This is a genomic window from Ruegeria arenilitoris (assembly GCF_013035315.1).
GTDB classification, from domain to species: domain Bacteria; phylum Pseudomonadota; class Alphaproteobacteria; order Rhodobacterales; family Rhodobacteraceae; genus Ruegeria; species Ruegeria arenilitoris_D.
In genome coordinates, this window is sequence record NZ_WQHP01000009.1 from 1 (window position 1) to 57,390 (window position 57,390).

The following is a 57,390-nucleotide window of genomic DNA, read 5'->3' on the forward strand; positions in this document are numbered from 1 at the left end:
GGCGACAGAAACCTAATCTGCACATGCCCTCCAATGGACGCATACCAAGAAGCCGTTGAGTAAACCTCGGTGCAAACATGGCCCCGCCAAGCAATTGGCGGGGTTAACAAACAGCAGCAGGGAGTTCCTTTTCCAGCGCTGAGCAAACCGGAAGTGTTGAATGAAATGAAACACTACGTCGTACAAACTGATCGCTCAGACAAGGCTCAGACCTTTGCCCCGGTGTCCGAGCGTATTCGGCACATTGACGTCATTGTGCATAACGGTGCCGACAAAGCGTCTGCTGAAATCGTCAAAGAATTCTACCGAGCTTTGAACAGCCTGACAGAAAACGACACTTACATCGTTAACGTGCGTGGTCTGGCCGAGGACAAGGTTGGTGGACCGCTTTATTGGGCCGGGCGAACGGCGATCTTCTGGGGTGATCTTGAACATAACTGGGGTCTTGATGGCGAGCAAAAGGTTTGGACTGCGCAGGTTTTGAGCCTGGCGCCCCGAACTCTTTTGGTCGGAAGTGCCGTAATGCTGTTGGCACAACCTGGGCGTTCTGATCGTCGGGTCGCCGCGATACACCCGTGCTTGGTGTCGGCCGCTTCAGAATTGGGAATAGCAAATTGCGGTGCTTCCACACATCTGTGCCCGAAAGGCCGTCTGCATAGTGCGAACTCTCGCATCAGCTCATTAAGGTTGCTGGCTGCACTGGTTGCGTTGGACCACGGTGAGTATCTTGCAGATGAACTGCGCAGATATGTCGGACTGGAAGAGCCGCGGCAAGCGACAGAAAGCCGGGTCGCAAATCGGCTGATCCGCAGGGCCAATGGGGATGAACTGGTCACTCTTACCTTGGCGATCATGTCGGAGAACATCGAAGAACCACTGAGCATCTCTGATCTGTCAGAAAAAGTTGGGACGTCGATCCGACAGCTTCAAAGAAGGTTTCAACTCAGGACAGGTGCCAAGCTTTTGGGGTCGTACAAAGAGCTTCGGTTGGAAAGGGTTCTGAGCCTGCTCAAGCACACAGATATGCCCTTGGTGGAGATTGCCGCTGCAACTGGTTTTTCTTCCCGGCCAGCGATGGCGCGCGCCTTTTTTGATCACTACAGATCCAGACCCGAAGAGAGCAGGAAAAGGCGCTATCTTGGCAGCGCGGCCAACTAGAAAACCGGGCCGCGCTGTTTGTACGCGTTCTAGGTAACGCGCGACCGGCACATTCAGATCAGGTGTTCAAACCGCCGTCGGCGCGCCAATTCGCGAACCCAACTCGGTGTTGTTTCACAAAATGCTTTCAATTTTGGCGAGTGTTGCGGAGTTAACAGCGACACCCTGCACGCGCGCTGCAAGGCGTTTGGCACTTCGCCCGTCGCCCGGCAAATGAGAGCCGTCTTGCGCGCGGATCGCCGCAACCAGGCCGGAAACTCCGGTCTCAAACGCGCCTTGCGCCGTCGCGCCGGGGTCTATCGCGATGAAAAACTGCCCCGTTTTTGGCGGACCTCCTGCCGTACCCGAGAACGGCGAGGCGTTGATGCCCAGGGTGGCCCCAGTCAAAGCAGCGGCCAAAAGCTCGACCATCAAAGCAACGCCAACGCCCTTGTAACCGCCCGAAGGGGCCATCGAGCCCTTCAGTCCGACCTCGGGGTCAGTGGTTGGGTTACCGTCGGCATCCAGTGCCCATCCGACCGGGATTGGTTTGCCTTCGCGCGCGTGTTTCATAACCTCGCTTTTCGCGATTGTACTGGCACTTTGGTCGATCAGCAGCGCAGGCTCACCGTCCGGTCCGGGCGCGGCGACGGAAAACGGATTGGTGCCCACGACAGGTTTGGACCCGCCGGACGGCGCGATTGAGGCGGGCGCGTTGGTGAAACCAAGACCAACCAGCCCGGCCTGCGCCAGCCGATAGGTGTGATACCCTAATACGCCACAGTTATAGCTGTTGTTGATGGCCAGAACCGCCACGCCTTGTTCGCGCGCGGCAGGGATCAGGGCTTCGAACCCCTTGTCTACAGCCGAATGCGCAAAGCCTGTTGCCGCATCGACAGTCACAACACCCGGTTTGGGACGGGTCAGAACGGGCTTGGCCGATCCATCGACCTTGCCGCATTGGACATGCTCACAGTAGATCGGGATGTAGGCCAATCCATGGCTTGCAACCCCATCTGCTTCGGTCGCCGCGGTGGCTATCGCCAACGGTCTGGCATTCTCCTCGGAGGTGCCGGCCGCCACCAATGCGCGGAAGGACAGGTCTTCGATTTCGGCGAGTGTCAGGGTTCGGGTGTCGGTCACGTGCGTTTCTCTTCAGTCATTGTCGGAAAGCCCGGAACCTGCCCCAAGCAGGCGGGATTCCTCGGTTGCAGGGGCGTATGTGCGGTGGGCGAATTGGTTCAGAACCGCCCAGTCATCCGAGTTCGGATGCGCACGGGTTTGCTGTTCGCGGGGCAAGCTCTGTGTGGTCGCTTTCGAGATGGTGACCCCTTGTGCTTTTTCGGGAAAACTGCCGGGCGACGACAGGCGCGTGCCATCTGTCACGGCTTTCATATCGTCGAATTCGATTTGCAGCGCGCATTTCTGAATGCGGGCTGCGTTCGACGCAAAGGGAAGCAGCAGGGCAGGGGCAGCAACCCGCTGCATTTGGATTGAACCAGTGTCCAAAAATTGGGCGGTGTCAGATAGCAACGGGCCCACTGAAAGGGGACAGAGGTCGCCCTCTGCATGCCACAGTTCATCCAGGTCTTGAGGCCGATGCGAGGCAGGATCATTGGCAAATCCAAGTGCCAGAAGCCGCGCCAGCGTCTCTACGCCGTCCAAGCCTTGCGCGCATAACCAACGTGTCGCTTTGCCCGCTTCTTCGGCCTGCCCCCAAGAGTATCCCGCGCCACGTGTGGCGCGTTTGGCGGTGGCCTCGATCTCGTTCAATGACAAATTCATACCGTTGCCTGCGGATAGACCCAAAGATCAGCGTTTTCGCTGGTCAGTTCTTCGGGGTACGGCGCACCGGAATACATGCAGATTCGGACCCAGCGGTCGGAACGTGGATCGAAATGCGTCGCGCCAAAGAACGATAGCTTTGCGCGTAACATGTCGATGGGCAGCACCTTGTCGCTGATCGTGTTGTCACGGATTTCGCCATAAGGCGCGGTTCTGGCCACCTGAGCGCGTCGGATCGTATGACGATGTTCTGGATGGCGCAGTAGGAATTCAGCCACTGTTTTGGTGTCTTCCCAATCACTTAGTGCCGAATAGGCGGCAGCGGCATCGCGCGCAGGGGCCAAGGGTTGTTCATAATCCTCAATGGGTTCCTCGAACCGCTCCCCCATGCGGGGTTCAAGCTTTTCTTCCGATACGTACCAGGCGCGGGCGCAGTTTTCGGGTGCCGCCCAGTCCAGATGGAGCGCCCAGTCGTGTGTATCCCGTATCAACTCGCGTATCTGCTCAATGGGCATTTTCCCATCGATGACAAACGCCTCGGATCGGCTGTCCGCCATGCAACTCGCCAAGCCGTCCACAAGGTCTCCGTAAGGTTCAAGGATCAACGAGGCGAGATATTCCTGACCTTCTTGGGAGAGCGCTGTTTCTGACCAGTTGATCAGCGCGTCCCAAGGGTAAGCCTCGGCCAGTCCGTTTGTCGCCAAGTAGCTGGAAATCGCGCGCAGGTCGGCGTTTAATTCCGCAAGCTTGCTAACCTGTATCGGATGCTCGGATCGCCACCACGAAATAGAAAGTTGGCTGCGCTGAAAAAGCTCTTGGAACTTGTCGATCTCAGCAGGGCTGGCGGTTTCAACGGACCGAACGCGGGCCAGCGCCTCTTCCCGTGCCATCACCCAATTGTTGAACAGAACAGGGTGGTTGACGATGAACGGGGCCATTCCGAGGCCAGTGGAGTTCCCGATCCCCAGCCAGCGCGCGATATCCGGATCCAGCTTGGCGGTGTGATCGCCACCCTTCACGGCGGCCATATGCTGGACAAGGTCCCGAACAAAAGTCCGCGTCAGATAAACGGACAACATCTCGACCTGGAAAGGAGCCTGTGTTTCGCTCCGTCCCGCAACCTTTTCGCGATCCGCGGCCCCGAACTTGCCCGACCCGTAAACGGCCGTCGTGCGCATCAGGTAGCCGACCTGATAGATCTGGTCCAAATCAGGTTGCTGCCCTGCTGCCAACGCGTCCACGACATGTTCCCACAGCCGGACCGAGCGATTGGCGCGCGACAAGGACAGCTCGCTTTCGCTGACGCGGCCAGCCTCTTGCAAGGGTACATTTTGGGACAGTCGCTCTATGTCGGCCTTAGTGGGAACCCCGTCGAACAGTGCAAAAGTCGCATCCCAAGCGTCGGCAATCACACGATCCGAGCGTTTTTCCGGGGGCAGGTCGTGAGCAAATGCCACCAGTGAGTATGCCCTATCCGGCCCCTGCGCCGTGTAGACCGCTGTGCCAACACCCGTGTCATCGATATCAAAAACCGGGCGCGAGAAAGACCAGTTCTCGCGCGCCATGCGGCGGGTCAACTGGCGCATAAAACTCAGCCGACACTGATGAAACGATCCAAGCCGCGACAGCCGCATGACATTTGCGGGGGCCCGCCTTTCGATCCGTGTCTGCGTCTGTGCTTCCATTTGGTTACCCCTGCGCGACAAAATTCTCGGCAAAGAACCTGTACCAGTTCCCACCCATGATCCCGGCGACTTCGTCGTCATTCAGGCCGGTTGCACGCAACCCACTTTCGATATTCCCAAAGTCCCGGTTGTCCCGGAACCATGCTGGCATTGGCGGGAAGCCTGGATTGCTGGCTGACCCCTCGCCATAGTCGATCTGTTTGGTCCAGCGCCCGACACGCATCCATTCGACCACGCTGTCAGGCTGATCCTGACACAAATCCGTGCCGATCCCGAGGTGTTCCGCGCCATACTTCTCGGCCGTCCGTGCGATCATCTCGCAAAAACTGGTCAGCGTGCAGTCCGACTTGTCCTTCAGGTGATGAGGATAGACCGAAAACCCCAACATCCCACCGTTTTCCGTGACCGCCCGGATCACCGCATCACGCTTGTTGCGCAGGGCAGGGGCCCAATCGTGCGGGTTCGCATGCGTGATCGCGATCGGGCGTTCGGACAGTTCAGCCGCTTCGATGGTGGATCGGTCCGCCGAATGGCTCATATCCACCACAAGCCCGACGCGGTTCATTTCTTTGATAACTTGGCGACCCATGCGGGTGATGCCAGTATCTTCGGCCTCATAGCAGCCAGTGGCCAGCAGAGACTGGTTGTTGTAGGTCAGTTGCATGAACCGGGCACCCAGTGTGTGCACGATTTCGACCAGTCCGATGTCGTCTTCTATCGGTGACGGGTTCTGAAACCCAAAGAAAACAGCCGTGCGCCCGGTTTCGCGCGCTTTGTCGATATCGCTGGCCCAGAGACCCTTCATGATCAGGTCCGGGTATTGCTCGAACCACCTGTTCCACCGTTCAAAATTCAGGACAGTTTCACGGAAGTTCTCATGATAGGCGATTGTGACATGGATCGCGTCCACGCCACCCTCACGCAACTGCCGAAAAATCTTTTCAGACCAGTTGGCGTATTGCAGCCCGTCGATCCGCATCACATCGGCTTTCCGGCGCTGATATATGCAGTTTTCACCGTGGTATAGAACTCGGCCGCGGCCTTGCCCTGTTCGCGCGGGCCATACGAGCTGTCGCCGCGCCCACCAAATGGCACATGATAGTCAGTCCCGGCAGTGGGCAGGTTCACGGTCACGACCCCGGTGCGCGCGTTGCGGCGGAAATGCGTGGCGCGGGCCAGACTCTGGGTCACGATGCCGGATGTCAGGCCGAAATTGGTGTCGTTTACGGTGGCGAGCGCCTCATCATAGCTGTCGACTTTGATGACCGAGGTCAGCGGCGCGAACATTTCTTCACGATTGATGCGCATCTGGTTCGTGGTGTTCAGGAACACGCCGGGGCTCATGTAATAGCCGTCATGGGGCATGTCCAAACGCTGTCCGCCACAGGCCAGCTCGGCCCCTTCGGATTTACCCAGATCGACATAAGCCAGGTTTTCCGCAAGTTGCTGCGCGCTGACGACCGGCCCCATCTGGGTGCCCTCTGCCAGCGCGTGGCCCACTTTCATCGCTTGTGCGCCAGCCACCAGTTTTTCAACGAAAGCATCGTGGATGGCGGAATGAACCACCAGCCGCGACGAGGCGGTACATTTTTGACCGGTGCCGCCGAATGCACCACCCAAGGCCAGCGTAACAGCAAGATCAAGGTCGGCGTCATCCATCACGGCCAGCGCGTTTTTCGACCCCATCTCCATCTGCACCTTGGTCAGGTTTTGGATGGCTGCAGTCGCGATGTCCTTGCCAACCGGAACAGAGCCGGTGAACGAGATCGCGTTGACCTTGGGGCTTTCCACCAGCCTTTGCCCGATGGACCGGCCGGATCCCATGACCAGGCTGAAAAGGCCTTTGGGGATATCCTGACGGTTGATGATCTCGGTCAGGGCCAAAGCAGAAGCCGGAGTGATGTTGGCGGGCTTCCAAACCACGGCATTGCCATAGCAAAGCGCCGGAGCGATCTTCCAGGACGCGGTAGCTGTCGGAAAATTCCAGGGGCTGATAACAGCAACGACGCCGACCGCCTCGCGCCGCACATCGATTTCGATGTCGGGGCGCACCGAATCCGCGTTCTCTCCTATCTGGCGCAGGCATTCGGCGGCGTAATAGGTAAAGAACTGCCCGGCGCGATAGACCTCTCCCTTGCCTTCGGCCAGTGGTTTGCCTTCTTCGCGGCTAAGCAGAGTGCCAAGTTCTTCCGCGCGCGCCATCAGCTCGTTACCGATGTTCATCAAGACGGCCTGCTTGCGTTCTAATCCATAGGCCGCCCATTCGACCTGGGCCATGCGGGCCTGATCCAGTGTCGCTTCCAGCTGATCTGCGCTGGCCTGTGCGAAATGACCGATCAGGTCGCTCAGGTCTGACGGGTTTCGGTTTTCGATCTCGCTTTCGCCAGCGATCCATTCGCCAGCGATCAGGTTTAGTTTGGTCACAATAGGCCCCACGACAAAGCTAGTTGCGGGCACAATGGACTCTGACTGCAATATCAGTCAAACTCAAACAAATTAACTCAACTTCAGAAAATCTGAAATATGGCAATCAAGATCGAAATGCTGCGCTGCTTTTGTGCCGTCGCGCAAACCGGCAACCTGTCCGAGGCCGCTGACCGCCTTGGTCGAACGCAATCTGCGGTGTCCATGACCCTGAAACACTTCGAAAGCCATCTGGGCAAAAAGCTGTTCGTCGGAGAGCGAAAGAACCACCTGTCCGCTTTGGGCGAGCAAGTGTTCGAGATGTCCCAACGGCAGGTGCGCCAGTTCGACCAGACCGTGCAATCCATCGAGACAGCGGCCCATTCCGCCAACGGCCTGATCCGCATCGCATCAGTCCCGTCGGTCGCTGCACTGGTGTTCCCGTCAGTTCTTGAGCATATGACCCAGCGATTTCCCGGCCTCAAGGTCGAGTTGCGGGATACAGACACGCAACAGGTTTTGGACGCTCTTGCTGAAGGAAAAGCGGATCTGGGGATCGTGTCCGGGCTGCACCCGATGAAAGGCGTCCAGACGATCCCTTTGTTCGAAGATCAGTTTGGTCTGGTTTGCGCCGCTGATCATCCCCTCATCACAAGGCCCGAGCCGCCGACCATAGATGATGTAATCGCATCTTCTTTCGTTCGAAATTCCTTGTGCGACCTGATCCAAACCCCAAGTTTTGTTCAGGCGATCGAAGATGCGGATGTCACCATTCACAATACGCACTCGCTGATAACGATGGTCCGCACCGGTAAATGGGTAACGATATTGCCACAAACCGTCGCGCGTTTCATCCCGCAGAGCACCGCGTTCCGGGCTTTTTCTGACCTGCCCGACAAGCGGCAGGTCTATCTTTGCGTCAAGGAACGTCCTCGTTTCCAGGACCAGATAGACGAGTGCAGCGCGTTCATTCTGAGCAGAAAGCTGGTCTGAACGCGTAGGATACCCCTTTTTGTAAGGCGGTCGATCTAGGTTTTCGTTCCATGTTATGATGCATATAGCCCCCGTGCCGTTCGCTGGAGGAAGCTTTTGCTCCCACTCGAGATACACTTGCAGCGCTTTTGACCTGCCTTAGCTACCTCTTGTCGATATGCCCTTGTTGATGCACACTTATACCAGAGGAGGGATGTCTGCCTCATTCCGGGCTCTGTTGGCAGACGGACCGGCGCTTTGGGAGGAGTGCGTGATGACATCCAAGACTGCAGGCTCCAAACCACCAGACAATCTGACGCCGCAACGGAACACCATTCCCGAGGTCAACAGGGTTACAGCGGATGACATTACTGCCTCTCTAAAAGAGGGCTTCTCTGACTTTCTGGCCCGCCCCGTCATGAGTGGCTTTTTCGGATTGTTCTATGCGGCTTTTGGCATCCTGTTTGTGTGGGTACTAGTCTGGTTAGGCAAGATTTGGATGATCATCCCGGCGGCAGTTGGCTTTCCACTGGTCGCGCCCTTTGCGGCGGCAGGCCTTTATGAAATGTCACGCAGGTTGCAAAACGGCCAGAGTTTCGGCTGGTCAGACATCCTGGCTGTCATGGCCGATCAGCGAAAGCGTGAGATGGGCTGGATGGCATTCGTCACCCTGTTCATATTTTGGGTGTGGATTTACCAGGTCCGGCTGTGGCTGGCGATCCTGCTACAGGATGCGTCTTTTTCGGATTTCGGCGGTTTCATGCACACGGTGTTCTTTACCCCCAAGGGCTGGACTTTCCTGACAATTGGAACCGGCATCGGCGCGTTCCTGTCGTCGGTTCTGTTTTCGGTAACGGTAATCGCAATGCCTATGCTGCTTGATCGAGAAACAGATTTCGTTTCGGCCATGCTCACATCCATTCGCGTGGTCACCGAAAGCCCGGTTGTCATGCTTCTGTGGGGGGCGATCATTTCGATCACCATGCTGTTGTCGATGGTGCCGGCTTTTCTGGGCCTGATCTTTACGCTGCCAATCCTGGGCCACACCACATGGCACCTTTATCAACGGGCCGTGCCGCCGGTCGAAAGCTAACTGACGCTCAAACGGTGACTCTGTCAGGGTTTGCGTCTTAGGCGCTGATGATTTCGATGGCTGGTACGGGTAAAGGTCCCCGGTTTTCCGTCTCAATCCGGCTGATTTGTCACGAAACTGTAAGGTCGAGCCCTTAGTCCTGTGCTCGGGTCGAAAAAAATCACTCTTTTTCAATCGTTTGATGCGGTCTACGGGAAACCCCCAATTCCTTGGGGCGAAGCGATTCATTAACTTCGAATCATCCAAGGAATTACTGCGGACAATACCACTTTTCCCCGTGAGGGGCTGGCTACTTACCCCCTCGGCCGGCCCCTCAATAACCCCTCAGAAATGATACCGAGCCGACGCTTAGGCCTGTGTTTCCAGCTGATGCACTGCCGTACGCACCAGTGCGGGCAATTCGTGGGTGTCGCTGTAACTGTGGGTATGTGGAATCTCAGCCAACGGCGTTTTCCGGTACCCTTCCGAGAACAGCAGGAACGGTACCTTGGCCTTCTCCGCGGTTTCGGCATCGACTTCGCTGTCGCCCACAAACAGGCGCGGGCCTGCGGAAGATACCGCATCGAAACTGGCAAACAGCAGCTTAGGGTCCGGTTTGCGCACCGTCAGCGTGTCGCCGCCAAACACGGTGTCGAAAAGATGCGCAAGGTCCAGCGCTTCAAGAACGTGGCGGGCGGGGCCTTCGGGCTTGTTTGTGCAGATGCCAAGAACACAGCCCATTTCGCGCAGTTGCGTCAGCGCCTGATGAACGCCAGGGTAGGGAACAGTCTTGTCGCTGGAAGCCGCGTTGTAGTGCGCAAGAGTCAGTTGGGACAGTTCGGCGTGGCGTTCCATTGGCAGGTCACAATGTTCGAGGACGCGCGCAACCAGATTGGGCAAGCCCTTGCCCACGAACTGTTTGATTGTGTCTTGCGACAATGGTGCGGTGTCGACGTCCTGCAGCATCCGGTTGGCCGCTGCGGCGATATCCGGCAGGCTGTCGATCAGCGTGCCGTCCAGATCGAACATGATAGTCGCGGTCATTACAGTCCTCGAAAAATACCCGCGTCAGACCTAACCCGCTTGTTTTCGTTACGCAATCACCTGCGACACTTAGATGTTTCGTATTGGCCTTGACATACCTGACTAAAATAATCAGATTACTGGAAAGACCCCCGCAGCCAACCCAATTAGGGTCAGCCAAACATTTGAAAGCGCGAACGAAACAAGGCCTTTCGCCCGAGAACCCATTGGAGTTGTCCTGATGAATGTGCAGAACCCGAATCCCAGCCAGTCCTACGCGGTGTCCATGCTTCCGGCTCATAAGGCCGAAGATCTGACCAAGGGTGGCAATCTGGCCCATATCGAGTTGGGTGACCAACTGTACACCCTGCGTATCACGCGTGCCGGCAAACTGATCCTGACGAAATGAGCGCCCCTTCCTCGCGCGGCGGGGCTGCGGTTGGGCGTTTGTCCGACCTTAGCCCGATCGAAGCTGGTGCCGTGATGTACCTGCGGCTTTGGAGTGAAAGCCCCAAAGCCCGTGCGGATGCGGCCAGCGATTTCGAGATTGCCCTTGGCCTGGATCAGGGGCGCGCCGCTATGATGACGCTGGACCGCCTCTGCGGGCTGTGCGCCCACCACGGTCGTCGCCCTCTGGTGCGTCATGGGCTGGGCTGTTCCTGCCTCGGAGCGGATGAGAACTGTTTTGCGCAGATGATCGCTGCCGCATCCGAAGGTGCCCGCGAAGACGCGATGATGATGGCGTCACTGATCGTTCGGCCAGATTACGCTCCGGCTCTGGCATCTTTGTCCGAAGAGTTGGGTATGGTGCTGCGCCGCATGACCGCGTCGGTGCCACCGCCGACGACCGGCCACAAGTCCCCCTCTGCCGTGCTGCACTAAACAGCGCGCAGGTACAAAACCCCGGCACCCTCGGGCCGGGGTTTTGTCATTTCAGCAGCACCCGCAGCCCGCGTGGTGATGATCGTGGTCGCAGACCGGGGCAGGTGCGTAATCGCCAACTTCGGACAGCACCGTCCGCAGTGTCGATAGGATCATGTCGATGTCTTCGGCTTCGATTGTCAGGGGTGGTCGGATTTTCAGGATGTTGTCCTTGGGCCCTTCGCTGCCGATCAGAATCCGATGATCGCGCATGCGGTTCTTGACGTATTTGCAGATTTCGGTGCTTTCCGAGTCATCCGGGTTGATCAGTTCGACCCCGACGAAAAGGCCCATACCCCGCACATCGCCGACGCAGGCAAATTCGGAGTCGATCTGGCGTAGCCCATCCATCAGACGTGTGCCCATAACCCGGGCATTGTCCTGCAATCCTTCGTCATCGACGATATCCAGAACTTCCTTCCCGATCCTGCAGGACAGGGTCGAGCCGCCGAAGGTCGAAAAGAATTCGATCCCGTTGTCAAAGCTTTCTGCAATGGCTTTGGTTGTGACCAGAACACCCAGCGGATGGCCGTTTCCGATGGGTTTGCCCATGACAACGATATCCGGCAGCGCGCCTTGGTGTTCAAACCCGAAATAGTATTCACCCAGACGACCAAGGCCGGTCTGTACCTCATCGGCGATGCAGACGCCGCCTGCTGCCCGGATTTTTTCGTAGACTGCGGGCAGGTACCCCTTTGGCGGAATGATCTGACCGCCGACGGATGGGAAGGTCTCGGCTATGAAACCGGCGAGGCCGTGGCCTTTGGCCTGCAACGCTGCAATCGCTGGGTCCACCAGATCTGCGAACTTGTTTGCGCGATCCGCGTCATCGCGCTTGAATGACCCGCGATAGTCGTCGGCGACCTCGACCAGCTCGACCCAATCGGCCTGTCCGATCCCACCCGGTTTGTTGAACTTGTAGGCCGAGATCGCAACAGCTGCGTTGGTATTCCCGTGATAGCCATGGTCCGGCGTCACGATACCCTTGGCCCCTGTATGGGCGCGGGCCAGACGCAAGGCCAATTCATTGGCCTCGGTGCCGGAATTGACGAAGAAACAGACCTCGAACTGATCCGGCAGCTTGGACAGCACTTTGTCGGCAAAGGCCGTCTGCGCCGGGTGCAGATAGCGGGTGTTCGAATTCATGCGCTTGAGCTGGTCCGCTGCAACGGCCTGAATGCGCGGATGCGCATGGCCCACATGTGGAACGTTGTTATATGCGTCCAGATAGGGCCGCCCCCACTCGTCGAACAGGTGATGCTTCCAGCCGCGCACCAGCATGACCGGATCGTCGTAGGTCAGGCTGAGGTTCCCACCGAAGTGGTCATGCCGCCCCTGCAGGATCGCGTGCTTGTCGATCGGGCGATAGAACACCTTATCGTCTGGCAGGTTCAGCAAAGCCGCGGGGTTGGGGCAAACCGCGTGCCACAACTCCATCTCATCCGGGTCGCCAACACCGGGCCAGTCGTTCTGCATACCGTCGGTTGTCAGGGCCAGCTGGAAATGCACATGCGGCGCCCAGCCGCCATTTTGCGTGGCGTCGCCCAGCCGTGCAAAGGCCGCGCCCTGCGCCACTGGATCGCCCGGCTTCAGGCGATCGCAGACCTCGGGGTCCAGATGGCCGTAGAGCGTGTAAAACGGATCACCCTCGGGTGTTTCGTGGTGCAGAATCACCACGCCGCCATAGTCCAGATGCGCATCACGGTTTTCGACGGCCTCGACCCGGCCGCTCACGGGGGCATGCAGCACGGTTCCGGCCGGGGCGAACACGTCCACGGCCAGATGCACCGTGCGACGGTCCGATGCCTTCCAAGGCCCTTTGCGGAACGCTGGTTCGGCATAGATCAGGCGGGGTTCGTTGTAGTAGCCCAGCCAGAGACCCTCTCCGAATTCCTCGCCCACGCGCGCGGCTTCATCCAGCGGCATGTGGAACGGGTTCTGCGGCCAGGTCGAGTTTTCGACTGACAATGATCCCATGGGAACTTGGCTAAGGTCCTGATCGAACATCTCGGCGAACTGACCGCGATGCTCGGACAGGTAGGCGTGGATGCGCTCTGCCCCGTCTGTAACGGGCAACCCACATGCAGCACGCAGCCGAGCGGGCATCAGGCCACCATTGACCGCATCGTTCTCAAGAAACCGCCATGCCGGGGCCTGGCTGATGGTCACGTAAGGATCATCAGGGTTCTCGGCTGCCATCAAGGTCGAGTTCACCACGGACACAGCCAGCCGCATGCGCAGCAGGGGCCAGATCAGATCAACCTCGTCAGCCCGCAACCGGTTGGCCGCGTGATAGCCGCGTACCAAAGCCGTCAAGGCCTGTTCGGGTTTTGGATGGTCCAACACGATATACGCCCCGGCAATCGCCAGATCGCAGATGCGCGGGGCAGCACACATATCGCCCAGATCGATCAGACCCGAGATGGTCTGACGTTGCCCAAGCTCGCCCTCGACCAGGATATTGTAATCATTGGCATCATTGTGGATGGCCTGTTTCGGCAAGTCCGCCAAACGTTCCGAGATCGCTTGAAAATCTGCGGAAATTTCGGACAGCAATGCACGCCGCATTGGGTCAGCAATGGCGTTCAGTTTTTCAGCGACCCAACCCGCCTGGGTCAGATCCCATTTAAAGTCTGGACGGTTCAGCCCTTCATGCGTGAACCGCTCTATTGCTCGGTCAGTTGCGCCCAGAACCCGGCCAAGTTTCAGGATCAACTCGTCTGACTTCGGTGCAGCCTTGGCGTAGCACTGACCGGGCAGGCACTCCAACAGCCACACCAGCCGGAGCTGATCGTCCTGATCAGGGATCTCTGGCAGCACAGCGCCGTTGAGATCGGGGTGCACTGCGGGAAAGGGCAGCCCCGGAGCCTCAAGCGCGATATGCTTCAGAGCCTCGACCTGAAGGTCAATCAGCTGGGCTTCACAGCCAGGCCGCATGACTTTCAGCACATAGTCCTGCCCATTGGTGGCGCGGACCAGAAAGTTCAGGTCATATTCACCGTCCAGTCGGACCAGCTTGGCCTCAAGCCCCCAATGGGCGCGCAAGGCGAGGGCCCAGAAATCTGTCAGCTCAGCCATGGGGCTACCTCTTTAGTCCAGTGCGCGCAGGCGTTTAAACAGCGAGGACGTATCCCAGCGCCCGCCGCCTTGTTTCTGTACGTCTTTGTAGAACTGATCGACCAGAGCGGTCACGGGCAGCGAGGCGCCGTTTTCGTTGGCAGTATCCAGACAGATGCCAAGGTCCTTGCGCATCCAGTCCACCGCGAACCCATAGTCAAAGTGATCGTCCAACATCATTTCATGTCGGTTCACCATCTGCCAGCTGCCCGCCGCGCCCTGGCTGATCACCTCGACCACCGCACGTCCGTCCAAGCCTGCTTTTTCGGCGAAATGCATCGCTTCGCTCAGGGCCTGTACCAGACCCGCGATAGCGATCTGGTTGCACATTTTGGTCAACTGACCCGCGCCGCTGTCGCCAATACGGCGGCAGATCTTGGAATAGACCTGCATGATCGGTTCGGCCGCATCGTAGGCGGCTTGATTCCCACCGCACATGATCGAAAGAACACCATTCTCCGCGCCTGCTTGTCCGCCAGAGATCGGAGCATCGACGAAAGCGATGCCTTGCTTTTGGCCAGCGGCATAAAGCTCGTGGGTCACCCTGTCGGACACGGTGGTGTGATCGACAAAGATGGCACCGTCGGCCATGCCGTTGAATGCACCGTCGTCGCCGGTACAGACCATGCGCAGATCGTCGTCATTGCCAACGCAGGCCATGACGAACTCAGCACCTTGAGCCGCCTCGCGTGGGGTCGTAGCCATCGCGCCGCCGTGTTCGGCAACCCAGGCCTCGGCCTTGCTAGCGGTACGATTGTAGACGGTTACCTCATGACCTGCGGCTTGCAGGTGACCGGCCATGGGGTAACCCATAACGCCCAGGCCAAGGAAAGCGACTTTTGCCATTTTGTGATCCTCTCTGCTGTCCGGTGCGTTGCTGGGATCAGCAGGCCGGAATGTTTAGCAGAGACAAACCAAAGCGGCGGCCAAAGGGCAACCCCGTGTCACGCCTTGCCGCCCAAATCCTGCAGGATTGGACAATCGGGCCGGTCATCCCCAGCACAGGCGTCGATCAGGTGGCTTAGGGTGTCGCGCATGGCGTTCAGGTCCGCAATCTTGGCCTCGATCTGGGCCATGTGCGCGCGCGCGACCTTTTTGACATCGGCGCTGGCGCGGGTTTCATCCTCATATAGCGCCATCAGGGTGCGGCAATCTTCGATGGTAAACCCCAGCGCGCGAGCCCGACCCAGAAAATTCAGCTTGTGGACATCCTGACTGCGAAACCTGCGGTATCCGTTGTCATCGCGCAGCGGTTTGACCAGGCCGATATCCTCATAGTACCGGATCGTCTTGGCGGGCAGACCGGTCTGGTTTGCAACGTCTCCGATATTCATGAGGTCACCGTTTGACTGGAGTGATTGTGCGTGTCTTCGGGCAGGCTGGCCCGAACCCGGCGCAGCCGCAGTGCGTTGGAAACGACAAAGACGCTGGACAGAGCCATCGCCCCCGCGGCCAGAGCCGGGGACAGCAGGTGGCCACCAAACGGGTACAGGACGCCTGCAGCGACCGGGATCAACAGGATATTATAGCCGAAGGCCCAGCCTAGGTTCTGCTTGATGTTGCGCATGGTTCGGCGGCTGATCTCGACGGCGTTGGCCACCCCTCGCAGGTCACCCGACATCAGAACGACGTCGGCGGTTTCAATCGCCACATCGGTACCAGTTCCGATGGCAATGCCAGTGTCCGCCGCCGCCAGAGCCGGGGCGTCGTTGATGCCATCCCCGACAAAGGCCAGTGTCCCGAACTGGTCCCGCAATGCATTGATCGCGGCCAGCTTGCCATCCGGCAGGACCTCGGCCGTGACATGGTCGATGCCCAGTTTCTCGGCCAATGCTTGGGCCGTGCGCGTGTTGTCGCCCGTGACCATCGCAAGGGTCAGCCCCATCGCATGCAACCGCTCCAACGCTTGTTCGGTGCCCGGCTTTATTGGATCCGCCACCGCAAGCATCGCGGCGGCCTGACCGTCTATTGCGACGAACAAAGGCGTGACCCCTTCAGCCGCGCGCTGTTCAGCCTCGACGGCCAAATCAGTGAGGGAGATACTGTTTTGCTCCATCAGCCGGGGCGAACCGATCAGAACGTTGTGCCCTCCGACCGCGGCCTGAACACCAAGACCAGTGAGCGACTGGAAGCTCGACACCTCCGGCAGTTCGGATGGACCAGCGCGGGTGATCGCGCTGGCAATCGGGTGCTCTGAGCGCGCCTCAACAGCCGCCGCCAGTCGCAGCACCTGATCGCGGTCAAAACCGTTGGCCGTGGTGACGCTCTCTAATTCAGGTCTCCCAAGGGTCAGCGTCCCGGTCTTGTCCAATGCAATTACCTTGGACTGCTGTAGCTGCTGCAGCGCATCCCCCTTACGGAACAGAACGCCTAGCTCAGCCGCCCGCCCGGTGCCCACCATGATCGAGGTCGGCGTGGCCAGACCCATGGCACAGGGGCACGCGATGATCAGAACCGAGACTCCGGTGACCAGCGCCAGCGGCAGGGCGGGTGCCGGGCCAAAGATTAGCCATGCTGCAATGGTTAGCAGGGCAACCGCGATTACGGCTGGTACAAATCGCGCGGTGATCCGATCGACAAGACCCTGAATAGGCAGCTTCGCGCCCTGGGCCTGCTCGACCATTTGAATAACCTGCGCCAGCACCGTGTCTGCGCCAACACGCAACGCGCGCACCCGTAATGCGCCGGTGCCATTGACCGTTCCGCCAACGACCTGATCAGACGGTGCTTTGCCGACCGGAACGGGTTCGCCGGTAATCATGCTTTCATCGACATAGGATGTGCCGCCCAGCACTTCTGCGTCTACTGGAACGCGCTCGCCAGGGCGGATTTGCAACACGTCGCCCACCACGATGTCTGCGATAGGGCGATCTATGAACGTGCCGTCCATTTCCACGCGCGCTGTCTTGGGTTGCAGGCCAACAAGCTTTCGGATCGCTGCCCCGGTTCGCCCCTTGGCGCGCGCCTCCATCACACGACCCAGCAAGATGAGGACAACGATGACCGAGGCGGCCTCGAAATACACATTGGCGCTGCCGGCGGGCAAAATCTGCGGAGCAAACGTTGCGACGACGGAAAACAGGTAAGCCGCCCCGGTTCCCAAAGCGACCAGCGCGTTCATATCCGGCGAACCACGCAGTAGTGATGGAATGCCTTTGGCGTAGAAAACGCGGCCGGGACTAAACAAGATGACCGAGGTCAGGGCGAACTGGATCAAGTGACTGGCTTGCGTGCCAATCGTGGCCTGAACCCAGTGATGGAACGCTGGGATGATATGTCCGCCCATCTCAAGAACGAAAACGGGCAGAGCGAGAACAGCCGCAAAGATCGTCGCCCGCGTCAACGCGGTTGCGTCCTTTTCTTGTGCATGATCCATCTGAGCGATGGCTACGCGTGCGGGATAACCGGCAGCAGTGGACAGATCAGCCAGCTTTTGCGGATCTGTCGCTCCATCGAAAAACGTGACCTGCGCGGTTTCTGTGGCAAGATTGACCTGGGCATCAACCACTGCTGGATCGGCGCTCAGGGCCTTCTGAATCTTTGCCACGCACGAGGCGCAGTTCATTCCGTCGATTTTTAAAGTCGTTTGTGTCGTTTCGGCTGGATACCCGGCGTCATTCAGGGCGTCCGTCAACGCGCGGATTGGTCCCTCATGCGTCACCAGCGCGGTTTCCGTGGCGAAGTTGACGGCGGCATCCGTCACCCTAGGTGCGGCCCGCAATGTAGTTTCCACGCGCCCCACGCAAGACGCGCAGGACATGCCCGAGATTTTTAGTTGTGTTGTGTGTGGCGCAGCCATGCGACTCGATCCAAATGTGGTTCTGGCCCTTACATGGGGGTTCCAGTCACGGGAAGGTCAAGAGCTTTCGCGTATTTTCCGGGCTCAAGCGTCGGTGTCACTTGTTGGCAAATGTTTATAGCAGGAGTGAGTTGTAGGTCTCGGGTGGCGTAGGCCGGACGGCCTCGGGCGAGGCGAAGAACCCAAACATCAATGCCGCCGTGGTCAGTGCAAAGCCTACCAAAACAATACCGGCCATATTCAGTGTGGAACGTATCATGGGGAAAGCCCTTGTTCGGAATAGGTTGAGTGTTGAAAAGAGGTCAGGATCGAGTTTCCAGTTCCTGCTTTAGCCGCTCGTTTTCCGCCTGCAATTGCGCCAGTTGCTGCCCCAACCTTTTCAGGTGCGGGCGAAGTTCGGCTTCGGTGAAACGCGGCGTGATATGCTGAGGGCAGTTCCAATCCAGCCCTTCGACCCGGATGATGACCGCCCGTTCGGCCGGGGTGTCGGCGCCTTCGAGATACAGGCTGGCTGCAGCTGCCTCGCCTTCCGTAAACTCGACCCGGCCCAAGATCTTCAAGCGACGCTGGTTGGCGTAATCCATCAGGATCATAGCAATCCGGTCATTCCCATCCAGGTTCCCGCGCGAGATGTATTGTTTGTTGCCCGAGAAATCGGCGTACCCGATTGTCCGAGGCCCCAGAACCCTGAGGAAACCGATCGGACCGCCGCGATACTGCACATAAGGCCACCCGGTTTCCGACACGGTAGACTGATAAAACCCGTCTCGAGCCTCGATAAATGCTTTTTCGGCCGGGCCAATTTCATGGCCCTGCTGCGGGCCGCCTTCGATGAACTTGGAATACGTCTTGGCGGACCCCATACGTTCCTGATGCGCACGTACAGCAGGGGTGAAGGTCAGTTCCGAAAAGGCGCGAGGCATGGTATGTCCTTTCAAAGTCCCAGATCAGACAGGCCGGGATGGTCATCAGGGCGGGGGCCTTGCGGCCAGAAAAACAGTCGCTCGGTTTCGGTGATGGGAAGGTCGTTCAGTGATGCATGACGCTCGGCCATGCGGCCGTCTTCTGCAAAACGCCAATTCTCATTCCCGTAGGACCGGAACCATTGACCGCTGTCGTCCCGCCATTCGTAAGCATAGCGCACGGCAATGCGATCTCCGGCATAGGCCCACAGTTCCTTGATCAACCGATACTCCAACTCTTTGTTCCACTTGCGGGTCAGAAAGGCGTGAATGTCGGCATGACCGCTCAGGAACTCGGCCCTGTTTCGCCATTGGCTGTCGTCGGTGTAGGCGGGGGTCACTACATCAGCATCGCGGCTGTTCCAGGCGTTCTCGGCCAGGCGTACTTTTTGCGTGGCAGTTTCCAACGTGAACGGAGGGAGAGGAGGGCGGGTCATGCGTAGGTCTTTCAGGTCAGTGTGGCCGCCATCAAAGCGATAGTCAGCAAAAGGGGGACGTATTGTGCAGGGAAGGGTCTGACGCGGCGTCTCATGGGGGCGCTCCAATGTTTACTGATCGGTACATCTTGTCTGGAAGGTGTACTGATCGGTAACCTTTTTCAAGTATCATTTCGAAAATTCCTCGGACATTTTTGGGTTGAGGAATTTTGCGAAATAAAAACAGTTACTTGCGGGATCATGTTGCGACCGTTCATGCTACGCACTATGTACCGATCAGTACATGAAGGAGCCGAATCATGCGCCCGAACAAACGTGACGAGCTTGTCAGCAAGGCTTTGGAGGTCTTCTACCGGGATGGGTTCCACGCGACCGGAATGGACAAACTGGTCGTCGAGACGGGCGTGTCCAAAACGTCGATGTACAAGCATTTTCGCACCAAAGAGGACCTGATCCTTGCGGCACTACGGCTGCGGGATGAGAACTTTCGTACGTGGTTCATGCGCCGGGTGTCCGAGCTTGCCGATACGCCAGCCGATCAGTTGGTCGCCAGTTTTGATGCGCTGGGCGAATGGTTTGAAGAAGACGGCTTTCGTGGATGTATGTTCATCAAAGCGGGTGCTGAGTTTCAGGAAAAGTCTCACCCGATCCACCTTCAGGCGGCCGAGCACAAACGCCTGATCCTCATTTTTTACACCGATCTGGCGCGTCAGGCCGGTGCGCGAAACCCCGAAGCCTTGGGGTGTCAGTTACTGTTGCTGAAAGAGGGGGCAATCGTCACGGCCGTTCTGGTCAAAAGCTGCGATCCGGCCAAAGACGCCAAAGCAGCTGCACGCGTCTTGCTGGATTCGGCACTTAGTTGACGCGATGACAACGTGCCAGAGTGGCGCGGTAGGCAAAAAAGACGTTGCGTAGCAATCCTGTGCGCGGGTTGGTTTGAAGGGTCTCCAAAGCTACCCTGATCAAAACCAGACACGGGAGAAACCAACATGTCGCTATTCACGTCGACCGCAAAATGGGTCACCGAAGAGCACCAGATGTTTGCTGAAATGGCCAACCGGTTCATGGACGATGAGCTTGTGCCGAACATTGAGCGCTGGAACCAGAATGGTGTGGTCGATCGCGATTTCTGGAACAAAGCCGGAGAAATGGGCCTGATGGCTGGCGCGATCCCTGAGGATTTTGGCGGTGTGGGCGGCGGCATCGGGTTTGACGCGGTCACGCTGTACGAGCAATCCGCGCGTGGTGATGCGGGCTGGGGCTTTGGCATTCAGTCGATCGTTGTCCATTACCTGACCGCCTACGGCAGCGAGGATCAAAAGCAAAAATGGTTGCCGCGTCTGGCGTCCGGCGAAATGGTCGGCGCCTTGGCGATGACCGAACCCGGAACCGGGTCGGACGTGCAGTCTATTCGTACGACGGCGGAAAAGGACGGGAACTCATATCGCTTGAATGGGTCCAAGATCTTTATCACCAACGGTCAGACAGCGGACTTGATCCTTGTGGCCGCCAAAACGGACAAAACCCAGGGGTCCAAGGGCGTGTCGCTGATCGCAGTCGAAACCGAAGGGGCCGAGGGGTTCCGGCGGGGCCGCAATCTCAAAAAACTCGGCATGAAGGCCAATGATACGGCCGAGCTGTTCTTTGAGGACGTCAAAGTGCCCATGACCAACCTGATCGGTCCGGAAGAGGGGCAGGGCTTTTATCAGATGATGAAGCAGCTGCCCTGGGAACGCCTGACGATTGGCATCATGGCGCTGGGCGCAATTGATTTCGCGATTGCCGAGACCGTTCGATACACACAGGAACGCAAGGCCTTTGGCCAACGTGTCATGGATTTCCAGAATACGCGTTTCAAACTGGCCGAGTGCAAGACCAAAGCTGAAGTTCTGCGCAGCTTCGTCAACGACTGTGTTGCGCAGCTTGAAGATGGGACGCTGGATGCCGCGAAGGCCTCGATGGTCAAATACTGGGGGTCCGAGGTGCAGAATGAAATTATGCATGAGTGTCTGCAACTGTTTGGCGGCTATGGCTTCATGATGGAGTATCCGATCGCCCGCCTTTATGCCGATGCGCGTGTCCAGATGATCTATGGTGGCACCAACGAGATCATGAAGGAGCTCATCGCGCGTTCGTTGGACACGTAACACCGCGTGGGCTCCCGCCCGTCGTCAACGTTTTTGAAAAACGTCTCCTTCCGTTGGGCCGGGCAGTTTCATATGGGTCGGGGAAGAACCTCAGGCAGTGCTCAATTGGTCCTGCAGCCAAGTCCGAAAGGATTTCAGCGGCTCAGACGCCGGTTTTGATTGCGGCCAGACAAGATAAAACTGCCCCAGACTGACGCGGGGTCCGTCCCAGGCGGGGACCAGCCGCCCGGTTTTAAGGTCTTGCTGGATCAGGTAGCTGGGCAGCAGCGCTGCGCCCAGCCCGTGGATTGTGGCCTGGACCATTGTCGAGAACTGATCGAACAACATGCCACGCATTCCCGAGGCATCGCGTCCCTGTTCCGCGAACCATCGCTCCCACGCATCCGGTCTGGTTTCCAGATGCAGCAGAGGGGCCGTCATCAGCCAGTCCAGCCCCTCATCCTGTTGGGGCAGCAATTCTGGCGCGCAGACCGGTAGCACCTCTTCTCGCATAATCGGCATGTAGTGCACCCCGGGCCAGTCCTTCTGACCAAAGTGGATGGCGGCATCAAAATGTTCGGTCTGGAAGTCGAAGGGTTTGAGGCATGTGCTCAGATTCACGGTCACTTCGGGGTGGTGACGGGCAAAGTCCTGCAGGCGTGGGGCCAGCCAATGCATACCAAAGGCGGGCAGGATCGACAGGTTCAATGACCCGCCGGTCGGGTTCGCCTTCAGCTTCAGCGATGCCTGCGCGAGTTGGTTCAAAGCAGTTCGCGCCACCTCGACATAGTCCTTCGCGGCGGGCGTCAGATGCAGCCGCATCTGATTGCGCTGGATCAGCGCGACGCCCAACTGTTCCTCCATGGACTTGAGCTGACGGCTGATTGCGCTTTGGGTCAGTGACAACTCTTCAGCGGCAGCCGAGGCGCTGCCCAGGCGGTCGACCGCCTCTAATGCCAGCAGAGAGGGGATCGAGGGCAGAAACCGGCGGGGTCCAATCATATGACTAATCCTCATACCTTTTGTATGGAATATCACTGGCATTTGTCCCGCGCCAGCCCGATACAGAGGCACGGGCCACAGCGTGGATTTGGATCAATGGCACAAGTTACCAGCACCAAGGATTTTCAGCGCGCAGAGCGGCTGCAAGGCATCGAGTTGTCCGAGATCGCTCGTATCTCGGAACACGCGGCGCGTCTTCGCGCGCAAGGCATTGATGTGATCGCGCTCAGCACCGGTGAGCCTGATTTTCCTTCGCCCGAACATGTGGTCGAGGCCGCGAACAGGGCCGCTATCGAAGGTCAGACCCGTTATCCCGCAACGGCAGGAACCCCAGCTTTGCGCGCGGCAATCGCGGCAGAGGTGGGTCTGCAAACGGAAAACATCATCGTGTCGACAGGGGCCAAGCAGGTCTTGTCCGGCGCAATGATGGCTACACTTAACCCCGGCGACGAGGTAATCGCCGTCGCGCCGTTCTGGACAAGCTATGCGGATATGGTCAGGCTGGCTGGCGGCATTCCCACCATCCTCAGCTGCCCGGCAGAACAGGGCTTCAAGCTAAGCCCGGACCAGTTAGAAGCCGCGATCACCCCGCGCACTCGTTGGCTGTTGTTGAACACGCCCTCCAACCCTACTGGTGCTGTGTATTCCAAAATGGAACTGCAGGCGCTGGGGGATGTGTTGAAAAATCACCCGCAGGTATGGGTGATTTCAGATGAAATCTATCAACACCTTTCGTACGTGCCCTTCACGCCATTTGTGCAGGCGGTTCCCGCACTGGCGGATCGCACGCTGACAGTGAATGGTGTGTCCAAGGCCTATTCCATGACGGGCTGGCGTATTGGCTGGGGTATTGGGCCGGCACCCTTGATCAAAGCGATGATTGCTGTTCAGGGGCAAATCACATCGGGCGCGTGCTCGATTGCTCAGGCTGCGGCGTTGGAGGCGATCACAGGTCCACAGGACTTGCTGTCCGAGCGGCGCAACGCAATGCGCGCGCGCCGGGATTTGGTCGTGGACGGGCTGAACCGGGCCGGGCTGGAATGCACTGTGCCGGAGGGCGCGTTCTACGTCTTTCCCAAAACGCCGGCAAAAATGCCCGTGGACCACGAATTCTGCCGTTATCTGCTGGACGAAGCAGGGGTCGCCTTGGTGCCTGGGCGTGCCTTTGGAATGCCGGGACATATGCGGCTTTCTTTTGCCTATGCGACGGAAAGCCTGCAAGAAGGGGTGCGCCGTCTCGCGGACGCCACCGCAAAACTGTAATCCTAAGAAGACCGGAAAACCAAATGGATCGCGCTCAGATCGTTCACGAAAACTTCCTGACCCGGGTCGCCAATCGCGACTTTCCGAATGGTGCGGGTCCACGCTTGGGGCTGAGCAACACTGATGCGGTGTCGTTGTACCGGTCACAGGTCCTCAGCCGCGCTTTGGACCGCACCAGCCGTGAAATGCAGAAGGCGGGGCAGGGGTTCTATACCATCGGCTCGTCGGGGCACGAAGGTATGGCCGCGGTTGCCCATGCGTTGCGCCCAACGGATATTGCTTTTCTTCATTACCGGGATGCGGCTTTCCAGATCGCGCGGGCCGAGCAGGTGCCGGGACAGCAGATCGCTTGGGACATGCTGCTGAGCTTTGCGTGCTCGAAAGAGGATCCCACATCAGGCGGACGGCACAAGGTGCTGGGGTCCAAGGCGCTGACGATCCCGCCGCAGACCTCGACCATCGCCAGCCATCTGCCCAAGGCAGTGGGCGCGGCCTATGCGCTGGGTGCGGCCCGGCGGCACGATCCGGAGCACCGCGAGTTGCCCGAGGACGGGATCGCGATGTGCTCCTTCGGGGATGCCTCGGCCAACCATTCCACGGCGCAGGGCGCGGTCAACACGGCCGGGTGGACCAGTGTGCAATCGACACCGCTGCCGCTGTTGTTCGTGTGCGAGGACAACGGGATCGGCATCTCGGTCAAAACCCCGAAAGGCTGGATACAAGCGTCGATGGAGCATCGCCCGGGGATAAAGTACTTTCAGGCCAACGGTTTGGATATCTACGAAACCTTTTCGGTCGCGCAGGAGGCCGCAGAATACGTCCGGAACCGCCGCAAACCGGCCTTCCTGCATCTAAAAACCGTGCGCCTCTATGGCCACGCCGGTGCGGATGTGCCGACCACCTATATGTCGAAGTCTGAGGTCGAGGCGGATGAGGCCAATGATCCCTTGCTGCACTCTGTGCGTCTGCTGGACCAGGCAGGGGCATTGACGCCGGATCAGGCCTTGAAAATCTATCAGGACACCTGTGATCGCACGGACCGGATTGCCGCCGAAGCCGCCACACGCCCCCATCTGGCCAATGCGTCCGAAGTTATGGCCAGCCTGATCCCGCCCAAACGGACCTGCAAACCCACCAATGGCCCAAGCGCCGAGGCGCGTGCCAAGGTGTTTGGCAGCGATATGCGCGCGATGGAGGACCCCCAGCCCATGAGCCGCCTGATCAACTGGGCGCTCACCGATCTGATGCTCGAGCATGGTGAGATCGTGTGTATGGGCGAAGACGTCGGTCGCAAAGGCGGCGTCTATGGCGTGACGCAGAAACTGCAGCAACGATTTGGCCAGGATCGCGTGATCGACACTTTGCTGGACGAACAATCCATTCTGGGGCTGGCGATTGGAATGGGACACAATGGTTTCGTTCCGATCCCCGAAATCCAGTTCCTCGCCTATCTGCACAATGCCGAGGATCAGATCCGGGGCGAGGCTGCAACCCTGCCGTTTTTCTCGAACGGGCAGTTCACCAACCCGATGGTTCTGCGGATTGCCGGGCTTGGATACCAGAAGGGGTTTGGCGGGCATTTCCACAATGACAACTCGCTGGCTGTTCTGCGCGACATTCCCGGCGTGATCATTGCCTGCCCCTCGACCGGTTCGGACGCGGCGCAGATGCTGCGTGAATGCGTGAGATTGGCGCGGGAAGAGCAGCGGGTGGTTGTATTCCTGGAACCGATCGCCCTGTACCCGATGCGCGATTTGCACCAGCCGCAGGACGCAGGTTGGATGACCACCTATCCCTCGGCGGATCAGCGGATTGGGCTTGGCGAGGTTGGCGTGCATGGTGACGGCACCGATCTGGCCATCGTCACCTATGGCAACGGTCATTACCTTTCGAAACAGGCCTTGCCCGAGTTGGAGGCCGCCGGGGTAAAGACGCGTATCATCGACATGCGCTGGCTGGCTCCCTTACCGGTCGAAGCGCTGCGCGAGGCGACCAAACCCTGCGCGAAGGTCCTGATTGTTGACGAATGCCGGCGCACAGGCAGCCAGTCCGAGGCGTTGATGGCGTTATTCATTGAAGAGACGCCCACCACTCCAATCGCGCGCGTCGTGGCCGAGGATTGTTTCATCGCAACCGGCCCGGCCTATGCGGCCCCGCTGCCATCGAAAGACGGGATTGTCGCGGCTGCATTGAAGCTGACCGGAGGCCGCTCATGACCCGCAAAGCCGTTGTTATCTGCCCGGGGCGGGGAACCTATAACAAGCCCGAGCTTGGCTACCTGCATCGCCATCACGCACAACGCATGGACCTGTTTCAAAGCTTCGACGCCATCCGCGCCGAGGCCGGGCAAGAGGCTGTCACCGCCTTGGATGGGGCTGCGCGATTTACGGTGTCCAAGTACTCGAAGGGCGACGTTGCCTCACCCCTGATCTACACGGCGTCCTTGGCGGATGCGCAAGCGTTGGCCGAGGATATCGAGGTTGTCGCGGTCACCGGCAACTCGATGGGCTGGTACATTGCTCTGGCCGCGGCTGGCGCGCTGTCCGCCGAAGACGGGTTCCGCGTTGTGAACACGATGGGCACGTTGATGCAGGATCACTTGATCGGTGGCCAGTTGGTGTATCCGTTTGTCGGTGACAATTGGGCGAACGATGCTGCCCGCAAGGCTGAACTGTTGGCTGATGTCGCACGTATCAATGCCATCGAGGGTCACGATCTGGCGCTGTCCATCGATCTGGGCGGTATGTTGGTTCTGGCTGGCAACGAAGAAGGGCTTAAGACCTTCGAGGCATCGCAGCCCGTCGTGCAGGATCGATTCCCCATGAGGCTGCCGAACCACGCGGCGTTTCACACGTCCTTGCAGGCCCCGGTCGCCGCAGAGGGGCGGGCGCGGCTGGGTGCAGAGCTGTTCGGGCAGCCACAACACCCTCTGATCGATGGTCGCGGCAAGATCTGGTGGCCCGGGGCGACGGATACGCAGGCGCTCTGGGACTATACGCTGGGCCATCAGGTGACCGAGCCTTACGACTTCACCCGCGCGATCCAGACCGCTGCGCATGAATTCGCGCCCGATCTGTTCATCGTAACTGGCCCAGGTGCAAAGCTGGGCGGCGCGGTGGCACAATCGCTGGTTCTGGCGGATTGGCGCGGGATGGGCGACAAGGCTGCGTTCCAGGCGAAACAAGACGCGCAACCTTTCTTGATCGCCATGGGCCGCGAAGATCATAGGGCGCTTGCAACTGGCTGACGGTGCCCTGATGATCCGCGCAATTTCAAGGAGTCTTGTGTGAGCGACCACGACCAGTCCCTCTGGCTGAACACATGCCGCGAGCATGTCGAGCCCAGCGTTCCGACCAGCGACCTAACCGTCGATCTGGCGGTGATCGGCGGCGGCTATACCGGATGTTCGGCGGCCTTGTCGGCGGCGCGCTCCGGGGCTTCGGTCTGTCTGTTGGAGGCAGAAGAGATCGGACACGGTGGTTCTGGCCGTAATGTCGGGCTGGCAAACGCCGGCCTGTGGTTGCCGCCCGCCGACATCCGTGGGCATTTGGGTGATGCCGCCGGAGACCGCCTGATTGATCTGTTAGCGGCCGCCCCGGCTGAGGTGTTCGACCTCATCAATCGGCACGGGATCGACTGCGAACCTGTGCGCAACGGCACCTTGCACTGCGCGCATTCTGCGGCGGGCCTTCGCGATCTGCAGGCCCGTCACGCCCAACTGACCGCAGCCGGAGCGCCCGTTGAACTGCTGTCAGCGGAACAGACCGGTCAACGCACCGGCAGCGCGGCCTTTCACGGTGCCCTGTTTGATCCGCGGGCGGGAACGATTCAGCCTTTGGCGTACGTATGTGGACTTGCGCGCGCGGCAGCAGAAGCGGGGGCGTCGATCCATACGCAAAACCCGGTGCGGTCGATGCAGTATGAAGATGGCGTTTGGCTGCTGACCACCGCAAAAGGCGCGGTGCGTGCAAAGTCGGTGATACAAGCCACCAACGCCTATCATCGTGACATGGCGGCCTCTGCCCCGGCCTACGTGCCGGTTTACTACTTTCAGTACGCGACTGCTCCGTTGTCCGACAACTTGCGCGCCAGCGTTTTGCCGGGGGGCGAAGGCTGCTGGGATACCGGGCTAATCATGACCTCATTCCGCATGGATCAAGAGGGGCGGTTTATCATCGGTGCCATGGGGGATCTGGATCAGGCAGGAGGGACGATCCACAAAAGTTGGGTCCAGCGCAAACTGGCGCAGCTTTATCCGCAACTGGCTGATCAGAACTTGATCGAAGGGTGGCATGGCCGCATCGCCATGACGTCGGATCATATCCCGAAAATCACGCAGATTGGTCCCAACGCCCTGTCCGTTCACGGCTATTCAGGGCGCGGGATCGGGCCCGGTACGGTTTTCGGTCGCCTTGTGGCCGAAAGCCTGTTGCAGAATGACCCGAGCCTGTTGCCGGTTCCTGCGGTCGCGGACTATCGGGAAAACTGGATGGGCCTGCGCCGCGCGTATCTCGAAACCGGCGCGGCGCTGACCCATTTTGTCAAAGCGCGGTTCTGAGGTCAGACCGCGCGAGTGATGCCGCCATCGACTCGGATATTCTGCCCGGTGATATAGCCGCCGCCTTCTGATGCCAGCATGGCCACGACCGATGCGATCTCGTCATAGCTGCGCCCATACCGACCCAGCGGGATACGCGACCGGAATTCCTCTTTCTCGGGCAGGCTGTCGATAAAGCCCGGCAAGACGTTGTTCATGCGAATATTGTCTGCTGCGTATTGGTCCGAGAACAGCTTGGTAAAGGCAGCAAGGCCAGCGCGGAACACACCCGACGTGGGGAACACCGGATCAGGCTCGAACGCGGCGAAGGTCGAGATGTTGATGATCGATCCGCCGCCTTGCGCCTGCATGATCGGGGTCACCAGCCGTGTCGGCCGGACGGCGTTCATGAAGTAAACATCCATGCCGGTGTGCCAGTCCTCATCCGTAAGTTCCAGAACCGGAGCACGTGGCCCGTGGCCCGCCGAGTTGACCAGCACGTCGACGCGCCCCCAATGGGTCATCGCCGCGTCGACCAGTTTTTGCAGATCGTCCGTTGACTGGTTCGACCCGGTGACACCAACGCCGCCAAGCTCGTGCGCCAGAGCTTCGCCCTTGCCGGACGATGATAGAATGCCAACCTTGAACCCGTCAGCGGCCAGTCTCCGGGCGGAATCCGCGCCCATACCGCTGCCGCCTGCCGTAATCAGCGCTACTTTGGTCATGTGAAGTCTCCATGTTTTGGTGAATCCAAGATGGGCTTTGGGCGTTTGATTGACCAATCAGTTCTGCTGGTCGTATGCTGTAGAAAAACTACAGGATTATGTGATGGCGGCTCTTCCCCCGCTGAACGCATTACGAGCGTTCGAAGCCTCGGCACGGCATCTGAATTTCCGGCTGGCGGCCGAGGAATTGAGCGTCACGCAAGGGGCCGTTGCCCAGCAGGTGCGCGGGCTTGAGGCGCGGTTGGGTGTGCCGCTATTTGACCGCCTGCCGCGTGGCCTTGCACTGACCGAGGCGGGGCGGCGATTTCACTCTCCTTTGCGCAAGGCATTTCGCCTGATTGAAGGTGCCGTTGAAGACCTGTCGGGCGAAAGCCAGATAACCATTTCCGTAACACCCAGCTTTGCCTCGAAGTGGTTGGTGCCCCGCCTTCCTGACTTTACCCAAAGCCACCCCGAGATTGCCGTCCAGGTCGATGCGCGCGAGCGTTTGGCTGACTTTCAAAGCGATGGTGTGGACATAGCCGTGCGGCAAGGGCGGGGCCCGTTCGGGTCGGGGGTGACCGCGGTGCCATTGTTTTCCACCGGATTCGTCCCGGTCTGCAGCCCTGAAACCGCGGCGCGCATCACCAGGCCCGCTGATTTGGCACAGCACATTCTGCTAAACGACACCCATGGATTGTGGCCGTTGTTTCTTCAAAGGGCCAGGGTTTCGGGCAAACCAAAGATGATGAGCTTTAGCCAAAGCAGCCTCGCCATCGACGCGGCAGTGTCAGGGCAGGGCGTGGCCCTGGCGAATGAGCCATTGGTTTCCGCCTTGTTGGATGCGGGGCAACTGGTGCGCCCGATCCCGGACGAGCTGGTTGAAGATCTTGGGTTTTACATCGTCACACCCAAGCAACCGCGCCAACCAGTGCTGGTGGCGCTGATGAAAGACTGGTTGTTGTCGCAGGCTTGAGGCCTGCGCAACTTATTTCGCAGTCACTGAAATTCTCATCTCACCTTAGGAATGGAATTGCCGCCCGCAACGCGTTAGGTGACTGTGAGGCAACAGGAGGTGCGCGATGGGGATCCGCTTTTTCTCGGACAAGAACCGGCCGGTCCATATGGGCTCTTATCCGCTGGAGCGCTTGGCGCGGCAAAGCGCCATGCCGGATTTGTCTGGTGTGAAGCCGATGCCAAAGCTCGACTTTCACCGCCCTGATCGGCCCGAAAGCATCGTCAATGCGATGGGTGAGTTTCAGGCAATGATGGACACAATCCGGGATGGATTTGTAAACCCGGTTCTGTCCGAGATCCCGGTCGACCCGGCGGAGCGGGCGAACCACCTTAAGGCCTTTGGCTACTTCAACGACGCGTCGATGATGGGCTGCGGGCCATTGCCCGCTGCGGCGATGCTGTCCGAGCCTCGGCGCAACCCAGATATTGAACGTCTGGCGCACGCGCTGAAGACTCGGCAGACCAAGACGCTGGCGTCCGGCATCGACCTGATCATGGCCGATCTGAAGGAAAGCATGGAGGCCGCGCCCAGGCCCATGACGTCGCATCGCCATGTCGTTGTTTTTCTGTACGAATACAACCGCGACCCGACCCCGGATGAGCCCGGAGCGGATTGGATCTTGGATGCGCAGGATCATCGCGCCTGCCTGCTGGCCACCGAGAACGCGGTGGTGATTGCGAATTACATCCGGCTTTTGGGGTTTGATGCACGTGCGCATACGGCCATGTCATCCGAGGTGGATCTGGGCAAACTTGCAGTGGCGGCTGGGTTGGCCTCGGTCGAAGGGGGCGATGTTGTCGCGCCATGGCTGGGGAAGCGGTTTGGTTTGGCGGCGGTCACGACCGAAATGGAGATTGCGCATGATCAACCCTTGCAACCCATGGCGCAACAGCCTTGGTTCCGCACGCAAGGTCCTGCGTGGTGGATGGGCAAAGGCTTTGCCAAAAACGCCCTGAACCGCGATCCCTATGCAAAGCGTGGCTATGCGGACGGGGCGCACCCGTTCGAACGGCTCAAGCGCGTCGACGATCCGACCACTTACATCGACGAAGAGAACGTGGCCCGGGTGCCAAAACGCGCGGATATGTTCGCGCGCGCCCAATTCGGCGACATGGGCAAACCACTGCAAGACGCGGCCAAAGGGGGGCACTATGTCCGGAAATCCGCGCCAAGCTTCGCGCAACGTCGTTTGCTGGGTGCGTTTGTTCTGTTGCAAGACGGGGCCAGCGCGGGCGATCCGCACCAGACGGACGCCGCACGGAACGCTGCGAACATCAAGGCCGCGTCCTACTTTCTGGGCGTCGATGCCGTGGGCCTCAGCCGCTGTCCGGAATGGGCGTGGTATTCTCACGATGCGACCGGAGAAGAGATCGATCCGCCACATGATCAAGCCATTAGCATGATCATCGACCAGGGCTATGAGACGATGGAGGGCGCAAGCGGGGACGACTGGATAAGCGTCGCTCAGTCCATGCGCGCCTACCTTCGGTTTTCCCTGCTGGGCGGCGTGATCGCGCAGCAGATCCGAAACCTCGGCTACAAGGCGCGAGCGCACACGGTTATGGATGGCGAGGTATTGCAGCCACCCCTTTTGCTGCTTTCGGGACTGGGCGAGGTCAGCCGGATCGGTGAGGTCATCCTGAACCCCTATCTCGGCCCGCGCTTAAAATCTGGTGCGGTCACAACTGACATGCCGATGGCGCACGACAAGCCGATTGATTTCGGCCTGCAAACGTTCTGCGAAAGCTGCAACAAATGCGCGCGGGAATGCCCGTCCGGGGCGATCACCGCCGGGCCTAAGCTGATGTTCAACGGCTATGAAATCTGGAAATCCGACAGCCAGAAATGCGCAACATACCGGGTCACCACACCGGGCGGCGCGATGTGCGGACGATGCATGAAAACCTGCCCGTGGAACCTCGAAGGTATCTTCAAGGAACGCCCTTTCCGTTGGGCGGCGATGAACATTCCGCAAGCCGCCCCAGCGCTGGCCAAACTGGATGATGCCGTGGGGAATGGCGGCCTGAATGACACCAAGAAGTGGTGGTGGGACATTGAGCTGCAGCCGGATGGGGCCTATTACCCCAGCCAGCATCCTTTGAACCGGCGCGATCTGCAAACCGATCTGGACTTGAAGTACGAAGACCAGACGCTGGCCGTTTATCCTGCCTATCTGGCCCCGCACCCATGGCCCTATCCCTTTGCGATGGATCGCGAGGCCGGGATTGCGGCTTATCAGGCGATGGTCACTGCGGACGAATACAAGGCCCGCAAAGCGGCCGGGGATTTGTCTGTCATCCATCGCTACACCATCGCGGGCGACGCTCCTGTGATGCGCGTTGCGTTGACCAAGGTCGACAAAATGACTGCGGATGTGACCAAGTACGAGTTTTCCGCGCTCAATGGCGCGCCGTTGCCGGACTGGACAGCCGGTGCGCATCTGGACGTTCTGGTCGCGCCCGAGTTCCTGCGGCAGTACTCTATGTCTGGCGATCCCTCTGATAGTTCTATTTATCAGATCGGTGTCCTGCGCGAGGATGAAGGGCGCGGAGGGTCAGCTTTGCTGCATCGAATTTTCAACGAGGGGCGCAAAGTCTTCATTTCGAAACCAATCAACCATTTCGAACTGGACGAGCGTGCGACGAAGACCTTCTTGATGGGTGGCGGCATCGGCATCACGCCGATGATCGCCTTTGCGCATCGACTGCACAGCTTGGGAAAACCGTTTGCGTTGCATTACTCCGCCAGCACGCGGGGCAGCGCCGGGTATCTGGATGATCTGGCGACAATGCCTTGGGCCGATTGCGTTCACTACCATTTCTCGGACGAGGGCACGCGCGCTGATCTGGATGGGATTTTGGCAGGCTATCAGGAGGGTTGGCACGTATACACCTGCGGGCCGGACCGCTATATGGACGGCGTCATCCAGGCGGCGGAGCGGCAGGGATTCCCCGAAGAGGCGCGGCGTCTTGAGTATTTCTCGGTTCCGGAACAGCCCGAATACGATAACCATCCCTTCACTCTGAGGCTGGCAAAAACCGGCCGGGACCTGACCGTGCCAGCGGACAAAGACGCAGCGCAGGTTTTGAACGAAGCCGGAATTCACGTGGACGTAAAATGCGCAGATGGCATTTGCGGCGTCTGCAAATGCGCTGTGATTTCGGGTGAGATCGAGCATCGTGATTTTGTTCTTTCGAACAAACAACGTGAAGGAGCAATCATCCTATGTCAAAGTCGTGCAGCCGAGCCAGATGGCGTGATCGAACTCGACCTCTGATCCGAGGTCTGAAAACGACTTCGTGAAACATCAAAATTGGTCGTTCCAGCCATGGACGCCGGGTGGCGGCTGCACTAACGTCCACTCCGAACCCCAGTGAATCCTGATCAACAGGTGCGAGGTATTTTCATGGATTATCACAGCCCCGCCAGTTTTGCCGAGGCATCGGCCCTGGCTGCGAACGCAACGGGCATCACACGTTTTCTGGCAGGCGGCACAGATGTTCTGGTGCAGCTGCGGTCGGAGCTGGTGACGCCGGATACGCTGATCGACATCAAGAAAATCGACGGCGTCAGCGACATCACCCGCAACGCCGACGGCAGCTGGACGCTGGGCGTTGCCGCCACCGGCGCCGAGATGAGCGAGCATTCCGAACTGAGCCGCGACTGGCCCGGAGTGGTTGAGGCAATGGACCTGATCGGCTCGACCCAGGTGCAGGGTCGTGCAACGCTGACTGGCAACCTTTGCAACGGCTCTCCGGCTGCGGATTCGGTTCCGGCAATGGTTGCGGCAGGCGTGACCGTTACGGTGACCGGACCGGAAGGCACTCGCGAAGTTGCGGTTGAAGATATCCCGACCGGCCCCGGCAAAACGTCGCTGGGCAAGGGTGAGCTGATCTCGGCCGTCAACATCCCCGCGCGTGGCGAGAACGGGGGCGACGCGTATCTGCGCTTTATCCCGCGCACCGAGATGGACATTGCCGTTGTCGGTGTTGGTGTGAACCTGCGTCTGGACGGAGACACCGTCACCGAGGCGCGCGTATCTCTGGGCGCAGTGGCTCCGACCGTTCTGCTGGTCGAAGACTGCGCCAAGGCCATTATCGGCAGCACGTTGGACGAGGCTGCGCTGGATGCGCTGGCCGCCGCGGCATCCGCCGCTTGCAACCCGATCGACGACAAACGCGGCACGATCGCATTCCGCACCGAGGTCGCTGGCGTTCTGGCCAAGCGCGCCGCGAAAATTGCCTATGCCCGTGCCAAGGGAGAAGACGTATGAGCAAACTCCACGTATCCACCACCGTGAATGGTGACGCGGTCGAATATCTTTGCGACTCGCGCGAAACCCTGTTGGATTGTCTGCGCGACAAGCTGAACCTGACCGGCGCGAAAGAGGGCTGCGGCACCGGTGACTGCGGCGCGTGCTCGGTCTCGGTCGACGGTCGTTTGGTTTGCTCTTGCCTGATGCTGGGCGTTGAGGCGGATGGCAAAAGCATCGAAACCGTCGAAGGTATTGCAGACGGCGACGTTCTGCACCCGCTGCAGAAGAAGTTCATCGAACATGCCGCCCTTCAATGCGGTATCTGCACCCCGGGCATCCTGGTGGCGGCCAAGTCGCTGCTGGAGAAAAACCCCAACCCGACCGAAGAGGAAACCCGGTATTGGCTGGCAGGCAACCTCTGCCGCTGCACCGGTTATGACAAGATCATTCGTGCCGTGATGGAAACGGCGGAAGAGCTGCGGGAGGCTTCGTAATGGCACTCGACGATCGTAAATCGGAATTCACCTTTGTTGGTACACGCCCGAACCGCCCGGATGGTTTGGACAAGGTCACGGGCCGCGCCAAGTTTGGGGCAGATATGTCGGCCCCCGGTATGCTGCACGGCGCTGTGCTGCGCTCACCCCACGCACACGCGCGGATCGTGAAGATCGACACCTCGAAAGCCGAAGTGCACAAGGACGTCAAAGCCGTCGTCACCCGCGCGGATTTCTCGGATCAGGTCGAGTTCAAGCCGGGTCTGGAGGGCGAGTTCTGGAATGTTCTGGAAAACGTCATGGCTGGCGAAAAGGCTCTGTATGATGGCCACGCGGTTGCAGCAGTTGCAGCGACATCGGCCTTGGCGGCGCGCGATGTGCTAAAGCTGATCGAGGTCGAATACGAAGTGCTGCCGCATGTCACCGATGTGGACAAGGCGATGGCCTCAGACGCTCCGGTTATTCGCGAAGGCGCGGCGGATTACTCGGTGCCCGCGGGTATGCACCCGAACGTCGTCCGCTATCACGAAAGCGGTCACGGTGATGTTGAGGCCGGTTTTGCCGAGGCTGACCTAGTGATCGAAGACAGCTTTGTCACCGAAGCCACCCACCAGGGTTACATCGAACCGCACGCATGCCTTGGCATGCTGGGCAATGACGGCAAGGGTGAGCTGTGGTGCACCACGCAAGGGCACTGGATCGCGCAAAAAACCTGTGCCGCGCTTTTGGGCATTGAGACCTCGCAACTGCGCGTGACCGCGTCGGAAATCGGTGGCGGTTTCGGTGGTAAGACCACGGTGTTTATCGAACCCGTCGCACTGGCGCTGAGCCGCAAGGCCAACCGCCCGGTCAAGATCGTGATGTCCCGGTCCGAGGTATTCCGCGCCACCGGCCCGACTGCTTCGGCCTCGATGGACATCAAGATCGGAATGAAGAAGGACGGCACCATCTCGGCAGCCCAAGGCGTTTTCCGCCTGCAGGGTGGGGCCTTCCCCGGCGCGCCGGGCGATATGACCGCCATGTGTGCCTTTGCGCCCTATAACCTGACGAACGTCAAGCAGATCGGTTATGACGTCATGTCGAACCGCCCGAAACAGGCCGCATACCGCGCGCCGGGCGCGCCGATGGGCGCATTCGCGGTTGAATCGGTGATCGACGAGCTGTGCAAGAAACTGGGCCTCGATCCGGTCGACGTACGCCTGAAAAACGCCGCGCATGAAGGCACCAAGGCCAGCTATGGCCCGCGGTATGAACGGATTGGTCTGGTCGAAACCCTCGAGGCTGCCAAGGCGCACCCGCATTACTCAGCCCCTCTCAAACCGGGGCAGGGGCGCGGCATTTCCTGCGGGTTCTGGTTCAACCACGGCGGTGAGACCTCGGTATCGCTGTCGCTGTCCGAGGATGGCTCGGTCCAGCTGATGGTTGGTACACCGGATATCGGCGGTTCGCGCGCGTCTATGGCGCTGATGGCGGCCGAGGTGCTGGGCATCCCGTATGAGAACATCCGTGTGACCATCGCTGATACCGCCACGCTTGGGTATAACGACGTCAGCCACGGTTCGCGCGTGACCTATGCCTCTGGTCTTGCGACCATCAAGGCGGCCAAGCATGCGGTCGAAAAGCTGTGTGAACGTGCGGCGGCCAAGTGGGGCATCCCGGTGGACGCGGTGAAATGGGAAAGCGGCTGCGCGGTGCCTTCGGGCCCCAACGCAGGAGATTTTGATCCCATGCCGCTGGGTGAAATCACGGCAGACATGGGGTCGACCGGTGGTCCGATCTCGGGCCATTTCGAGGCGACGCCAGAAGGTGCGGGCGTGTCCTTTGGGACCCATATTGTCGACGCCGAGGTCGATCCCGAAACCGGCAAGACCAGCATCACCCGCTACACGGTCATTCAGGACGCCGGGAAGGCGATCCACCCGACCTATGTGGAAGGCCAGTATCAGGGCGGGGCCGCGCAAGGCATCGGCTGGGCGTTGAACGAGGAATACATCTATGGCGATGATGGTCGCCTGCAGAACTCGATCTTCCTCGACTACCGCATCCCGGTCGCCAGTGACCTGCCGATGATCGACACCTTGATCGTCGAAGTCCCTAATCCCGGCCATCCCTTTGGCGTACGTGGTGTAGGCGAGACGGGCATCGTGCCACCCCTTGCTGCCATCGCCAACGCGGTTTCCCACGCGGCGGGTGTGCGGATGCGCCAACTGCCCATGTCGCCGCCGCGCATTCTGGCCGCGCTCAAGGAAAATGGTTGAGGTTCACCTCTGGTCTGGCCTCCGGTCTTTGACCGGTGGCCAGCAAGTGGTTGAGGTCGAAGCCGAAACCACCGGCGATCTGCTGCGTGCGCTGGTGCGCGCGCACCCGCAGTTGCAAGGCCCGATAGATGCAGGCGTGTCGATTGCTATTGATGGCCGTGTCATCGCGACCGGCCTGACCGAACCGATCCCGGAAGGCAGCGAAGTCTACCTGATGCAGCGTCTGAGAGGCGGTTAGGTTTTGGGCGACCAAGGCTCGCGCCCGACCATACGGTCGGCTTCGGCAGTGATGTCGTTCATGTGATTTTCAAGGCTTTGGCGCAGGACCTCGATCTGTTCCTCAGTTGCCTTGCGCGGAACGGTTTCCGTCCATTCCCGGCAGAGGAATACACCTTCGTTCCGCCAGGGGCGCGGCATCAACAGGCGGTCCCAGGTTCCGGCCTCGTGCCCGTGCTTGGCCGAGTAGGTGATGCCGAAAACCCGCTTGCCGGATGTACGCGCCCAGATCAACGGTACGGTGGACGATACGCGCTCCGGTCCGCGGGGACCATCTGCGGCGATCCCGATCGAGATCCCCTGCTTCATCTTGCCCAAAACCTCGCGCGACAATGCCACGTGCCGCTTGTGGCTGGACATCGCGATCGTATCCATACCGAACAGCTTTTGAACACGGCCCACCATGCTGCCAGCGCGAGCAGCGGATGTGATCGAACAGATGGGCGCCTTGTCCAAGGGAAAGAAGTAGGGAGATTGAGCCAGACGCTGGTGCCACAACACCACAATGACTGGCTCGCCACTTTCCGCCAACTGGTCCAATTCCTCGTAGCCGATGCGTTGCCAGCGCGTGTTGCGATTGACCCATCGGATGTAGCTGGCAATGCGCCGTGCGGCCCAGTTCAGCAGGGCTTCGCTGTCAGCAATCTTTTTGCGGATACTCACGGATCGGGTCCCTTATTCTGGCCAAACCGTGTCTTATAGAACTCAACGCAGTGCGCAACTTGTTTGTGGAGCGGATTAGTAAGCGGGAATCTGAAAAAGCCTCTTGAGTCCGCCGCGCGGCTGGCATATCTGAAGCGCACCTTAGGGGTATAGCTCAGTTGGTAGAGCGACGGTCTCCAAAACCGTAGGTCGCGGGTTCGAACCCTGCTGCCCCTGCCATTTCTCCCAAGAAACAATGAACCAGGTTCTTGCCGACAGTTCTCAATTGTATGGGCGCACGACCGCTGGCAGTTTCAAAGATTGCAATCGGGCCAAGAGAGCAGGCGTGCGAGGATTTCTGAAAGAATAGGCGCTTTTGAGAACTTTGCAGAACGCATGTGCCGTGCTGACCGGATGGTTAACCCAATATGAACATGGCGTTTTTGCTTGATTTATCAGGTTTGTGGCAAAATACTGGCAAAAGTTTGGTGGCATGGTGATGTCGAGTGAAAGGTGTTTGTGATGGCGTATGGCGAAAGTTCTGAACTGACAGAAGACCAAAAGAAATGGGCTCAATGGACGATGCAGCCTAAGAAGCGTAAGCTGAAACCAACCGACTATGTGTCAGTTTTGGTCATTACCGCATCTGTCGTGGTTGTGACTGGTATCCATCACTACATGACCTTCTAAGCTATTGTAAGTTAAAGAAACTTTTGCTGTACCCGCCTTTTGAGGCGGGTTTTGCGTTTGTTTGGGTTTGCAATCGCATCGCATCCAGATACCCGTTCCAAATACGTCATGCATTCAGAGGATCAATCCCGGTTTCCTACGCCGTTGGAATGGCATATGGTCCTGCCCACAACGGACAGGCGGAAGAGGGTTCATGTCGCGCTTTGATGGTTATTTCCTGCGGCAACTGCTGATTCTGTTCGGTTTCTTCACCCTTGTTCTGGTGGGTGTGTTCTGGATCACCCGGTCCGTCAGCCTGTTTGATCGAGTGATCAGCGGCGGGCAATCCGCGATGGTGTTTCTGGAATTCACCGCTCTGACCCTGCCGACCCTGATCCGGACCGTGATGCCAATGGCCGTGTTCGCCGCGGCTGTGTACGCCACCAACCGGCTCAGCCGTGAAAGCGAGATGACGGTGATGTTGGCCACCGGATCCAGCCCGTGGAGATTGGCGCGCGCGGTGTTCGTGTTCGGCATCCTGACCGGTCTGATGATGGCGGCCATAAGTGTTTTTCTGCGCCCGGCATCGGTCGAGCAATTGGAGCAACGACAGGCTGAAGTTGCCGGAGATGTGACCGCTCAGCTGCTAAACGAGGGTGAATTCTTGCACCCCGCGCAAGGCGTAACGGTTTACATCGGAGAGATTGCCCTCGACGGTACACTGTCCGAAGTATTCGTGTCCGACCGCCGCGACGAAACAAACCCTGTCAGTTACTCCAGCAAGACAGCCTATCTGGTCAATAGTGGCACCGGCATTCACCTGGTGATGGTGGACGGTATCGCCCTGCGTCTGAACCAAGAGGGCCGGACTTTGTCCTCGACGCTGTTTCAAGATGCCTCATACGACATTTCCGACCTGACGAATTCGGATACGATCACCCGCCGCAGCCTCGAGGCAATCCCGACCTTTGCGCTTTTGGAAGACCGGGAAGCGATCATGGAGAATGAGTACTACACCGAGGGTGAGTTGATCGACGAGCTGCATCAGCGGTTTTCATGGATTGCTATCTGTGTCGCAGTTGCAATGGCCGGATTCTCGACATTGATGCTGGGCAGTTTCTCGCGGTTCGGTCTGTGGCCGCAGATCTTCGGAGCTTTCGTTATCCTTGTCCTGCTAGAGGGCGTTCGGGGCTTTGTTTCGCCGGTTGTAATCGATGATCCTGACCTATGGTTTTTACTGTACCTACCAGCAATCATAGGAATTCTGATTTCCTGCCTGTTCCTGCTGATTGCCGGACGTCCTTTGGTCCGTAGCCGCCGCAGGGCGAATGGCACGCTGTCTCATGCCTGAACTGTGCTGCGCAGATCGCTGAGGCTGGCAACCACGTCCTCGAACGCGTCGCTGTCTCGTCGGGTCACAAGGTAAAGCGGCAGCATCATGTCCAGCGCCCCAGTCACAGGCTTCAGCTGGCCTTTTTCCAAGTGGTCCTGAATGACATATTCGGGAAAATACCCTGTTCCGCCCCGCCTTAGGACATAGCGCAAACCCATCATGCAATTGCCCAGAAAGACTGTTTGGGCAGACGCTTTGCGCGCTGCAGATCGCACGTGGTCCTGATAGACCTCACCCAGTTCCAGGTTAACAAAAATCGGATCATTTCCTACCTCGGGTGTTTCGACCAACAGTAGGCGTTCCGGGGCGAGCTCTTTATACAGAACACGCGGATCGGACGGTTTCTCATGTGTCAGGGCCGCGTCCAGCACGTGGGTTGCCACTGCTTCGACCATGTTCAGGTCGTGATCGTAGTTCAGGGTCAGCAACAATTGTCCGTGGCGCTGTTCGTAGCGTACCGCCAGATCGACCAGCAATGGATCCCAGACACTCAACTGGGCACCCAGGCGCAAGGCGACGCGGTTTGGCGTCTGCCCCGGCAGATCGCGTGAGGCAAAGGACCAAAGCGACATCATCTGTTCCGCATATGGGCGAAACTGACGTCCGAATTCGGTCAGGTTTGTACCGCCCGCGCCGCGCGTGAACAGCGCCTTGCCCGTTTCCTCTTCGATCAGCCGAATGCGGGCGCTCACTGCAGTCTGTGTCACGTTCAACCGGCGTGCCGCAGCGTGGAATCCGCCGGTTTCGGCAACGCATAGAAATGTCTCAAGAGCTTTGATTTGCATGTAGAAAACAATTTTTGATCGCAATGATAAAATCAATTCATTTTTTTGAGTGCCGCCTCTTCGTCTATATTGAACTCAGCAGATTAGCGCGAGGAACGACCATGCTGGACAAAAGCCACAAACCGACCTGGACCAGTTTTGAAGAGGCGACCAAAGCCGATTGGGACGCCGTTATGGAATACGAAGAGGCGTACAATGCAGCCCTGCCAGACCGTATTCTGGACGCTATTCGGTCGCTGGACGAAGACTGGACGCCATACCCTGTGAACCGCTACCAGCACAGCCTGCAAGCCGCGACACGGGCCTATGAGGATGGCGCGGACGAAGAGATCGTCGTTGCCGCCCTGATCCACGATACGGGCGATATTCTGTCCCCCTATAACCATGGTGAGCTGTCAGCGGCGATGATGAAGCCCTATGTCAGCGAAAAAACCTATTGGATTCTAAAACACCACTGTGTGTTCCAAGGGTACTACTACAACCACCATTTGGGTGGGGACCGGAATGCCCGCGACAAATATCGCGACAGCCCCTATTGGGAGGACTGCCGCTATTTCTGCCATGAATACGATCAAAAGGCGTTCGACCCGGATTATCCCACCAAGCCACTGGAGTTTTTCGAGCCCATGCTGCGCCGTGTTCTGAACAAAGGCGAAGGGCACATGGAGTTGAACGAAACCTCTGAATGTTAACAGGCCGCCATCAGGCGGTAGACGATCTGGGCGGCAGTGAAGTCCCAGGCGGCATTGCCGTCCGGGGCCAATTCGACGACGTCGAAGCCGACGCATGTGCGGCCCTTAAGCGCGTGCTCGACCAGTCGTAGCGCCTGATAGTACCCCAGCCCACCAGGAACGGGCGTACCCGTCGCAGGCATTTGTGACGGGTCCAGGCCGTCGACGTCAAAGCTGACATAGACCAGTTCGGGGAAATCCTCAGGCAGGTCGACCGAATGGATGTTCCCGGTCACTAATTCTTCAGCATCCACGTGGAAGACGTGATTTTTCAGACGGCTTTTCGCTTCTTCGGTCGAAATGGCGCGGACGCCGAACTGGGCCAGACGGATGCCCTCTTCGGCCAGCAGGTGCATGACCGACGCGTGCGAATGCTTCTCACCCTGATACGCGTTGCGCAGGTCGGCGTGTGCGTCGATCTGAACGATGCCAACGGGCTGGTTCAAAGCGCGGGCAACACCGATCACGGCACCGTAGCTCAGTGAATGCTCTCCACCCAGGGTCACCGGTACCTTACCTGCGCGGACGGCGGCTTCGGTGCGTTGGGCGAGGCGATTCATTACCTCGGGTAGGGGGCCGGCGCAGTCGAGTGGCTCTTCGGTAAAGATGCCTTCGACGCAAGGCTCGGCGTGGCCGGTGATCCGTTCCAATTCGTTGCTGGCCTCGATGATCGCTTCGGGGCCTTTGGCGGTGCCCGAGCCGTAGGATACGGTGCGTTCCAGCGGCACGGGGATCACGCGGAACCGGGCATCCTCGGTGCGCTCGGATGCGGTCAGTTCACTATCGAGGAAAATGCTCATGAGAGTCTGTCCTTAAATTCGTCGTAGCCGAACTGTTTGATGATCTTCAGTTCGTCGGTTTCGCTGTTCCACAATGCGATCGTCGGTAAAGGCACGCCGTTGAACGTATTGGTTTTGACCATTGAGTAATGGGCCTGATCAAGGAAGGCAAAGCGCTGGCCGATCTCCAGCGGTTGGTCCCACGTGTAGTCCCCGATCACGTCGCCTGCCAGGCAGGACGGACCGCCAAGTCGATAGGTATGGCCTGCGTCAGCCTCATCCATCAGGGCGGGGCGATAGGGCGCTTCGATCACGTCGGGCATATGGCAGGTGGCCGAGATATCGGTGATCGCGAGGGTCATGCCATTGGTGGGCAGGTCGAGAATTTCGCCGACCAGAATGCCAGCGTCAAGCGCTACAGCCTCGCCGGGTTCAAGATAGACGTCGACGTTGTGCCGGGTGCGGATCGTTTTGATAAATTCGACCAGCCCGTCACGGTCATAGTCATCGCGGGTGATGTGGTGACCCCCGCCGAAATTCAGCCATTTGAGTTGATTGAGAAACGGTTTCAGCTTGAGCTCGACCGCAGCCCATGTACGTTGCAATGGTTCGAACCCCTGTTCGCAAAGGGTGTGCATATGCAAGCCGTCAACACCGACCAAGGCGTCGGCGGTCAATTGGCTGACTGGCGTGCCAAGGCGCGAGCAGGGCGCGCAGGGATCGTATTTCGGTATCTCGCCCTCGGAATGTTCCGGGTTGATGCGCAGGCCCACCTGAACGCCCGCAGCCTGGGCCGTGGTCAGGAACCGGTCTTTTTGCGTCGGAGAATTAAAGATGATGTGGTCGGACAGGGACAGGATTTCGTCCATATCTGCGTCCTTGTACCCGGCGCAGAAGGTTGCGACCTCACCGCCGTATTCCTCTCGGCCAAGCCGCGCCTCGTAGATGCCAGAGGCGCAAGTGCCGCCAAGGTGCTCGCGGACCAGCGGGGCAAGTGAGAACATCGAGAACGCCTTGAGCGCGCTGAGGACATGCGCGCCGGATCGGTTGCCGACATCAGCCAGGATGCTCAGGTTCCGTTCGACGGCCTTTTCGTCAACGACGAAGCAAGGCGTAGGTACGCGGTTGAGGTCGAAGCTGCGGAAGGCTCCGGCATCTCCAGCTTGGGTGGTCATCATGTCGGGCATGTCAGGCGTCTCCGATTGTGGAGAAGCCGGGGGGCGCTGCCCCCCGGACCCCCCGAGGTATTTTTAGCCAGATGAAGCTACAGCGGATCAGAAGTCGACGGGTCCTTCGAGCTCATGCACCTGCCACGGCAGGCCGTGTTCATTGAGCATGTCCATGAAGTTGTCAGGGTCAAGCTGTTCCATGTTCCAGACGCCGGGTTCATTCCAGTTGCCTTTCAGCACTTGTGCCGCGCCGATCATGGCGGGGACGCCGGTGGTGTAGCTGACGGCCTGCGACCCAACCTCGCGGTAGCATTCTTCGTGGTCGCAGATGTTGTAGATGTAATAGGTCTTTTCGCCCGAGCCATCCTTGGCCTGCCCTGTGGCGATGTCGCCGATGCAGGCCTTGCCCTTGGTTTCCGCGCCAAGATCGCCGGGGTCGGGCAGCAGGGTTTTCAGGAACTGGATCGGGATGATTTCCTTGCCGTCATGCATCACCGGGTCGATGCGGGTCATGCCGACATTTTCCAGCACTTTGGCATGCATGATGTAGGCGTCACCGAAGGTCATCCAGAAGCGGGCGCGCTCGATCTCGGGGAAGTGGGTGCTGAGCGACTCCAGTTCCTCATGATACATCAGGTACATATTCTTGGGGCCGATGGCGGGGAAGTCGAATTCGACCTTGTGGGTCATGGCGGGGGAGTGTTTCCACTCGCCGCCTTCCCAGTGGCGGACTTCGGCCAGCACTTCGCGCAGGTTGATTTCCGGGTTGAAGTTGGTGGCGAATTCCTGATCGTTGCTGCCGCCATTGGCGTCCAGTACGTCGATCTGACGGATCGTGTCCAGCTTGTGTTTCTTGAGCCATTTCGCGAAGACGCTGGTCACACCCGGATCGAAGCCCGAGCCGAGGACGGCTGTCAGGCCGGCCTCTTTGAACCGCTCCTGATAGGCCCATTGCCAGTGGTACTCGAACTTGGCCTCGTCCTCAGGTTCATAGCTCGCGGTGTCGAGATAGTGGATGCCGGCCTCGAGGCACGCGTCCATCAACACCAGATCCTGATAGGGCAGGGCGAGGTTCACAAGGATTTCAGCGCCGGTTTCCTTGATCAGCTTGACCGTGTCTTCGACCTTGTAGGCGTCCAGCTCGGCGGTCGCGATATCAACGCCCACGCGTTCTTTCACCGCCTTGGCGATGGCATCACATTTCGATTTCGTGCGGCTGGCCAGAGTGATTTCGGTAAAGATGTCCGAATTCATCGCCATCTTGTGTACGGCGGCGTGGGATACGCCGCCTGCGCCGACAACCAGTGTTTTTCCAGTCAAAGAACCCATGGGGGTAATCTCCTCTCACAGGGGGTTATTCGTAATAGGTGTAGCCGTTGATCGAGTCGCGGTAGGCGCTCATCAGGGTTTTGCGGTCCTTGGCTTTCAGAGTACCGGTCGAGATCGCCTCGTCCACCATTTTGCGGAAAGCGGCGACGCAGTCCTGCGGGTCAAACTCGACATAGGACAGGACCTGGCTGATCGTGTCGCCTTCCTGCTCGTGCAGCAGGTCAAAGCCTCCGTCGGCACGCAGGTCGATGGTGACGACGTTGGTATCTCCGAACAGGTTATGCAGATCGCCCAGCGTTTCCTGATAGGCGCCGACAAAGAAAACGCCCATGAAGTACTCATCCTCGTCGGGCAGGGAATGCACCGGCAGGCTGGGCGAGACGCCATCCGCCAGAATGAAACGGTCGATCTTACCGTCGCTGTCGCAAGTAATGTCGGACAGGACCGCGCGGCGGTCTGGCGTTTCGTTCAGGCCCTGCAGCGGCACGATAGGGTGAAGTTGGTCGATGGCCCAGACGTCCGGCAGGGACTGGAACAGCGAGAAATTGCAGTGGTAGATGTCGGCCACTTTCTCTAGCTGGTCGTCTACATCTGTCTCCAGATCATCGCTTGCGGCCAGCGCTTTGAGGCGCGCCATCAAGGACAGATAGATGCGTTCCGCGCGGGCCATCTGGCGCAGGTCGACATAGCCGCGGCGAAACAGGGCGCGCAACTCGTTGCGGTAAAAGGTGGCGTCGTTCCAGCATTCCTGCAGGCGATCTTTGCTGAGGTATCCATGCACCGCTGCCAGATCGGCGACCATGTGGTGATCGTCCGCTTCCACCTCGGGGCCGTTCGGCGCATCGTAAAGTGTGCTTTCCAAAACGTTGAACACCAGCATCGACGAAGTCGCTACGACCGCACGCCCGCTTTCGGTGACCAGCGTTGGGTGGGCAATCTCGGCCTCATCCATCGCGTAGGCGACGGTTTCGACCACATTGGCGCAGTATTCCTCGACCGTGTAGTTGATCGAGTTCTCGGCGGCCTTCTTCTCGCCGGTATAATCCACGCCCATACCACCGCCGAGGTCCAGGTGGGTCAGCGGCACGCCTTCGCGGGTGAGTTCGGTGTAGTAGCGACAGGCTTCGCCTACGGCGCGGCGCACATCGTTGACGTCCTGCACCTGGGAGCCCAGGTGCGAGTGCTGTAGCTTGAGGCAATGCAGCAAGCCAGCCTCTTTCAGCTTGTCCACGGTCGCGACCAGCTGATCCGTGTTCATGCCAAAGGCCGAGCGGTCGCCCGAGCTTTCTTCCCATTTGCCGCTAATCTGGTTGGTCAGTTTGACCCGTACGCCGATCAGAGGTTCGATGCCCAGCTCTTTATAGACCTCGATCACCGTGTCCGCCTCTTTCGGGCTTTCCAGAACGATGACGGTGTTGAACCCGATCTTGCGGCTGAGGATGGCAAGCTGGATAAACTCGGCATCCTTGACGCCATTGCAGACGATCAGCGCTTCGCTGGCAAGACGGTGCGCCAGTGCGACCACCAATTCGGGCTTGGATCCGGCCTCGAGCCCGTAGTTGTACTTCTTGCCAAACTCGACAATCCGGTCCACGACCTGCGCTTGCTGGTTGACCTTGATCGGGAAAACGCCGCGATAGCTACCTTTGTAGCCGACGCGTTCAATTGCATCGCGGAAGCTCTCGTTCAGATGCGCGATCTCGTGTTCCAGATAAGACGACACGCGCAACACCATCGGGGCCTTGATGCCACGGTCGTCCAGATCACTGAGAATGCCGGGCAGGCTGATTGCGTCGGCCTCGGGCACCATAGGATTGCGCAGACCGATCTCGCCCTGCTCCGTCACCTCGATGAGGCCTTTGCCCCATTTCTCAACCCCGTAGATGGAATGCGGTGCGTCGGGCGTGTGTTTCAATCAAGTCTATCCTTCGCGAGAGGGTGCCAGTTTCGCGCCCGCCAATACGGCAGCAATTTGATTCTTCCAAGTGTAATCTATGTGACGGGAAATGGGGAATTCAGGCTGCAGCGCGAATTGGAATTAGGTGGTTGTCCCATTGGCAATCCGAGCGGGTTGCGATTTTGGCCCCGGTGGCCGTTAGCTGCCCAATAACGCCGGTTCCAGTTGTGAACATAAAGCCGTTTGGCCCCGTTCCCAGGCCGCAGACGTCATCCAGCAGGAATGCCCCGGCAAGCTGGCCATCCGATACACGGAATTGATGCAACGCGTTGCCGCGTGGGCAGGTGATGGCGACGGTATCTCCGGTGTCAGAGAATGCGATGCTACCGGCATAGCCCTGAAGCGTGCTTTGATCTGCTTCGGACGCGCTGAGCAGTTTGAGCTCATCACCCCGCTGATGCAGACCCAGCAGTGGTGGGTGTTGCGATGTGTCGCCCTGCCACTGCATGGCGAACCCGACCAGCCCGTCGGCGCGCACGGCCAGGTGACGGATCGAGTTCCTGTGCAAGGCCCGCGGCAGTTCGACCTGCTCTAACACTTCGCCTGACTGGTCCAAGTAGGTCAGGCGAGGTTGCATGACGGGCAGGTTCAGTTTGGTCCGGCCTGTGTCGGGATGGGTTTCAATCCCGCCATTTGCCACGACCAGCGTCCGGCCATCAGGCATCAGGCGCATATCATGCGGCCCGACTCCACCGGAGGAGAACTCGGTGATCCGCTTGTAGTCTTCGGTATCCCAGACGCCAATCACACCTTGACCAGCTTCAAAGTCGTTTTCTGTGGTGAACAGCCGCGTGCCATCGGTCGAGAACACTCCATGACCATAGAAATGGCGGCCTGTCGGAGCCTCTAGTTGCGCGATCTGAGCGCCGGTTGCGCAATCGATGATGATCGCAAAGGTCCCCGGGCGGCGAGCAAACGCCACGGCCTGTGCGCGATGAGGGTGCGCTGCGGCAGCGTGACCCCGCGCGGGCAATGGCAGCGAGAACAGAATATCGCCGCCCCGTTCCAGTCCCGCAAGACGATATGACCCGTCCGGGAACAACGCAGCGGCCAGGTAATCCGGCGCGCCGATTGCCGACCAACCGCGCATCGGCGTTAGGCTGGCTGCGGCCAGTCCTGCCAGAAAGCGTCGGCGGCTGGTCATCGCTCAGTCCCCGTCCAAGGAGTTGAAACCGGCGCTGATGCCCAGTGTCGGACCCAGTTCGGTCGAGGCGATGGCACGAACGTCCTTGATGGACTGCTGCAACGCTTCGATACGGAAGCGTCCTTGCGCTGTAGCTACCGCCTCAAAGGCCGGGTCGTCCAAAGACTGCGCCCGCTCAATGGCGGCGGTAAAAGCATCATCCAGATCAGTCGCAATGTCGGGGTGGTCCGCCGACAAACGCGCGGCAAGGTCGCGCAGAGCTGTCAGGGATAACTCCACATGGCGCAGCGATCGCTCGGACCGCCGGGCCTCGGCCCGTTTCGGGCGCGGGCGGTCAAAGGTGCCCATTGGGCGGCCAAGACGGGTTTCTGCCGTGAACTCGAGGCCCGTGATCAGAGCCTTGTAAAGCTCCTGCATGGCTTCGTTTTCGGATCGGTACGGGCTGGCTTCACCTGGAGATGTCAGGTTCGCAGCATACCCCTCCCAATCCGCATCGATTGCGCTTGCGTTGAGGTTGATGTCCTTGGCCATCGCCTGGATCAGCGCGCAACGGTAGTCTTCGCTGCCCAGTTGGGAAAACTGCGGGTCATAGAGCATCAGTTCCAACGCGAAAAATCCCCGCCCTGCCACGGATGTTTCGGCAAAAGCCTCAGTAGATTGGATCGCGGTGTCTTCGGTGGAGATAAGACCTGTGAGCGCTTTGGGCGTGAAGCCTTTGGTGTCGGGCCAAAACGCCAGTGCAAACGCGCGGTCCTCGGCCTCGGATGGTCCGAAACGCAGATGACTGATGGAAATCCAGTCATCAAATGCCGTGTGAAAGGCCGTGCGGAGCGTGGTCGATGTCGGATCGCAATCCGCTTGCGCTGTGGCCGCCAGTGCTTCGGTAGCCTCGGACAGGGCGGAATAGCCGGGCAGGATATGGGCGTTAACCGTATCGGCCAGGATGGACCCGCGGTCTTGGGCAAATGCGCCAAGGGGCATTGTCAGGGATAAGGCAAGTACAAGGGCACGCATCAATCAAAGACTTTCTAAGAAACGGATCAGGGCATCACGGTCGGCTTTTGGCATTGCCACAACGGTGTCGCGGGCGGTTTGAGCCTCGCCCCCATGCCAGAGGATCGCCTCAAGAAGGTTACGCGCGCGTCCGTCATGCAGGAACTGGGTGTGCCCCGACACCTGTTTGGTCAAACCGATCCCCCACAGCGGCGGTGTTCGCCACTCGCGCCCGGTGGCGCGCGCTTCGGGGCGGTTATCGGCCAGACCTTCGCCCATGTCATGCAGCAGTAGGTCCGTGTAGGGCCAGATCAGCTGAAAGCTATGCTCGGGCCGGTCTTCCATGCGGTGGGTAACGAAGGACGGCGTATGGCAAGATGCGCAGCCGGTATCGTGGAACACTTGTTTGCCGCGCAAGACCTGCGGGTCATCGACGTCACGCCGGGCCGGAACCCCGAGGTTCTGGCTGTAGAATGCAACCAGATCCATTCCGGTCTGGTCGACCTCGAATACCCGGTCGTCCCCATCGCCGTGTGGGGCGTTGACGCATTCGACCTGAGCTGGGGTGCAGTCCCCGTACGCTGCGGGGTAGAGGGGGTTTGAGATGCCAATATCCCCGGCAAACGCCGCAGCGGATTGTTCCATCACAGTCGGCATTCCAGCTTTGTGACCAAACCGCCCCATCATCGGGGCACCATATTCGATGGCCCATACGATGTTTGGGCGGCCGGAAATCCCGTCTCCGTCTTCATCTTCGGGGTCCGCATTTGCCAGCAGGTGCTGAACTGGGATCGCCTCGAGCAAACCCAATCCAATCATCTGCGGGGCGACGCGCGGGCTGAGCATCGCATCGGGGTGCAGCGGGCCATAACCCAGATCGGTGGCCCGGTAGGTCGGACGCCTCAGGGTGACAGTCTCGCCATCGGACAGAGTGCTCGGAACATCCTCATAGGTGATGTCCAGCCGGTACTCTGCGGCATGACCGGGCAGGGCAAGGTCTTGCATCTGACCACCGTAATTCGGATCGGGCTGGGTGGCGATGTAATCCTCGATCTCGGCAAAGTCGTCGCCACCGGGGATCGAGACCCGCAGGAACATCGAAATCGCGTTGTCGTCGGGTCCATTCGGCGTGTGGCCGCGCCCGTCCTTGATGTGGCAGCGCTGACACGAGCGCGCATTGTAGAGCGGACCCAACCCGTCTGAGGCCAGGGTCGAGGACGGAGAAGACACCCAGATTTTCTTGAACAGGCCGTTGCCCACCTTGAAATCCAGCACTTGCTCGAAGCTCAGATTGCCTGACGGCTGCGAAAACGCATCGGCATCCGTGCGTGCGCGAACAGTGGCCGCCCCGGCTGGAAGGTCTTCGAACCGTTGCGGCGCGCTGAAATCCGTAGGCGCTGCGGTCACCCGCGCAATCCTGGCCTCTTCGTCTTGGGTTCTGGGAAGGATGTTGAGGTGCAGATCCTGCAGCTCGGCTGACATGGATTGGGTGGCCGCCAGGGCGGCCACCGGTAGCAGGGCGAGCTTACTCGCCTTCGTCCATTTTCGATGCGTTGAGTTGCGCATAATTGGCTTCGCCAATCCTTTCGTACAGGTCGAGCTGCGTTTCGAGGAAATCGATATGGCTTTCCTCATCGCGCAGCAATCCTTCGAACAGCGACATAGAGACGTAGTCGCCTGCCTCGCGGCAATAGTCGCGCGCTTCGGCGTATAGAGCGCGGGCGTCCAGCTCTGCCGCCAAGTCACATTCCAGCGTTTCCTTGGGGTTCTGGCCAATCCTCAGAGGGTCGAGTTTCTGAAGGTTGGGGTGGCCTTCCAGAAAGATGATGCGTTCGATCAGCTTGTCCGCGTGCTCCATCTCTTCGATGGACTCTTCGCGGCTTTTCTTGGCCATGTGCCCAAGGCCCCAGTCTTCCTGGAGACGGTAGTGCAACCAGTACTGGCTGACCGCCGTTAGTTCATGCCGCAGAGATTTGTTGAGGTATTCGATGACTTTGGGATCGCCCTTCATCTGCATTCTCCTGTGATACTCCGGTGCGCAATGCACGAAGCTGCATGGGGACTTTCAGACTATCGCTTGCGCGCATTGTGTCTAGGAAAAGGGGCATGCATCCGCCGCAATCCGCTGACTTTCCGAGCGCATGATAGATTTTGCCGGGCGTAATCACCGTGTCTGGGTCGGCGGTACGCATCCAGTCGATAGCGGCGCGGATGTCAGTATCCGAGATGTTTGTGCAGTGGCATACGATCATGGCTGTCAGGCTTTTTCGTCCGGCTAGGGTAAGAGGCGACGCATGTCCGCCGCCTCTGCACTTGGGGGTCTTAGTGGAATACCGCGTTGGGATTATCGAGGCTGTCCGATCCTTCGAATTCGATCTGGTCGAGTTCCAGGGCGGTTACAATCCGTTCGATGGTTTTGGTCTGATCAACCAAGCCGTTCACGCCGCCCATGATCAGATCTTCGCCACCTTCATTGCCGCGCTCCAGCATCTGGTCATAGGCAAACCCGGCTTCCGCAGTCGATTTGATCTGACCCAGAGCCCGCATCGTGTTGGCCAGTTTGGCCTTCATCTCGGCATCCAGTGACGGATCAGCCGCGATCACGAGGTCGGACAGCGACGCACCGCCAACCGGGGTGCCGTCGATACGGGTGTAATGACCCAGATAGACGTTCTCGATCCCAAGTCCGTCATAGTAGTGGCTGTTGTGGGTGTTATCCGAGAAGCAGTCGTGCTCTTCCTCGGGGTCGTTCAGCATCAGGCCAAGGCGCATACGCTCACCCGCCTGTTCGCCGTAGGACAGCGAACCCATGCCGGTCAGAATCGCGCTGACACCCGCGGTTTCGTTCGCGTTCAACTCGGCGCGCGCTGCTCCGCCTTGTTTCCACTGGTCTGCCATCCATTCCAGATCACTGACCAGCAACTCGGTCGCTGCGCTCAGGTACTGTGCGCGACGGTCACAGTTGTCGCCGGTGCAGTCATCGCCCTGAACGAAATCGGTGTAGGGACGGTTACCTGCGCCGGCACCGTGGCCGTTCAGGTCCTGACCCCACAGCAGGAATTCGATGGCATGATAGCCGGTGGCGACATTGGCTTCGATCCCATCTGCCTCGTGCAGGGTTTCGCCCAGCAACTCGGGGGTGATGGTGCTGGCGTCAATGGTCTTGCCGGACAGTTCGAATGACGGGTTGGCGATGACGTTCAGCGCGGCAAACTCGTTCTCATCGGTCGGGCCGCCATAGGAGGCGTCAACATAGTCGATCAGACCCTCGTCCAGTGGCCAGGCGTTCACTTTGCCTTCCCAATCGTCCACGATCGCGTTGCCAAACCGGTAAACCTCGGTCTGCTGGTAGGGGACGCGGGCCGCAACCCACGCGGCGCGTGCTGCATTCAGGGTCGCGTCCGACGGATCGGCGATCAGGGCGTTTACAGCCGCTTGCAGCGATTTGGCCGCGATCAGACTGTCGTCATATTTGGCCTCGGCGATGTCCGCATAGGTTTCCAGAACTTCAGCCTTCGAGGGTGGGGCGTCGCCTGCAACTGCGGCGGTCGCGAAACCTAAGGCCAATACGCTGGTGGCTGCAAAAAATTTGGTCATTGGGTGACACTTTCCAGTCAGAAAAATTCCAAACCGCCGCGCTTGCGACGTATTCGCGGCAAAACTGAGTGAAATAGTAAGTTAAGTCAACCTGAGTTTTATTGTCGGAATTAAATGCCGCAGTTTTACTGGGTCTATCCCCGAAATTAGCGAGTCAGCACGCACTCGGCTGCGATTGCACGGCATTTGAATCGGACTAGAATAAAATCTGTGATTCCTTGGTGGATGGTGTTTTGTCCATGAAATGCACAGCGATTGCTTTGATCCTGACCCCGGCGGTTGCACTGACGCAGGTGCAGGGTGCCTCTCATGAGCATGGCGTAGGGCATTTGGATATCGCATTTTCGGATGAGGCTTTTTCTTTGTCACTCGCGGTGCCCGCCGCCGATATTGTCGGTTTTGAGGGGCCTGCCGAGACCGACAATGACCGTGCGTTGGTCGCTGTTGCGATATCTGACCTTTCAAAACCTCTGGGTCTGTTCGTGCCGTCCGAAGAAGCGGCATGTGTTACCGTCTCTGCCAATGTCACCCTGTCGGGCGAGGGGTTGGGGCAGGGCGCTGCCAACACCTCTGCCGAACAACATAGCGAATTTCTGGCCGACTACGTGATCCAATGTCAGGACATGGCCGCTTTGGCGGGTATCCGGTTTGGCTATTTCGACCGGTTCGAAAACGCTCAAAAACTGATGGTTCAGGTGTCTCGATCAGGTGAGAACCTTGCGTATGATGTCACACGCAGCCGGCCTGACCTTGGCCTGTAACTTGGGGTTCGTCCGAGCGCCCCAAATCACACCTTGCTGAGCATCCAGTCGCGCACGCGTTTCGCATTATCGACCAACGGTTTGTAGTCGGACCAGACCAGATAGAACCCATAACCGGTCTCCCAACTCCAATCCTCCAGCGCCGTCAACAGCCCGCGTTCCGCCATCGGGGTTGTAAGGTGACTCCACCCCAACGCATACCCTTCGCCCGCCAGAGTCGCCTGAAGTACCAGAGCATAATCGTTCAGCCTAAGACCGGAAACGGGCGGTTTTTGCGTGACGCCGAATGCATCGAACCAGTGGACCCAGCCCGGGCGTTCACGCGTTGGTTCTTCAAGGTGGATCAATCGATGCCGCAGCAGGTCTTCGACTCTGGCTGGCCGCCCGCGCGTCTCAATCTCCACGGGGCTGGCGACGGGACAAAGCACCTCGTTGGCAATCAGTGCCGCGTTGCACCCTTCCCACGTTCCTTTGCCACGGCGAATGGCCAGACTGATGTTCTCGGCAACGATGTCGGGCTCGCGGTCGCTGGACTGTAACCTGAGGTCAATATCCGGGAACGTTTGATGAAATTCTTGCAGCTTTGGCATCATCCAAAAGAAGTTGAACGCGGATGAGGCGTTCAGCGTCACGTGATCGTTTTTGGTGAACTGGCGCACCGCGTTGACCGAGTTGAGAATCTGATCGAATGAGCGCGAAACATCCGAGTACAGCTTGGACCCAGCCGAAGTCAGGACGATTTTCCGGTGCTCGCGATGGAACAGCTGTATGCCAAGCGCAGTCTCCAATTGCTTGATCGCCGCACTGACAGCAGGTTGTTTCACATTCATTTCATCCGCTGCACGCGTAATCGATTGCAGCCGCGCGGCTGCCTCAAAATATACCAGATGCTTTGAGGATGAGACTGTTTTCCAGAGCTGATGCATAAACTGTGTTTATCCAAAACATCACCTTTTTCAACCGTCACGAACGCATTTCAGCAGGCTAATGTTCTGGCCAAATGAATCGAGGAGTCCCCCATGGCCAGACGCGCCCGCGCCTCGCGCGACCGCCAAAGCGCCCCCGCCGGAGCCCCGGCATCGCCGTACATCCAGCGGCGCCTGAGCTATTTCAACCCGTTGAACGAAGAGGATCTGGTGCGCCTCGAAGCGCAGGTTGACTGGATCCTGGAAGACGTGGGTATTGCATTTCGCGACGACCCTGAGGCGCTTGACCTCTGGCGGCGCGAGGGTGCACGGATCGAAGGCGACATCGTTCGCGCCGACGCAACGTGGATTCGTGATCTGTGCGCGAAGGCCCCGAAAAAGTTCACTCAATTGGCCCGCAACCCAGAGCGATCGGTCGTGATCGGCGACGGCAACCAAGTGTTCGCGCCGGTTTATGGCGCACCTTTTGTGCGCGACTTTAAAGGTGGGCGGCGCTATGGCGACATGGATGCGTTCCAGAAACTGGTCAAACTGACCTATCTGCACCCCAATCTGCATCACGGCGGTTTCGTCACCTGCGAACCCTGTGACGTGCCGGTCAGCAAGCGGCATCTGGACATGATGTTCGCCCACATGACGCTCAGCGACAAACCCCATCTCGGCGCGATCACCGAGATGAGCCGCGCACAAGACAGCGTCGATATGGCCGAGATCGTGTTTGGCGCGGACGTCATGGACCAGAACTGCGTCATCATGGGCAACGTCAACACCAACTCACCCCTGCTGGTGGATCGTGTGGTGACCGAAGCGGCGCGGGTCTATTCAACCCGTGGGCAGGGTATGATCGTGGTGCCCTTTATCCTGTCGGGGGCCATGGGGCCTGTCAGTACGGCGGCAAGCGTCGCACAGGCCATGGCCGAGGCGATGATGGTCTGCGCCTATGTCCAGCTATTGCGCCCGGGCGCGCCCTTTGTGTTGGGCAACTTCCTGTCGTCCATGTCGCTAAAATCCGGCGCGCCGACATTCGGCATGCCCGAGCCTGTGATGTCGAACTACGCAATCGGTCAGCTGGCGCGCCGCGCGGGCCTGCCGTTGCGCTGCGGCGGGTCGCTGACCGCCTCGAAAATCGAAGACGCACAAGCCGCATATGAATCCGCCGACTCGATGCATTCGACGATGCTTGCAGGGGCCAACTTCGTCCTGCACTCTGCAGGATGGCTCGAGGGCGGCCTATGCACCGGGTTCGAAAAACTGATCATGGATGCGGACCGGCTTGGCTCATACCAAAAGGTTCTGACTCAGGGACTGGATACCAGCGACGACGCTTTCGCGCGCGATGCCTATGGTGAGGTTGACGCAGGTGGTCACTTCCTTGGCTGCGGCCACACGATGCGAAACTATCAGACGGCGTTCTACGAGCCGAAACTCAGCGACAGCGAGAATGTCGAAAGTTGGGAGGAAGGCGGCTCCAAAGACATGCGCCGCCGCGCCTACGAGCGCTGGAACGCGATGCTGAACGAATATCAGCCCCCAACAATGGATGAAGCCAAGAAAGAAAAACTGGCGGCCTATGTCGCTCGGCGAAAGGAAGAAATCCCGGATGCCTGGTATTGAACCGGCGATCTCTTCATCTGGCCGAAAATAACTTCGGGGGTGAATTGAGCCGCAGGCTCAAGAGGGGGCAGACAGCCCCCTTTCCCTAAACATCACACTCATGACACAGGACGTTTCCATGCCTGAAATTCAAAAAGACGAAAGCACCGGCGGCAAAAAACTCCCGTCTCACGCCAAGGTCGTCGTGATCGGCGGCGGTGTCGTTGGATGCTCTATCCTGTTCCACCTCGCCAAATTCGGTTGGAAAGACGTGGTCTTGCTGGAACGTGATGAGCTGACCTCCGGCTCCTCCTGGCACGCGGCGGGTCAGATCCATACGATCAGTTCAGACCCCAACATCTCGCGCCTGCAAAGCTATACGATTGATCTGTATAAAGAGATCGAGGAGACCTCGGGCCATTCCGTCGGCCTGCACATCACCGGCGGCTTCTATCTGGCCTCAACCAAGGACTGGTACGACTACCTCAAACGCGAACGGTCCAAGGCGCGCTATATGGGGCTGCACCAGGAGTTCATCAGTCCGAAAGAGGTGGCCGAGCGCCACCCGCTGATCGACCCGAAACACTATCACGCAGCGCTCTGGGATGATCAGGACGGTGATCTGGATCCCTCGGGCGCGACCTATGCCTTTGCCAAATCCGCCAAGGTGCACGGGGCGCAGTATTTCACCCACTGCGGCGTGACCGGGATGAGCCAGCGCCCCGACGGTAGCTGGGATCTGACCACACCCAAGGGGCAGATCAATGCCGAGTATGTGGTGAACTGCGGCGGCCTCTGGGCGCGTGAGGTTGGGCATATGTCGGGTGTCCACCTGCCGGTACAGCCGATGGAGCATCACTACCTGATCACCGAAAAGATCGATGCGGTCGCCAATCACGGCACGCGTCTGCCCGCCGGGATCGACTATGAGGCAAACATATATTTCCGTCAGGAACGTCAGGGCATGCTTCTTGGTACCTACGAGCCCAAGGGTACACCGTGGAAGGTCGACGGCACGCCATGGGACTTTGGGCATGAACTTCTGCAGCCTGATCTGGACCGCGTTGCCGACCGACTAGAGATGTCATTCGAGCGAATTCCGGCGATCGGCGAGGCCGGGATCAAGGATATCATCAACGGGCCGTTTACATTTGGTCCAGACGGCAACCCGATGATCGGCCCTGTTCCGGGCATGAAGAATTACTGGGTCGCCGTGGGTGTCATGGCCGGCTTCTGTCAGGGCGGCGGCGTGGGTCTGACCATGGCGGAATGGATGATCGACGGCGAACCCTCGATTGACGTTTGGGCCATGGACGTTGCGCGCTTTGGAGAGTTTGCGACCCCGGATTGGGGCACGATCAAATCGACGGAGAATTACGAACGCCGCTTCGTTATGACCTTTCCGAACGAAACCTTGCCAAAGGGGCGGATGCAGAAAACGACTGCGCTGTACGACCGGCTGGTGGCAAAGGGCGCTGTGATGGGGCAGGGGTTCGGCCTTGAGAACGCGCTGTGGTTCGCGGACAGCCCGGAAGACGCGCATGAAACACCCACATTCGAGCGCAACCGCAGCCACGACTACGTGGCGCGCGAGGTCAAAGCCGTGCAAGAAGCTGTCGGCGGTATCGAAATCGCCAACTTCGCCAAGCATGAATTCAAGGGCGCTGGGGCGCGCG

General features: G+C 59.1%; 50 protein-coding genes, 1 tRNA gene and 1 pseudogene (1 of these 52 only partly in view). 24 read left to right on the forward strand and 28 right to left on the reverse strand.

The window, feature by feature from the left end:
- Positions 1 to 165: 165 nt before the first annotated feature.
- The gene (locus tag GOV53_RS17365) at positions 166 to 1,158 is read left to right on the forward strand and encodes a helix-turn-helix domain-containing protein (protein ID WP_170468699.1); all 993 of its coding nucleotides are present in this window, start codon (positions 166 to 168) and stop codon (positions 1,156 to 1,158) included.
- A gap of 114 nt (positions 1,159 to 1,272) precedes the next feature.
- Here GOV53_RS17365 and GOV53_RS17370 read toward each other — a convergent pair whose 3' ends face one another.
- The 5 genes from GOV53_RS17370 to GOV53_RS17390 are packed head-to-tail and all read right to left on the reverse strand — an operon-like array spanning position 1,273 to position 7,031.
- Positions 1,273 to 2,280 (reverse strand): Ldh family oxidoreductase, encoded by a 1,008-nt coding sequence (locus tag GOV53_RS17370; RefSeq protein WP_170468701.1) that lies wholly within the window; start codon positions 2,278 to 2,280, stop codon positions 1,273 to 1,275.
- Between the two features lie 12 nt (positions 2,281 to 2,292).
- Positions 2,293 to 2,922, reverse strand: a complete 630-nt coding sequence (locus GOV53_RS17375; RefSeq protein ID WP_170468703.1) for a DUF3726 domain-containing protein — start codon at positions 2,920 to 2,922, stop codon at positions 2,293 to 2,295.
- The gene (locus tag GOV53_RS17380; protein WP_170468705.1) at positions 2,919 to 4,607 is read right to left on the reverse strand and encodes a hypothetical protein; all 1,689 of its coding nucleotides are present in this window, start codon (positions 4,605 to 4,607) and stop codon (positions 2,919 to 2,921) included. The genes GOV53_RS17375 and GOV53_RS17380 overlap by 4 nt, the downstream gene beginning before the upstream one ends.
- Positions 4,608 to 4,611: 4 nt before the next feature.
- The gene (locus GOV53_RS17385; protein ID WP_170469017.1) at positions 4,612 to 5,586 is read right to left on the reverse strand and encodes a membrane dipeptidase; all 975 of its coding nucleotides are present in this window, start codon (positions 5,584 to 5,586) and stop codon (positions 4,612 to 4,614) included.
- The gene (locus tag GOV53_RS17390; protein ID WP_170468707.1) at positions 5,586 to 7,031 is read right to left on the reverse strand and encodes an aldehyde dehydrogenase family protein; all 1,446 of its coding nucleotides are present in this window, start codon (positions 7,029 to 7,031) and stop codon (positions 5,586 to 5,588) included. Before GOV53_RS17390 ends, GOV53_RS17385 begins: the two co-directional genes overlap by 1 nt.
- Before the next feature lie 99 nt (positions 7,032 to 7,130).
- On the opposite strand from GOV53_RS17390, the gene GOV53_RS17395 reads away from it, so the two are divergent.
- On the forward strand, positions 7,131 to 8,003 hold the full coding sequence (locus GOV53_RS17395) for a LysR family transcriptional regulator (protein WP_170468709.1): 873 nt from the start codon (positions 7,131 to 7,133) through the stop codon (positions 8,001 to 8,003).
- A 253-nt stretch (positions 8,004 to 8,256) separates the two neighbouring features.
- Complete coding sequence (locus tag GOV53_RS17400) at positions 8,257 to 9,075, forward strand: DUF2189 domain-containing protein (protein WP_170468710.1); 819 nt, start codon at positions 8,257 to 8,259, stop codon at positions 9,073 to 9,075.
- A 348-nt stretch (positions 9,076 to 9,423) separates the two neighbouring features.
- Here the strand turns inward: GOV53_RS17400 and gph are convergent, their stop codons facing one another.
- The gene (gph, locus tag GOV53_RS17405) at positions 9,424 to 10,098 is read right to left on the reverse strand and encodes a phosphoglycolate phosphatase (RefSeq protein ID WP_170468713.1); all 675 of its coding nucleotides are present in this window, start codon (positions 10,096 to 10,098) and stop codon (positions 9,424 to 9,426) included.
- 220 nt (positions 10,099 to 10,318) lie between these two features.
- On the opposite strand from gph, the gene hemP reads away from it, so the two are divergent.
- Positions 10,319 to 10,486 carry a hemin uptake protein HemP gene (gene hemP / locus GOV53_RS17410; RefSeq protein WP_082637147.1) on the forward strand — a complete coding sequence of 56 codons (168 nt, stop codon included), beginning with the start codon at positions 10,319 to 10,321 and terminating at the stop codon, positions 10,484 to 10,486.
- On the forward strand, positions 10,483 to 10,959 hold the full coding sequence (locus GOV53_RS17415) for a hypothetical protein (protein WP_170468715.1): 477 nt from the start codon (positions 10,483 to 10,485) through the stop codon (positions 10,957 to 10,959). The genes hemP and GOV53_RS17415 overlap by 4 nt, the downstream gene beginning before the upstream one ends.
- 51 nt (positions 10,960 to 11,010) lie before the next feature.
- On the opposite strand, the gene GOV53_RS17420 is transcribed toward GOV53_RS17415, so the two are convergent.
- The 7 genes and pseudogenes from GOV53_RS17420 to GOV53_RS17450 all read right to left on the reverse strand — a co-directional run bounded on the left by GOV53_RS17420 (position 11,011) and on the right by GOV53_RS17450 (position 19,313).
- Positions 11,011 to 14,076, reverse strand: coding sequence for an aminotransferase class III-fold pyridoxal phosphate-dependent enzyme (locus GOV53_RS17420; protein WP_170468717.1), 3,066 nt, complete (start codon positions 14,074 to 14,076; stop codon positions 11,011 to 11,013).
- A gap of 12 nt (positions 14,077 to 14,088) precedes the next feature.
- Positions 14,089 to 14,964 (reverse strand): annotated as a pseudogene (locus tag GOV53_RS17425) (NAD(P)-dependent oxidoreductase); the annotation flags it as partial.
- 95 nt (positions 14,965 to 15,059) lie between these two features.
- A complete protein-coding gene (gene cueR, locus GOV53_RS17430; RefSeq protein ID WP_170427336.1) occupies positions 15,060 to 15,449 on the reverse strand; it encodes a Cu(I)-responsive transcriptional regulator in 390 nt (129 codons plus the stop codon).
- A complete protein-coding gene (locus GOV53_RS17435) occupies positions 15,446 to 17,914 on the reverse strand; it encodes a heavy metal translocating P-type ATPase (RefSeq protein WP_170468721.1) in 2,469 nt (822 codons plus the stop codon). The genes cueR and GOV53_RS17435 overlap by 4 nt, the downstream gene beginning before the upstream one ends.
- 115 nt (positions 17,915 to 18,029) lie before the next feature.
- Positions 18,030 to 18,173, reverse strand: a complete 144-nt coding sequence (locus tag GOV53_RS17440) for a hypothetical protein (protein WP_170468723.1) — start codon at positions 18,171 to 18,173, stop codon at positions 18,030 to 18,032.
- Positions 18,174 to 18,216: 43 nt separating this feature from the next.
- Positions 18,217 to 18,837, reverse strand: coding sequence for a pyridoxamine 5'-phosphate oxidase family protein (locus GOV53_RS17445; RefSeq protein WP_170468725.1), 621 nt, complete (start codon positions 18,835 to 18,837; stop codon positions 18,217 to 18,219).
- Positions 18,838 to 18,848: 11 nt separating this feature from the next.
- Positions 18,849 to 19,313, reverse strand: a complete 465-nt coding sequence (locus tag GOV53_RS17450; RefSeq protein ID WP_170468727.1) for a DUF1348 family protein — start codon at positions 19,311 to 19,313, stop codon at positions 18,849 to 18,851.
- Positions 19,314 to 19,612: 299 nt separating this feature from the next.
- On the opposite strand from GOV53_RS17450, the gene GOV53_RS17455 reads away from it, so the two are divergent.
- Together GOV53_RS17455 and GOV53_RS17460 are read left to right on the forward strand one after the other, a co-directional pair.
- Positions 19,613 to 20,176: a TetR/AcrR family transcriptional regulator gene (locus tag GOV53_RS17455; RefSeq protein WP_170468729.1), complete on the forward strand. Its 564-nt coding sequence runs from the start codon at positions 19,613 to 19,615 to the stop codon at positions 20,174 to 20,176.
- Between the two features lie 126 nt (positions 20,177 to 20,302).
- A complete protein-coding gene (locus tag GOV53_RS17460; protein WP_170468731.1) occupies positions 20,303 to 21,460 on the forward strand; it encodes an acyl-CoA dehydrogenase family protein in 1,158 nt (385 codons plus the stop codon).
- 90 nt (positions 21,461 to 21,550) lie between these two features.
- Here the strand turns inward: GOV53_RS17460 and GOV53_RS17465 are convergent, their stop codons facing one another.
- Positions 21,551 to 22,441 (reverse strand): LysR substrate-binding domain-containing protein, encoded by an 891-nt coding sequence (locus GOV53_RS17465; RefSeq protein WP_170468733.1) that lies wholly within the window; start codon positions 22,439 to 22,441, stop codon positions 21,551 to 21,553.
- Between the two features lie 96 nt (positions 22,442 to 22,537).
- Between GOV53_RS17465 and GOV53_RS17470 the strand changes: the two genes are divergently transcribed.
- The 4 genes from GOV53_RS17470 to GOV53_RS17485 are packed head-to-tail and all read left to right on the forward strand — an operon-like array spanning position 22,538 to position 28,262.
- On the forward strand, positions 22,538 to 23,704 hold the full coding sequence (locus GOV53_RS17470) for a pyridoxal phosphate-dependent aminotransferase (protein WP_170468734.1): 1,167 nt from the start codon (positions 22,538 to 22,540) through the stop codon (positions 23,702 to 23,704).
- Between the two features lie 23 nt (positions 23,705 to 23,727).
- Complete coding sequence (locus GOV53_RS17475) at positions 23,728 to 25,920, forward strand: dehydrogenase E1 component subunit alpha/beta (RefSeq protein ID WP_170468736.1); 2,193 nt, start codon at positions 23,728 to 23,730, stop codon at positions 25,918 to 25,920.
- Complete coding sequence (locus tag GOV53_RS17480) at positions 25,917 to 26,951, forward strand: ACP S-malonyltransferase (RefSeq protein ID WP_170468738.1); 1,035 nt, start codon at positions 25,917 to 25,919, stop codon at positions 26,949 to 26,951. The genes GOV53_RS17475 and GOV53_RS17480 overlap by 4 nt, the downstream gene beginning before the upstream one ends.
- 39 nt (positions 26,952 to 26,990) lie before the next feature.
- Positions 26,991 to 28,262 carry an NAD(P)/FAD-dependent oxidoreductase gene (locus GOV53_RS17485; RefSeq protein ID WP_170468740.1) on the forward strand — a complete coding sequence of 424 codons (1,272 nt, stop codon included), beginning with the start codon at positions 26,991 to 26,993 and terminating at the stop codon, positions 28,260 to 28,262.
- 2 nt (positions 28,263 to 28,264) lie between these two features.
- On the opposite strand, the gene GOV53_RS17490 is transcribed toward GOV53_RS17485, so the two are convergent.
- The gene (locus GOV53_RS17490; protein WP_170468742.1) at positions 28,265 to 28,966 is read right to left on the reverse strand and encodes an SDR family oxidoreductase; all 702 of its coding nucleotides are present in this window, start codon (positions 28,964 to 28,966) and stop codon (positions 28,265 to 28,267) included.
- Between the two features lie 103 nt (positions 28,967 to 29,069).
- Between GOV53_RS17490 and GOV53_RS17495 the strand changes: the two genes are divergently transcribed.
- The 6 genes from GOV53_RS17495 to GOV53_RS17520 all read left to right on the forward strand — a co-directional run bounded on the left by GOV53_RS17495 (position 29,070) and on the right by GOV53_RS17520 (position 37,208).
- Positions 29,070 to 29,921 (forward strand): LysR substrate-binding domain-containing protein, encoded by an 852-nt coding sequence (locus GOV53_RS17495; RefSeq protein ID WP_170468744.1) that lies wholly within the window; start codon positions 29,070 to 29,072, stop codon positions 29,919 to 29,921.
- 106 nt (positions 29,922 to 30,027) lie between these two features.
- Entirely contained in the window at positions 30,028 to 33,240 is a 3,213-nt protein-coding gene (locus GOV53_RS17500; protein WP_170468746.1) for a reductive dehalogenase, read from the forward strand.
- Between the two features lie 129 nt (positions 33,241 to 33,369).
- Positions 33,370 to 34,236: an FAD binding domain-containing protein gene (locus GOV53_RS17505; protein ID WP_170468748.1), complete on the forward strand. Its 867-nt coding sequence runs from the start codon at positions 33,370 to 33,372 to the stop codon at positions 34,234 to 34,236.
- Positions 34,233 to 34,712, forward strand: coding sequence for a (2Fe-2S)-binding protein (locus GOV53_RS17510; protein WP_170468750.1), 480 nt, complete (start codon positions 34,233 to 34,235; stop codon positions 34,710 to 34,712). Before GOV53_RS17505 ends, GOV53_RS17510 begins: the two co-directional genes overlap by 4 nt.
- Positions 34,712 to 36,970 carry a xanthine dehydrogenase family protein molybdopterin-binding subunit gene (locus GOV53_RS17515; RefSeq protein ID WP_170468752.1) on the forward strand — a complete coding sequence of 753 codons (2,259 nt, stop codon included), beginning with the start codon at positions 34,712 to 34,714 and terminating at the stop codon, positions 36,968 to 36,970. Before GOV53_RS17510 ends, GOV53_RS17515 begins: the two co-directional genes overlap by 1 nt.
- Positions 36,963 to 37,208, forward strand: coding sequence for a MoaD/ThiS family protein (locus GOV53_RS17520; RefSeq protein ID WP_170427318.1), 246 nt, complete (start codon positions 36,963 to 36,965; stop codon positions 37,206 to 37,208). Before GOV53_RS17515 ends, GOV53_RS17520 begins: the two co-directional genes overlap by 8 nt.
- Here GOV53_RS17520 and GOV53_RS17525 read toward each other — a convergent pair.
- Positions 37,205 to 37,909: a lysophospholipid acyltransferase family protein gene (locus tag GOV53_RS17525; protein ID WP_170468754.1), complete on the reverse strand. Its 705-nt coding sequence runs from the start codon at positions 37,907 to 37,909 to the stop codon at positions 37,205 to 37,207. The two genes, GOV53_RS17520 and GOV53_RS17525, sit on opposite strands and share 4 nt — an antisense overlap.
- 143 nt (positions 37,910 to 38,052) lie before the next feature.
- Between GOV53_RS17525 and GOV53_RS17530 the strand changes: the two genes are divergently transcribed.
- From GOV53_RS17530 to lptF, 3 genes are all read left to right on the forward strand, one after another.
- Positions 38,053 to 38,128: transfer RNA gene (locus GOV53_RS17530), tRNA-Trp, on the forward strand.
- A gap of 282 nt (positions 38,129 to 38,410) precedes the next feature.
- The gene (locus GOV53_RS17535) at positions 38,411 to 38,578 is read left to right on the forward strand and encodes a hypothetical protein (protein WP_170468757.1); all 168 of its coding nucleotides are present in this window, start codon (positions 38,411 to 38,413) and stop codon (positions 38,576 to 38,578) included.
- 193 nt (positions 38,579 to 38,771) lie between these two features.
- Positions 38,772 to 39,908 carry an LPS export ABC transporter permease LptF gene (gene lptF, locus GOV53_RS17540; RefSeq protein ID WP_170468760.1) on the forward strand — a complete coding sequence of 379 codons (1,137 nt, stop codon included), beginning with the start codon at positions 38,772 to 38,774 and terminating at the stop codon, positions 39,906 to 39,908.
- Here the strand turns inward: lptF and GOV53_RS17545 are convergent.
- The gene (locus tag GOV53_RS17545; RefSeq protein WP_170468762.1) at positions 39,899 to 40,735 is read right to left on the reverse strand and encodes a LysR family transcriptional regulator; all 837 of its coding nucleotides are present in this window, start codon (positions 40,733 to 40,735) and stop codon (positions 39,899 to 39,901) included. The genes lptF and GOV53_RS17545 overlap by 10 nt on opposite strands.
- A 101-nt stretch (positions 40,736 to 40,836) precedes the next feature.
- Between GOV53_RS17545 and GOV53_RS17550 the strand changes: the two genes are divergently transcribed.
- On the forward strand, positions 40,837 to 41,427 hold the full coding sequence (locus tag GOV53_RS17550) for an HD domain-containing protein (RefSeq protein ID WP_170468766.1): 591 nt from the start codon (positions 40,837 to 40,839) through the stop codon (positions 41,425 to 41,427).
- Here GOV53_RS17550 and speB read toward each other — a convergent pair.
- The 10 genes from speB to GOV53_RS17600 form a co-directional block, all read right to left on the reverse strand.
- On the reverse strand, positions 41,424 to 42,266 hold the full coding sequence (gene speB, locus GOV53_RS17555; protein ID WP_170468769.1) for an agmatinase: 843 nt from the start codon (positions 42,264 to 42,266) through the stop codon (positions 41,424 to 41,426). The two genes, GOV53_RS17550 and speB, sit on opposite strands and share 4 nt — an antisense overlap.
- Complete coding sequence (nspC, locus tag GOV53_RS17560) at positions 42,263 to 43,432, reverse strand: carboxynorspermidine decarboxylase (protein ID WP_170468771.1); 1,170 nt, start codon at positions 43,430 to 43,432, stop codon at positions 42,263 to 42,265. Before nspC ends, speB begins: the two co-directional genes overlap by 4 nt.
- Before the next feature lie 87 nt (positions 43,433 to 43,519).
- Entirely contained in the window at positions 43,520 to 44,743 is a 1,224-nt protein-coding gene (locus GOV53_RS17565; protein WP_170468774.1) for a saccharopine dehydrogenase family protein, read from the reverse strand.
- Positions 44,744 to 44,768: 25 nt separating this feature from the next.
- Positions 44,769 to 46,658, reverse strand: coding sequence for a biosynthetic arginine decarboxylase (gene speA, locus GOV53_RS17570; protein ID WP_170468777.1), 1,890 nt, complete (start codon positions 46,656 to 46,658; stop codon positions 44,769 to 44,771).
- 100 nt (positions 46,659 to 46,758) lie between these two features.
- A complete protein-coding gene (locus GOV53_RS17575) occupies positions 46,759 to 47,844 on the reverse strand; it encodes a DUF1513 domain-containing protein (protein WP_170468780.1) in 1,086 nt (361 codons plus the stop codon).
- A 3-nt stretch (positions 47,845 to 47,847) separates the two neighbouring features.
- Positions 47,848 to 48,858, reverse strand: coding sequence for an imelysin family protein (locus GOV53_RS17580; RefSeq protein ID WP_170468783.1), 1,011 nt, complete (start codon positions 48,856 to 48,858; stop codon positions 47,848 to 47,850).
- A gap of 3 nt (positions 48,859 to 48,861) precedes the next feature.
- Positions 48,862 to 50,403 (reverse strand): di-heme oxidoredictase family protein, encoded by a 1,542-nt coding sequence (locus tag GOV53_RS17585; protein ID WP_170468786.1) that lies wholly within the window; start codon positions 50,401 to 50,403, stop codon positions 48,862 to 48,864.
- A complete protein-coding gene (bfr, locus tag GOV53_RS17590) occupies positions 50,363 to 50,848 on the reverse strand; it encodes a bacterioferritin (RefSeq protein WP_170468789.1) in 486 nt (161 codons plus the stop codon). Before bfr ends, GOV53_RS17585 begins: the two co-directional genes overlap by 41 nt.
- Positions 50,796 to 51,089 (reverse strand): (2Fe-2S)-binding protein, encoded by a 294-nt coding sequence (locus GOV53_RS17595; RefSeq protein ID WP_170468791.1) that lies wholly within the window; start codon positions 51,087 to 51,089, stop codon positions 50,796 to 50,798. Before GOV53_RS17595 ends, bfr begins: the two co-directional genes overlap by 53 nt.
- A 70-nt stretch (positions 51,090 to 51,159) precedes the next feature.
- Positions 51,160 to 52,434: an imelysin family protein gene (locus tag GOV53_RS17600; protein ID WP_170468794.1), complete on the reverse strand. Its 1,275-nt coding sequence runs from the start codon at positions 52,432 to 52,434 to the stop codon at positions 51,160 to 51,162.
- Between the two features lie 239 nt (positions 52,435 to 52,673).
- Between GOV53_RS17600 and GOV53_RS17605 the strand changes: the two genes are divergently transcribed.
- The gene (locus GOV53_RS17605; RefSeq protein WP_170468797.1) at positions 52,674 to 53,195 is read left to right on the forward strand and encodes a ZrgA family zinc uptake protein; all 522 of its coding nucleotides are present in this window, start codon (positions 52,674 to 52,676) and stop codon (positions 53,193 to 53,195) included.
- Positions 53,196 to 53,221: 26 nt separating this feature from the next.
- On the opposite strand, the gene GOV53_RS17610 is transcribed toward GOV53_RS17605, so the two are convergent.
- A complete protein-coding gene (locus tag GOV53_RS17610; protein ID WP_170468800.1) occupies positions 53,222 to 54,121 on the reverse strand; it encodes a LysR substrate-binding domain-containing protein in 900 nt (299 codons plus the stop codon).
- 93 nt (positions 54,122 to 54,214) lie between these two features.
- On the opposite strand from GOV53_RS17610, the gene GOV53_RS17615 reads away from it, so the two are divergent.
- Positions 54,215 to 55,735 (forward strand): trimethylamine methyltransferase family protein, encoded by a 1,521-nt coding sequence (locus tag GOV53_RS17615; RefSeq protein WP_170468803.1) that lies wholly within the window; start codon positions 54,215 to 54,217, stop codon positions 55,733 to 55,735.
- Between the two features lie 118 nt (positions 55,736 to 55,853).
- A protein-coding gene (locus tag GOV53_RS17620; RefSeq protein ID WP_170468806.1) for a GcvT family protein crosses the window boundary here: on the forward strand, positions 55,854 to 57,390 show its 5' portion. It continues 914 nt past the right edge of the window; only the first 1,537 of its 2,451 coding nucleotides appear in the window; it begins with the start codon at positions 55,854 to 55,856; the stop codon falls past the right edge of the window.

Coding starts and splice junctions, on each gene's coding strand:
- GOV53_RS17365 (WP_170468699.1), top strand. CDS start 166: ATGAAACACTACGTCGTACAAACTGATCGCTCAGACAAGGCTCAGACC.
- GOV53_RS17375 (WP_170468703.1), bottom strand. CDS start 2,922: ATGAATTTGTCATTGAACGAGATCGAGGCCACCGCCAAACGCGCCACA.
- GOV53_RS17380 (WP_170468705.1), bottom strand. CDS start 4,607: ATGGAAGCACAGACGCAGACACGGATCGAAAGGCGGGCCCCCGCAAAT.
- GOV53_RS17385 (WP_170469017.1), bottom strand. CDS start 5,586: ATGCGGATCGACGGGCTGCAATACGCCAACTGGTCTGAAAAGATTTTT.
- GOV53_RS17395 (WP_170468709.1), top strand. CDS start 7,131: ATGGCAATCAAGATCGAAATGCTGCGCTGCTTTTGTGCCGTCGCGCAA.
- GOV53_RS17400 (WP_170468710.1), top strand. CDS start 8,257: ATGACATCCAAGACTGCAGGCTCCAAACCACCAGACAATCTGACGCCG.
- gph (WP_170468713.1), bottom strand. CDS start 10,098: ATGACCGCGACTATCATGTTCGATCTGGACGGCACGCTGATCGACAGC.
- hemP (WP_082637147.1), top strand. CDS start 10,319: ATGAATGTGCAGAACCCGAATCCCAGCCAGTCCTACGCGGTGTCCATG.
- GOV53_RS17415 (WP_170468715.1), top strand. CDS start 10,483: ATGAGCGCCCCTTCCTCGCGCGGCGGGGCTGCGGTTGGGCGTTTGTCC.
- GOV53_RS17420 (WP_170468717.1), bottom strand. CDS start 14,076: ATGGCTGAGCTGACAGATTTCTGGGCCCTCGCCTTGCGCGCCCATTGG.
- cueR (WP_170427336.1), bottom strand. CDS start 15,449: ATGAATATCGGAGACGTTGCAAACCAGACCGGTCTGCCCGCCAAGACG.
- GOV53_RS17435 (WP_170468721.1), bottom strand. CDS start 17,914: ATGGCTGCGCCACACACAACACAACTAAAAATCTCGGGCATGTCCTGC.
- GOV53_RS17440 (WP_170468723.1), bottom strand. CDS start 18,173: ATGATACGTTCCACACTGAATATGGCCGGTATTGTTTTGGTAGGCTTT.
- GOV53_RS17445 (WP_170468725.1), bottom strand. CDS start 18,837: ATGCCTCGCGCCTTTTCGGAACTGACCTTCACCCCTGCTGTACGTGCG.
- GOV53_RS17450 (WP_170468727.1), bottom strand. CDS start 19,313: ATGACCCGCCCTCCTCTCCCTCCGTTCACGTTGGAAACTGCCACGCAA.
- GOV53_RS17455 (WP_170468729.1), top strand. CDS start 19,613: ATGCGCCCGAACAAACGTGACGAGCTTGTCAGCAAGGCTTTGGAGGTC.
- GOV53_RS17460 (WP_170468731.1), top strand. CDS start 20,303: ATGTCGCTATTCACGTCGACCGCAAAATGGGTCACCGAAGAGCACCAG.
- GOV53_RS17465 (WP_170468733.1), bottom strand. CDS start 22,441: ATGATTGGACCCCGCCGGTTTCTGCCCTCGATCCCCTCTCTGCTGGCA.
- GOV53_RS17470 (WP_170468734.1), top strand. CDS start 22,538: ATGGCACAAGTTACCAGCACCAAGGATTTTCAGCGCGCAGAGCGGCTG.
- GOV53_RS17475 (WP_170468736.1), top strand. CDS start 23,728: ATGGATCGCGCTCAGATCGTTCACGAAAACTTCCTGACCCGGGTCGCC.
- GOV53_RS17480 (WP_170468738.1), top strand. CDS start 25,917: ATGACCCGCAAAGCCGTTGTTATCTGCCCGGGGCGGGGAACCTATAAC.
- GOV53_RS17490 (WP_170468742.1), bottom strand. CDS start 28,966: ATGACCAAAGTAGCGCTGATTACGGCAGGCGGCAGCGGTATGGGCGCG.
- GOV53_RS17495 (WP_170468744.1), top strand. CDS start 29,070: ATGGCGGCTCTTCCCCCGCTGAACGCATTACGAGCGTTCGAAGCCTCG.
- GOV53_RS17500 (WP_170468746.1), top strand. CDS start 30,028: ATGGGGATCCGCTTTTTCTCGGACAAGAACCGGCCGGTCCATATGGGC.
- GOV53_RS17505 (WP_170468748.1), top strand. CDS start 33,370: ATGGATTATCACAGCCCCGCCAGTTTTGCCGAGGCATCGGCCCTGGCT.
- GOV53_RS17510 (WP_170468750.1), top strand. CDS start 34,233: ATGAGCAAACTCCACGTATCCACCACCGTGAATGGTGACGCGGTCGAA.
- GOV53_RS17515 (WP_170468752.1), top strand. CDS start 34,712: ATGGCACTCGACGATCGTAAATCGGAATTCACCTTTGTTGGTACACGC.
- GOV53_RS17520 (WP_170427318.1), top strand. CDS start 36,963: ATGGTTGAGGTTCACCTCTGGTCTGGCCTCCGGTCTTTGACCGGTGGC.
- GOV53_RS17535 (WP_170468757.1), top strand. CDS start 38,411: ATGGCGTATGGCGAAAGTTCTGAACTGACAGAAGACCAAAAGAAATGG.
- lptF (WP_170468760.1), top strand. CDS start 38,772: ATGTCGCGCTTTGATGGTTATTTCCTGCGGCAACTGCTGATTCTGTTC.
- GOV53_RS17545 (WP_170468762.1), bottom strand. CDS start 40,735: ATGCAAATCAAAGCTCTTGAGACATTTCTATGCGTTGCCGAAACCGGC.
- GOV53_RS17550 (WP_170468766.1), top strand. CDS start 40,837: ATGCTGGACAAAAGCCACAAACCGACCTGGACCAGTTTTGAAGAGGCG.
- speB (WP_170468769.1), bottom strand. CDS start 42,266: ATGAGCATTTTCCTCGATAGTGAACTGACCGCATCCGAGCGCACCGAG.
- nspC (WP_170468771.1), bottom strand. CDS start 43,432: ATGCCCGACATGATGACCACCCAAGCTGGAGATGCCGGAGCCTTCCGC.
- GOV53_RS17565 (WP_170468774.1), bottom strand. CDS start 44,743: ATGGGTTCTTTGACTGGAAAAACACTGGTTGTCGGCGCAGGCGGCGTA.
- GOV53_RS17575 (WP_170468780.1), bottom strand. CDS start 47,844: ATGACCAGCCGCCGACGCTTTCTGGCAGGACTGGCCGCAGCCAGCCTA.
- GOV53_RS17580 (WP_170468783.1), bottom strand. CDS start 48,858: ATGCGTGCCCTTGTACTTGCCTTATCCCTGACAATGCCCCTTGGCGCA.
- GOV53_RS17585 (WP_170468786.1), bottom strand. CDS start 50,403: ATGCGCAACTCAACGCATCGAAAATGGACGAAGGCGAGTAAGCTCGCC.
- bfr (WP_170468789.1), bottom strand. CDS start 50,848: ATGAAGGGCGATCCCAAAGTCATCGAATACCTCAACAAATCTCTGCGG.
- GOV53_RS17595 (WP_170468791.1), bottom strand. CDS start 51,089: ATGATCGTATGCCACTGCACAAACATCTCGGATACTGACATCCGCGCC.
- GOV53_RS17600 (WP_170468794.1), bottom strand. CDS start 52,434: ATGACCAAATTTTTTGCAGCCACCAGCGTATTGGCCTTAGGTTTCGCG.
- GOV53_RS17605 (WP_170468797.1), top strand. CDS start 52,674: ATGAAATGCACAGCGATTGCTTTGATCCTGACCCCGGCGGTTGCACTG.
- GOV53_RS17610 (WP_170468800.1), bottom strand. CDS start 54,121: ATGCATCAGCTCTGGAAAACAGTCTCATCCTCAAAGCATCTGGTATAT.
- GOV53_RS17615 (WP_170468803.1), top strand. CDS start 54,215: ATGGCCAGACGCGCCCGCGCCTCGCGCGACCGCCAAAGCGCCCCCGCC.